The sequence below is a fragment of the Argonema antarcticum A004/B2 genome (genome assembly GCF_023333585.1).
Classification (GTDB): Bacteria; Cyanobacteriota; Cyanobacteriia; order Cyanobacteriales; family Aerosakkonemataceae; genus Argonema; species Argonema antarcticum.
In genome coordinates, this window is record NZ_JAIQZN010000027.1 from 1 (window position 1) to 57671 (window position 57671).

Below are 57671 nucleotides of genomic sequence, written 5' to 3' on the forward strand. Positions count from 1 at the left end.
TCCTCCTTGTCCTCCTTGTCCCCCTTGTCCCCCTTGTCCCCCTTGTCCCCCTTGTCCCCCTTGTCCCCCTTGTCCCCAACATCACCAACGGGTGAGAGACCACACCCCTACTGAGGGGCGCTTCCGTTTTTACTATGCTATTTGAGTATCGGAGCAGAAGAGCAAGGGAATAAAAATGTTATTTTTTTGAACAAAAGCATAACAAATCCTAAACAGACTGAAGATCTTCCTATTGATATCTAACCTTAAAAAAGTGAAAAACTTGTGAATATGTCAAAGGAATCAAGGGGGGAAGATAAGAAAAGAGAATATTTTTTCTGCACCCTCTTCCCCTAGTCCATAGCCTAAGAGTGCAGCGCGGCAGAAATAACCCACCAGGAAAGAAGTAGTTAAATGCCTAACACGCAAAGGATTTTTGACTTTTGACTTTTGACTTTTGACTTTTGACTTTTGACTTTTGACTTCCCTTAGCTATTCCCAGTCAATTTGGAGCATCCGTTGGAGGGTGCCTAAACCCAAATCTTGATGGGAGAGCGATCGGGCCTCAAACAAAGCCATCATATCTTGTAGCTGAGGATTTCCCCGCGAAGCTCCCATTAACCCCCTAGCAATCAGCACGCCACAGTAACCCTTAGTTTTCTTACACCTGCGATCCCACTTCTTACGAGCTTCTTGATGAACTGGATCGTCGTCCATAAATTCCCCGAACAGGTACATTTCCCCGTTGTTGGTCTGGATAATTCCCAAATCGTAGCTACTGTCATTAAACGGGTCTTCACCAGGATTAAAGAAAATCCCTTTCACACCTCCTCCCGCCTGGATTTTTTCAATCAGGGTCTTAGCCTTGGGACGTGAGGTTTGGATCAAAATAACTGGCAATCCATCTCCCGCTGTTTCTATTTTGTCGGCCAATAGATCGTCTCCCAACGTTGTTCGCAGATGCTCCACCGTCTCCCAGGACACCATACCAATGCTGAGGAAGGAATTTTCCGGCACCAAATCATCTCTGAGAGTCGGCATAGCTTTCCTAGAAAGCAACTGCTCATCTTCCTCATCTTCTAATTCAATCATCTCGAACAGTTCCTTTGACACTTCAGGCAGTGTTGTCACCTTGACAGATGCCATTTGGGTGGTGTCGGAATCTTCAGGTATGGGAATGCGATAGCGACTGTTGAGATTAGGGAACATCTCGCTGGCGAGTTGGCGGTGGGAAGCGCGAAGAAAGCGATTCAAAGCTTCCAGAGCGATTAAAACGACGAGTGCTTCTTCTTCAAATAAAGAAGAGCGCAAACCTTCTAGTGGGTGGATGTTGCCAAAATTAGGCTCGATTTCTGAGGCTGGCAGATCGGCTAAATTGATATCTTCATCTTCTTCTGCCTCACCAGGTAGATCGAAGGTGACAAACAGACAATCTTGGGCCAGGAAAGCGTCTTCGAGTTTATCTAAAGATTCTTCTTCTTGCAAAACAGAGGCGCGAAACCGCTTGAGGGAATCGAGAGAGCGATAGAACAGAATTCCGTACTCCATCCCTGACATCCCCATCACAGAGGCATAGAGGGTGCCGATGTCCCAACGATTCAGTTCGATTGCGACAATTTGATGCTCTTCGAGAAAGTCCCAAGCAGCCGTGTCCCAAAAGTTGTATGCTGCCTTCATCAATCGCTCTGCGTACTGGGGCGGTAATTGAGGCGGTTGGGTGCTGGCATTTTCTTGAAATTCCCGAAACAGTTCGTCAATCAGGGGCAGTGTTGGTACGTAGTCAATGGCAATACCCATGTCTTGGAGTACGCCGCGCAGAAAAAACTGGATCTCGCGATCGCACACTACTATTTTCTGGGGTCGAGCTGGTTTGACTGGCCCTTGAGGATATTCCATCGCTCGCAGTAAGGTACGTACAATCGCTTCGGGGCCAGATTCTGGTCTTACCATATCGATGCCGCGAACAACTCCTTGGGAACCATCTACCCATACGATACATTCGCCTTTTCCTTCACTATCCGATTCGTCACTTGATGATAGCGGACGGCGATCGCCTTCCCAAACGCTGGGAATTTGGTTTAATTGTTTTAAGCGGCGACGGGTAGAACGATTGAGAGTTGTCATAGACTAGGCCGATACAAATAAAATTTAGGAGCTTGCGGTTTCGGTATTTATACTGATGGTGATATCCCCCATCCCTATAAAGGCAGAGGCTTCCTTATCTCACGATAAGGCATTCCTGCTTCTTAGGGTGTCTACCTTGAAGTCAAGAATCCTCTTGAGGCGTATAAAATGGACTTAAAGGCAAAAACTCGTCGATGTTAATCGGCATAAGGAGTCGTGGAAACCTATGACATCAGCAACTCAGTCTCAGCAAAAGGGTATTCAGATCACGGAATCTGCCGTCCGACAAGTGGGATTTTTGCGGGAAAAACAAGGAAAAGACCTTTACTTAAGGGTAGGCGTGCGCCAAGGCGGCTGTTCTGGGATGTCATACATGATGGATTTTATAGACCCCAGTAGCATTAGACCCGATGATGATGTTTTTGACCATGATGGCTTCCAGTTGGTTTGCGATCGCAAAAGCCTTCTTTATCTATACGGTCTCGTGCTTGACTACAGCGATGCTATGATTGGCGGTGGCTTTCAATTCACCAACCCGAATGCCAGTCAAACCTGTGGCTGTGGCAAGTCTTTTGCTGTCTGAGTACCCAGGTTGAGAGCGGGTGGATTCCAATGCGGTCAAAAATACGCCGCGATTAGAAATCGCCCCTACACAAATTTATATATAGCCTGCTCTCGTCAGGCTTTGTTTGTGTAGCCCCAGCATCAAAGGCTCCGGGCGATCTGCTTTGATTAATTTTTTATTGGGAAATGATGACTCAAGAATCGATTGAAGATCTTTTTGAATCTAGTCTCGAACGCTACAAAGCAGGAGTTGGGCCGGAAACGCTCATTCCCGTTTTTAAAGATATTTGCGATCGCGCTCCGAAAAATAGTGCCGCTTGGACTTGTTTAGCTTGGTTGTACCTGTTACAAAACCAACCCAATCAGGCTTACAAAGCCGCTCAAAAGGCAGTTAAATTAAGTCCGCAAGACCCACAAGCACGGATCAATATGGCATCTGCCATGCTGGAAACCAATCAAACTGGTGTGCGCCAACAAATCGAACTTGTCAAGCAGGTGCTGGGCTTCGATGCTGAGTTGCGTCGCGAGATCCAGGAAAATGTTGAAGAAGGTTTAAGTAGAAAACCGGATTGGAACAGTCTCAAACGCATTCACAACTGGCTGTTTGGCTCTTAGGCCGCTCATTTTTACAGGGAGAACTTTTCAGTTCTTAATATTTATTGATATAACTTTATGTTATATCCGTAAATCTAATGATAAGATTTTCAGAACTCGATGATTAGTTATTTTGATAGCTAATCGTCAAATCACTTTTTTAAAGGAAAGGAGTTTGAAAATCATGAATAGCGATAAAGTGGTCGTCAAGCCGGAAACTCGGAATCACAAAGGTTTTTTTGTCCAGGAAACTGACTATAAGTTAATGGAAATCGATCGGTCTGGTTGGGCTTTGATCTGCATCGATGATGCTACTTGCCACTACGTAGACCCGGAAGATTTGCAAATTACCGACGAGTCTGGTGTCGCCCAGGATTGATCTGATGACATTGCCAGACTCTATCATATTTTATGCGGGCGGCTGTACTGATTTCAAGTGCAGCCACATTTTTATTAGGCCATTAGTGATTAGTGATTGGTCATTGGTCATTGGTCATTGGTCATTAGTCATTGGTCATTGGTCATTAGTCATTGTAAAACAGTCAACAACTGACGGAGGATGAATGATAATAGCAAATGAAAAATGACAAGAGACAACTGACAAAAAATGAAAGATAAATTGCTAAATTGGCTCAACGTGGCTTTAATGTGGGATTTTTTCCTGGTTTTGAGCGGTTTTTTGTGGTTTGCGATCGCACTTCTAGGTAAAGCTGCTGGTGTTCCCCTGGGTTTCGACCTTTGGCATAGACTTTGGGAACCCCTATTTACCCCAGCGATTGGTATTCTGATGGCAGGTGCCATTCTCAGTGGAGTTACCAGTTGGATTTCCAAACGCCTCAACTCAAAGAAGGGGCTAGAAAAGTCAAAAGTCAAAAGTCAAAAGTCAAAAGTCAATAGGGGCTAGGGACTAGGGGAAGAGGGGAAATAAGTCGGGATATCCTACGAGGTCAAAATGTTTTGCAAAGCTAGCTTCAACTTAGGATATTGATATTCAAAGCCAGACTGCAAAGTACGTTTAGGCAAAACCTGCTGACCTTCCAAAACCACGACAGCAGCATCTCCCAATAGAACTTCTAAAGCAAAACCAGGTACAGGTAGCCAAGAAGGACGCTTGAGAACTTGCCCTAAAGTGTGGGAGAACTCAGCCATACGCACAGGATTGGGGGCCGTAGCATTGAAGACGCCCTCAAGGTCGGGACGGCGCAGGGAGGACAAAATTAGGTTAACGAGGTCTTCGCGATCGATCCAAGAAAACCACTGACGACCGCTGCCAATCGGCCCACCAGCAAACAGTTTAAATGGAGGTAGCATTTTGGCGATCGCACCTCCCATCCCCAAAACAATCCCAACGCGCAGAATTACCAATCGAACACCCAACGCTTTTACTTTTTGAGCTTCAGTTTCCCAAGTTTTGCAAACAGAAGCCAGAAAACCATCACCAGCCGGACTGGTTTCATCAAAAGTAGCCGTTTCGCTAGTGCCATAGTAGCCGATCGCTGAAGGATTCACCAACACCGTCGGTTTCGGATTAGCCTGAGAAATTGCCTCCACAATTTTTTGGGTGCCAATCTTACGGCTATCCATAATCGCTTCCTTGCGTTCTGGCGTCCAGCGACCTTCCGCCAGGGATTCCCCAGCCAGATTTACCACCCCATCACAACCGGATATACTTTTTTGCCACTCACCCGATTCCCTTGGCGTATAAGCAACGATTTCCACATTCGGAAAGTTATTGCTAGGAAAAACTTTCCTAGCACGTTCTGGGTTGCGAGTCAAGACCAACACCCTATTTCCTTCAGCGTGCAGCCGCTCTACCAAGCGACTGCCGACAAATCCTGTTGCACCCGTAATCGCTACTTTCATCTGTCGCCGTAAGCCATACCATTAGATAAGAGCATAGCGGTTAATGAACCGCATGAATCGTTCTTAGTATATGCGATCGCTCTCTGGTTCCCGATCCGAAGTTACCTCAACAAAACTCGCATTTTCTTTAAAAGCAGGCATAAATTCGGCAGAACCTGCTTCAAAAAGCGGAACCGAGACACTATCATTCCCAATATCGCTGACAAACGTCCTGGGTACTTGTACCGCAAATATCAGCATTCTGAATGCTAGAAACACAGACAAAGACAACCACAAAATATGGTTGCTGTGATACTTCCAAGCAGCAATAGCAGCAGGCGTAAATGCCACAATAATAGAGATTAAACTAGCATTGCGGAGCGTATGCCCTTCTGCTAAACCCAAGAAGTACCCTTCCAGCATAAAACCAATTGAACTGAAGCCCAAGACCAGCAGTAACCAAGGAACGTAAACACTAATCTCGTTAGTGACTTCGGTATGGTTGGTCAACAGGCCAAAAATAGTCTTAGGAAATAGAGTAGGCACGCCAGAAAAGGTAAGTCCCACCACCAGGCTAGTTACTACAGAAATGGCAACAAGAGGAAATAACTTTTCGGTAGTTCCTTTCCCTTTAAAGTTTCCCGTCAGGGTTTCTGTGCCAAATCCCAATCCTTCAACAAAATAGTAACTCAAGCCGAATATCTGTAAAAGCAAAGCATTTTCAGCATAAACAATCGTGCCCATCCCTGCTGCCTGATAGTTAAACACGAGGAAAGCAAAGAGAGTAATGAAATTGCTCACCAAAATGTTTCCATTCAGGGTCAAAGTAGCTTTAAAAGCTGAGGTGTCCCAAATTTTTCCAGCTACGGCTCTTATCTCTTGCCACTTGATTTCTGTGCAGAAAAAAGTCAATCCTATTAACAAGGCCAGATACTGGCTGATAGCATAGGACGCTCCAGCTCCAGTACTTTCCCAGCCCAAACGGACAATAAAGAGGTAATCGAGTGCGATTTTGGCAGCATTACCAGCGACAGACAATACCACAACCAAGCCATTTTTTTCCCGTCCCAGAAACCAACCAATGACGACAAAGTTGAGTAAAATGGCAGGGGCTCCCCAAATCTGGGTGTGGAAATAGGCCATGCCTGCAGCTTTCACGTCTGGCTCGACATCTCTGAGCAGGGCAAACCCCAGATCTCCCAAAGGGTACTGCAATAGCACGATCGCAATTCCCAGTGCGATCGCAATTAAACCATTACGCAGTACCACCAATAGGACAGCCTCGCGGTCATCTCTTCCCACAGCTTGAGCTGTTACCCCAGTGGTGCCCATTCTTAAAAAGATTAGCACCATGTAGACGAGGTTAAGCAGATTGCCCGCTAGGGCGACTCCAGCTAAGTGGTGGATTGCTGGGAGATGTCCCAGGAAGATGACACTGCTTAAATTGGCCAGTGGCACCATAATATTCGACAGGACGTTTGCTAGAGCCAGTCGGAAGAAGCGCGGCACAAAGTCATACTGGTTTGACAGCGTAAGCTTCATAGATTCACTCAAATTTTTACTCTCCAAAATCTCGGCTCAAACAGCTTCTGCTTTTTACATTACTTTACATTATTTTTAGCATGAAGGCTTGCTTTTGGTCTGAACTATAACCAAAGGACTAAGTTTAGCCATAACTTTCTTATATCATGTCCGGTGGCATCGGTTGTCTAAAAAAAATAACTCTCTTATCTGTGTTCATCTGTGTTCATCTGTCTTCATCTGTGGTTAAAATTTAACCAACGATGACAACAGACAATTTCTCGCATCACGCTTACGCTACCGATGCAACCGGACATGATATTACTTACAGCGCCTTTCAGATGAGTAGGTACGCGAAACCGGGTTTCTTCAAGAAACCCGGTTTCTAACAGCGTACTTCATAAGGGCTGCAAGCCGCTGTAGTATCCTAAGAACACCAATTCAGTAATGTTTGGTAATGTGTTTTTACCCATATCATTACTGAACCAGTGTTCTAGAAATGAAAAGTTTAGTTATTTCACAGGTGCTAATTCCATCCCACTAACGGGAGTTCCAGCCGAGATAGTGCGTACCCATTCAAAGCCTGCTTTTTCAAAGATTTCCTTAAATTCTGCCTCAGTACGTGCCTTACCGTTGCCAATGGTCATCACCTCTAAATCTAACCATTTGACCCAGTGAAACTCATCTCCGGTCGGCACAATAGAATCAATTACCAGCAACTTAGCGTTGTCAGCCATCCCACGGCGAATGCTGCTGAGTAGTGCGATCGCACTCTCATCGCTGCAATCAATAATAGTGTATGAAATCGTGTAGAGATCCGCACCTGCCGGTATGGATTCAAACATATCTCCACCTACCCGTTCGCAGCGATCGGCTACGCCCTGTTGTGCGAGGAAATCGGCAGCTTGCTCAATCGCTTGTGGCAAATCGAACAGAACACCCTGTAAGTGAGGATTTGCTTTCAAAATTTCTGCAATCAGCCCGCCTTGACCGCCCGCCAAGTCTACTACTTTAGTAAAACCGGAAAAGTCATACTCTTTAATCAACGGGATGTGATAGTTCCTCGTCAGACCAACCATCCCCTTATTAAAGAGTTCTCCAGCTTCAGGATCTCGATCGAAATATTCATATAGCGCATCGATCTGATAAACCTTTTTAACAGCGGGTTCACCATTTTTAACCGAGTGCATCTGTTCCCCAGTGAATCGCAAGTGCCAAGGTTGACAGTGCATCATGACTAAATGGCGCAGAGATTGTGGATGATCGTTACGAAGGAAATCCGCCATCGGAGTTAGCGCAAAGCTATGAGACTCAACTTCAGTAAAAATACCAACACTGGCGAGGCAGCGAAGCAATCGGTACAGCGAGGGAGCATGAGTTTCAGTAGCTTGGGCGATTTCTTCCACACTCTTCGCTTCATAGCTCATTACATCAGCAATACCCAACTTGGCAGCGGCACTGATGGCATGGTTAATCCAGAGTTTACTTGCCAGTTCGACAATAGCAAGCATCGGCGATTGGGTTTTGGTACTTGGAAAGTTGCTCATTTCGATCACACTATAAGTTTCTGGAATTTACCCACTAAATAATAGTGGGTGCTAAAAATTGAACTTGTTTTATGATAGTTAAGCCGGAACTAATTCCATCAGGCTGGCAGCTGTTTCTCCTTTCTTCGCGATGACGCGCGTCAATTTAAAACCAGCTTTCTCGAAGAGTGCATTGAATTCATCTTGAGTGCGTACTTTCCAATTACCCATAGTCATTTCTTCCAGATCTAGCCATTTGTTCCAGTCATGTTCGTTGCCTGGAGCAATTACAGAATCCATGATCAGTAACTTGCCGTTTTCAGCTACCGCGCCACGAAGATTTTGCAGGATTTTTAAAGCTGCGTCATCGTCGGATTCAATCATCGTGTAGGACAAGGTATAAAGTCCGGCACCCGCAGGCACAGGTGTACCCCAATCTCCCTCCACTGTTTCGCATTGATTGCCTACTCCCTCACTATTCAGGTAGTCAGCTGCTTCAGCGATTACAGGCGGCGGGCCAAACAGAATTCCCTGCATTGTAGGGTTATTTTTCAGCATCCAACCGATCGCTACATTTTCTGGCCCAGCCGCACCGACAACTTTTGTGAAACCAGATAAATCGTATTCTTCCAACAATGGCAGACAAAAGTTTTTGAGGATGCCGCCTACCGCTCTAAAAAATAGCTCAGCCTCCTGGGGATGTCCATCCAGGTACTCCATGTAGTTTTCTACTTGATGAATATGTTGTATTGTGGGCTTACCATCTTTGATAGTTCGATACATTTCTCCTTTAAGAGGCCAATTGCACTCGCTACAGTGCATCATCACTTGATAGCGTAAAGAAAAAGGATTATCTTCGCGAAGATATTCACCTACAGGAGTGAGGGCAAATCGCCGTGGTTCTACTTCAGTAAAGACGCCCACACTAGCAAGGGCGCGAAGCAATCGATACAATGAAGGCGCGTAGGTTTCGGTAGCTTGTGCAAGTTCCTCAACACTTTTCGCTCCCTCTGTTAGGAAGTCCGCAACGCCCAACTTGGCAGCGACATTCAGGGCTTGGTTAATCCATAGTCCGCTGGAAAGTTCAACAAAAGCCTTCATTGGTGAGTTAGTTTGGAGGTTTTGGGGCTCAGTCATAGTCATCTGTAGTATTGAATATGTAAGGCAACATTGTATTTTACAAGCAGAATACCAAATTTTAGGTAAAAATCCAGGTAGGTATTGTAGGATTGTGAGGATTCTGGTAGATGTGCGATCGCTTACCAACAAAGCTTGCTAAATTTACGATCTAAACAGGCATAATATAAAAAAGAAAGCATTGGTTAGAGGCAGACATAAATCTCCTTCTGGCCTGTTATCTGGAAGCACAGATGTGCTGGATCGAAAAAGTGTAAAAATTTATAACGAATGAGTTGACATAAATGACAAATCAGATGATTCGCACCAGCCTGAATTTAGATGCAGAAGTCGCCGAATTGGCAGTGCCCGGTTACTGGTTCACCGACCCCAAGATTTTTGCCCAAGAACGCGAGAAGATTTGGTATAAAAATTGGCAATTTGTGGGTCGGGAAGAACAGTTGCCTAATCCCGGCGATTACCTTAGCTGCGCGATCGGAGATGAACCTATTTTACTTACTCGCACATCTTCTGGAAAACTGCGAGCCATGTACAACGTCTGCCCCCATCGAGGTATGCGTATAATTGAGGGGCAAGGCAACTGCAAACGTTTGCAATGTCCCTATCACGGCTGGATATATAATTTGGAAGGTCAACTTCAAGCCGTGACATACCCAGAATCTTTTCCGGATCTGGACAAATCGGCAATCGCCTTACCCAAGGTGCAGGTAGATAGTTGGTGTGGATTTATCTTTGTTAACCTTGACCCGGAAGCACAGCCATTAAGTGAGTTTTTAGCAGGTGTTCCCCAACATCTAGCGCAATATTCCCAGCCGTGGCAAGCTTTGCGGACAGCGCATAGACTTACATATCAAGTGCAGTACAACTGGAAGATTCTTCTGGAAAATTATATTGATGTTTACCACATCCCAATGGTGCATCCCCAGACTATCGCACCGGATGTTCAACTGCCAGGTTTTGTGAGCAGTTCCCTCAGCGGTATTCACTTGCTTCAGAAATATGACTACTCAGTGGGAAAAGAACCTACTTATATAGCTTGGCTTTTTCCGAACACGACCATCCTCACACTAGAAAACTTTGTCTTAGTTTGGCAAGTTAACCCGATTAATCCTGAATTTACGATTATTGAAAAGTACTTTTGTCAGAGTCCAGAACAGATGGAGAAGTTTCCTCTGAAAATTGATGACCAAAATCCCTTACAATTTGCCAAGGTTTTTGATGAAGACACCTATGTCAACACCATCATGCAGCAGCAAGTTAAATCGCGAGCCTACAAACCTATTCAGCCACTCGCGCAAGTAACTGAATACGGCATATTTTATTTTCGCAAAACTCTGATCGAAGCGATGAAATAAACCGGAGCTTCCGTACTTATTGAGCAGAGGAGCGGAGGAGAAAAGAAATACAGCGCGTTTCAGGTGCGTGAGGTATATAGAAACCCGGTTTCTTGAAGAAACCGGGTTTCTGGACTCTACTTCATTCTACTGCAAGCCGCTGTAATATCAAATCCGGTAGCATCGGGTGCCAAAAAAATTTGCCTTCTCATATCTGCGTTCATCTGCGTTCATCTGTCTACCCTACGGGAAGGCGAAGCGCCTACATCTGCGGTAAAAACTTAACCAACGATGACAACAGAAAATTTTTAGATTTCGCGACCATTAACTAGACATTACCGATCGAGATAAGCAAGTAATGGCTCCAAAAAGGGTTGCATACCGCGATATGTTTGTGTTTCAGGAGGCATTTGTCGAATTACCGTTGCCAAATTTTGGCGATTTGTGGGATAATCCTTAAGAGCAGAAATTGGATCTGCAAAAGACCGAATTGTAAATAAAATATCACCACTTTTTGGCAATCGTCGGAGAGTTTGATGCTCGGTTCTGAGCCACAGGTGTTCTCCCGCATTTTCAGCTGTAATAGCTTTCTCCCATCCTTCTGTTGGCTGATACCAAGCGATGACCAAAAGAGGGGTTGGCGCAATCCCCCAGGCAATTCTAGTTCCAGGACGATCGGGCCTTAAGCGTTCAAAATAGAGTTCCAGAGGATGCTTTAGTTTTTCGGCAAATTGCGGCACAGGGTTATGGATTCTATATAGAGGGAGTCCAATCTTGTCAGGTACTCGCCAGAACAGCGGAAAAGTGGAGGATATTGCCTTGAGAACATGACCTTCTGAAGTTGGCTGCATCAGACATAAATCTTCTTGCACCAATTGACCGGCTAGAGCAATGGGAACATCCTCGTAGTCCGAAATTTCCCAAACTTGACCTGTCTTGAGGTTTTCTATTTTTGTGCCTTCTAATCGATAGTATTCTGGGAAGTATTCTAGAAGATGAGCCAGCAGCATTTCTAATATTTCTTGCTGACCCGCGTGGCTTCCTGGAAGGGTAGCAACAACATCTGAGTAGCTTTCTTTGAGACGTTGAGCTTTTATGTTAAGTTCTGGAACAAAGTTTTCATCAATGTCAATCCAGTTTGACAATTGCAGAGCTTCTAGCCCAGACTTCATACTCCACGTTGCTCTAGCTATATGAAGAGGAAGGTATTTAGGTACGCTCACGTTAGGCTTGGTTTTGTTAGACATTTGATTGAGAGAAGATTTACAAGTCAACCGCCCCACCCACGAGGGGATGGGGCTTGTAACTAGGAAACAGAATTTCCTGAAACATACGGGGTATTGACTGACCCCTGCTCCTCCGTCCCTTGGGTAGAAGAGAGAATATAGTCATCGCGGACATTTCTAGAAGCATTAAGATCCGCGTGAGTCTGATGTCCACAATTTTTACATTGGAACTTCGACTTATGGCGATTTGTCCTTTTAATATGCTTACAAACATTACACTTCTGGGATGTGTATCTAGGATCTTGATGCACTACTCGTTTTCCCAAAGCTTCTGCCTTGTAAGCCAAGAACTGTTCTTGTTGGTAAAACGCCCAACTACCCAACCATTTATTCATTTTCTGGCCACGTCGCTGGGTGCGAATGCTGGACAAATCTTCAAGCACAAAAACCGCTACATCTGGTTGGTTAGCTAGCTTTTTACTGACGCAATGGTTCGTATCCTTCATGAACCGCTTCTCGCGTCCAGACATTGCTGATTGGCGACGTTTAGAGCTACGAGTGCCTTTTTGTTGGAGTTTACGACGATTGAATAAGTAACGTCTTTGAATGTTTCTAATTTGGTCACTGGAGAAAAATTGTCCATCAGAAGTTACTGCTTGATGGTAAAGTCCTCTGTCAATTCCTTGAATAGTCCCGCTAATTTCTTGAGGGTTGTCTGACTCAAAAACCAGTCGTACCCAAAACTGTTTTGAGTGTTTTGAATAAGTTAACGTTGCTCCACAAAACTCCCAAGTCTCAAAAACTTGCTTGAAGTAATTGGGAATTTCTAGAATTAATTTAACTCGTTTACCAATACAGGATAAGGTTAATTGATGTCCGCGCAGTGTCATGGTGCGTTTGTCGTATCTCAATCCTGATGTTGGTTTTTTTCTGGGAATCCGCTTGAATTTAGTGGCTTTGATTGCTTCTAAAGCGTTATCCCTGACTGTTTGCAACAAAGCAGAAGGCACACTTGGATACTTTCGCCGTAGCATGGCGTACAGATCCTTGTGTGCCTTGTTTTTGTTAAATGTTTTGTTCTCTATCGCCCAGTCAATATGTGCATTAAATATTGATGCACACTGATTCATCAGATTCAAAAATCTTTCATCTGGTAATTTGATTGGGATAGATACAGTACGTTTCATCAATTAACACCATTCTTTGTCTTGTTCATCCCACATTAATTTGTCGCCACAAATGAGAATTACAATTCCCGTATCTGCATCCCTCTGTAGCGTCTATATCAACTAAATCAGATTGATAGAAAACGTCTTGGTATACATTGTCACCTCTGTAGCAATTAGCTTGACGAATGAGATCGTTGATTTGATTACTTTGTTCAATAGTTAAAACAGCCATTTTAATTGCTTCTAAAATTTTTGATATACTTAAACTATATCAAACTTTATATGTTTTGTCAATACACGCCACTCAATGAAAATATTGTCTGACTCCCACGCTAAACATTGCCTTGGATACCACATCATTTTTTGCCCAAAGTACCGTAATCAGGTACTTGAGGGGGCGATAGAGGTAGAACTAAAACGAATCCTTGGTGAAACCTGTCAAACTTACGGATGGACACTTCATGCGATTGAGATTATGCCCGACCACGTTCATGTGTTTGTGCAAGCAGACCACACAACAGCACTCTTTTGAGATTGCTAAAACAATGAAATCAATCTCTGCTGTGCATATATTCAGTACGTTCAAGGATTTAAAAAAGCGTAGGTTCTGGGGATCTGGACTTTGGAGTGACGGAACGTTCTACTCGTCTGTGGGTGGTGCGTCGTCGTCGGCAGTTAAACAATATATTGCTACTCAGAAGCAACGCGGATAGTGTTAATTAATGGGGTATCGAACCCCATTAATTAACCGTGCTTGCATCCCCGCCGACAAGCGGACGGGGTTTTACGCACGATCAATAAAAGATGAAAAAAGTTAACGACATTAACGATAGCAAGAAGATTTAGGGATTCTGACGAGTAGCTTTACTAATAACATAATAGCAATTCCGCAGACATTTCATTAAACGTAAAGATTCAGGTTAGGTCTGCGATCGCTTAAAGAACATATCTGAGTCTGACGGGGTTGTCACCCCGTCAGGTCAATTTGCCTAGAAACTGAAGCTGGTTCTGACTACGCCAACAATCACATCTGGGTTGCGATCGTCGTGATTGGGGGCTGTCAGCCAGAAGACGCCGGGGGTAATCGTAATATTGTCGCTCACCTGATAGTTATAGAATGCTTCAACGTGAAAGCCGACATCGCGATCGCTCCGCTGTCCGGGTTCTAAACCGATCGCAGAAGCCAGCGCCCCGTTGCTAGTCCCAGTCAGCCTGGGCTGCATCCCAATGATTATGCCAGCTGTATTTCCTTTTTTACCCACATCGTAAAAAACAAAATCCGCATCAAATTGCCATACCTCAGCATCTCCCTTCGTACCTTGTCCCAAAGCTCGCGCCTTGGAATACGCGATCGCGCCACCAAACTCAAAACTTTGCGAAAATCGATAGAAAGCACCGGCAAACAAAGTGTTAGCAATCACAGGCCCTGCCCCAACCACTCTGGAAGCGTTACTACCGGAAAACGTATCAATCCCAAACGCAGGGGAGTAGCTGTTCATATAGGAACCAGAAAACCTAAACCGACCGAGATTAATCACCGGGCGGACAGAAGCAGAGTAGCCAGCATTGAACAGTCCCGTACCAGGGTCTTCTGTCTTAAAATCCCTTCCCAAAGAAAAGTCCATACTAAACCAGGGAGCAATCTGCCATTGCAAACCAATCCCTGTCTGCTGATTCACCGGGTAAAGCAACGGAGCCGTTTTACCGAAATACGATACTGGCCCGCTAGACAGACTGTTCAATCCCGTGATGGGTGCCGAGAGAATCCTGTTGCTGGCAAAGGCATCAAAAGAAATCGCCACTTTGTCGTTGATCGGTAAGCGGTATTGCAATTGGCTGAGGCCAATATCGCTATCCCCAAACCCATATACCTCCGCACCTGTGATTGCAAGACGGGCTTCATTTGTGGTGCCGATCGAATCCGTGGTCGGGAATTGGGTAGCGGTGTTAAATGTTTTGAGATTCGACGCTTCTAAGCCGACTATCAAGCTGTCTTTACCCGTGAAGCTGGTCAGCAAGGTGAGATAGGTGTGATGGGCATAAGTGGCGTTATTGGCAGGGCCAGCATTTTCGCCAAACACATCTCCAAAATAGGTCATTACCAGACCGCTAAGCTTAGTGGTAGTAGAAAACTGCTGGTTCTCTATTCTTGCTGTACGCGCTTCCAGGGAGTCTATGCGACCCCGCAGGGAAGCAAGTTCGGCGGCAAATTCTTCTTGCAGTTTTTGCAATGAAGCCAGATCTTCTTTACCAATACCTTGCGGTAGTGAGGCAATCAGTTCTTGAATTCGATTCAAGCAAGAATTTAACCCAGCCGCAAATTCGTAGCGAGTCATCGCTCGGTTACCGCGATAGGTGCCATCTGGATAACCTTCAATACATCCATATCGCTCAACCAGAGACTGTAATGCTCCAAACGCCCAATCTGTTGGCTGCACGTCTCTGAGGCTGGAAACTGAGGTCACCCTTGCCATTGGGTCGGTTTTTTCGGCAGAAGCGGGGGTATTGTTTAAGACTGGCTCGGTTCCAATATTCTGATAAGGGACTTCCACAGAAGCAGCTGGATCGGATAAAGGGGTTAGCCCTTCGATAATGGAAGGATCTTCAGCCATTGCAGCCTCAGACCCCAGCAGGCCACTCAAGACGGTGAGAATTACCAAAGTTTTGCCAAAGAGTTTAGCCATAGTTGCACTGATACTCACACCACAATAAATCTGTCTGTTCAAGAAAACTTTGCCAAAAATCAGCCCCTTGGTCAAGTAGGCCCAAGTTTGATTGCTGATGGAGTTACTTGAGAGGCTACAAACTTTACATTAGGACATTAAAAATGTAAATATAACAAAAAACTGCCGGACTCTAATTTTTGACTTGGTAGGAAAAGTAGGTTTTGTATTGGTTACGACCAATTTTCAAGTTCTTTGTCAGTTTTGGGTGCTTAACTTTCTATAGAAATCCTTCACAAGTTGTGAGAAAATATTCGGGTGTAGCGGTCAAGCTGAATCTCGCCTGATTAGGCTGGCTCTAGTTTAACCGCTGCGATCGGCTCAAGCGATCGATTTCCATCTACTTAAGAACTTGCCGAATTGTATTGCTTTATACATTCACTCCAGTTCTCTTGCAAAAATCCTCAGCCAGAACAATGAATATAGTAGAAGTAAAAAACAAGTATTGCGATTCGACTATTTGGAATAGTGTTTCCCCCCGGAAAACCGATGTAGTCATTGCTTCTTGCTACAAGTCAGGCACAACCTTGACTCAACAAATCGTTAATCTACTACTTAATGGCAACAGCGATCTGAGGGGATATAAATCTATACACGAATTGAGTCCGTGGGTAGAATACAATCCCGATCCAACTTTCGCCTCGTTAGAACTAAAACTGAACCATATAGAAAACTTACCAGAGTCTAGATTTCTCAAGACTCACCTACCTTTTGACGCTTTGCCATATAATCCAGAAACAAAGTACATTTATCTGGTAAGAGACGGAAGAGACGTTGCCCTGTCTCTATATAATGCTGGGGGAGGTTACGATACCAGCTTGTACGAAGAAGAGAAGGTCGAGGAAACTTTTCCAGAGTTTTGGGATAACTGGCTAGAAACCGGAAGACATTTATGGCCTCTTTGGGAAAATATACTTAGTTGGTGGCGGGTTAGACATCTTCCAAACGTGCTTTTGGTTCATTATGCTAATCTAATCGGCGATAAGCCAAAGGAAGTCGAGAGAATGGCTGAACTTCTAGGTGTGAAAATGGATGCAGCGAAAAAAGATCTTGTCTTGGAGGAATCTTCGCTAGAATACATGACAGAAAATTGGGAGAAATTCCAGTCGCCAGGATTTCTTCCGAAAAGATTCTTCGGCAAAGGGAAAAATGGACGTTGGAAAGATTTGTTACCTCAAGAAAAGATTGAAAAATATGAGGTTTTTATTGTGGATAAATTAGGGATTGAATGCGCCAATTGGGTGAAAAACGGAGGATATTTGCCGGGATTAATTCAAAAAGCATTAGATGATGCCATAGAAGAGGCAATGACTCCAGATTAAAGGGTATGTGTATCTGCCGATTATCAGTGAAACAATACTTTTGGTAGCAATGTTTCACTTCACGATCGATCACCTCGATCGCACTCTTGCGAGCCACAGCGTCAGCAGTTCCCTCGTTGAACTACTCAAATACCCTGTTAATTAGCAGTAAAAAGAGAGATTCCCAGATGAAGAACCCAGTTTCAAAATTTATCCTGCTTGTAGCTTTCTCCTCCTTTTCCTTAATAGCTTTTTCAGTTTTGAGAAAAAGCTCGCAAGCCCAAACCGAAACGGCCAAAAAGAAAGGGCCAAATATTGTGCTACTGATGGCCGATGATATGGGCTATTCCGATGTGGGTGCCTTTGGGAGTGAGATTCCTACTCCCAACATAGATTCCTTGGCAAAGGGCGGCATGAAGTTGACCAGATTCTACGGTGGGGCGGCTTGCTCCCCTAGCCGCTCGATGCTGCTGAGTGGAGTGGATAACCACCAAGCTGGCCTTGGTAGTATGGGTGAGGATTTAACCGATCGCCAGAAGGGTAAACCGGGGTATGAAGGCCGTCTTAACGATCGCGTTGTCAGTGTAGCCACAGTATTAAAAGATGCTGGCTATCACACCTATATGATCGGCAAGTGGCACCTGGGTCACGATGCAGCCCATGTCCCCGCAGGGAGAGGCTTCGAGGAATCATTTGCCTTAATCGACGGTGCCGCGAATCACATGAACCAAAGGGGATACAGCCCAGAAAAACCTGAAGCGACATACAACAACAACGGTAAAAATGTCAACCTCCCCCCAAACTTTTTCTCAGCCGATTTTTATACCAACAAGCTCATAGAGAATATCAATAAGAATCGTGGCGATGGCAAACCCTTCTTCATTTATGCTGCCTACACCTCTCCCCACGATCCCTTGCAGGCTCCACAGCAATACATTAAGAAGTACATGGGCAAGTACGATATTGGCTGGGATCGCATTCGCGAACAGCGTTTCCAACGCCAGAAGCAACTTGGCATCATTCCCAGTAATCTACAATTTCCCGCCAGAGCAGAAGGAGTTCCTGCCTGGAATAGCCTAACACCTGCACAGCGGCGGTACAATTCCAAGCTAATGGCTATATATGCAGGGATGGTTGACAACCTGGATGGCAATATTGGCCGACTAATTGCTCACTTGAAGAGTATCGGCGAGTACGAGAATACCATCTTCGTATTTATCTCCGATAATGGTGCGGCGGCTCACGATTTTTCCAAGGGACATAAGGCATTTGAGGACTGGTTTAAAAAGGAGAAAATCGACAACAGCTATGAAAATATAGGGAATACTAACTCCTTCGTCAGCTATGGCGGGGGTTGGGCCGACACAAGTGCAACTCCCTTCTTTGGCTTCAAGGGAAGAGTTTATGAAGGCGGTATTCGCATACCAGCTATTTTCTACTACCCAGGTGCTATCAAGGCAGGAGCCCAAAGTGCTGCGTTTGCTTCCGTGATGGACATGATGCCAACGTTTTTGGATTACGCTGGGGCTCAGCATCCAGGAACCAGTTATCAAGGTAATCCCATTATTCCTATGCAAGGGCGTTCTCTGCGTCCTTTGTTGGAAGGTACAGCTACTCGCATTTACGGTGAAAACGATCCGATCGGTTTCGAGCTGTTCGGCGACGGGAACAGGGCTTTGTTCCTGGGAGACTGGAAAGTTACCAAAATCAACAAACCCTATGGGGATAATAAGTGGAAGTTGTTTAACATTACACAAGACCCCAGGGAATTGGTTGACTTGTCTAAACAGTATCCAGACCAGTTAAACAAAATGATGGCTTTGTACAAGCAATACGAAAAGGATAAGGGTGTTGTCTATCGTTCCGATAACGAAGACGAAGTGTTTGACCTGGGACTCTAGCTGCCGCTAAGCGGAAGTCACTCATTCAAAAGTCAAAAATCCTTTGAGTGTCAGGCATTTAACTACTTCTGAACTGGTGAGTTATTTATGCCGCGCTGCACTAGCTGCCGATCGGGTCGAAGGGAGAAAAAGTCATTAGTCAAGAGTCCTTAATTTTAATCTTGACTAATGACTAATGACTTTAAAAAACGAAACATCTCATACCAACACAAGAAGTGACGATCGTGAGTAACCCCCAAACCAAATCACCAATGATGGCTTTTGTCGAACTGACAAGTAAGCTTTGGCTTACCCAAGCACTAAACATTGCGGCCAAACTGGGTATTGCCGATTTGTTGACGACAGAATCCAAGAGTGTTGATGAACTCGCACAAGCTACCAAAAGTCACGCTCCTTCACTATACCGAGTGCTTCGCTGCCTCGCTAGTGTTGGTGTGTTTACCGAAGTTGACCCATATCAATTCGCACTTAGTCCAATTGCTGAATATCTTCGCAGCGATAATCCTTACTCCTTCCGGGATCAAGTTTTGATGCACTGCGACGACTGGCATTGGCGTGCTACAGGGGAGATGTTTCGCGCTGTTAAAGATGGTAAATCTGCTATACATCACCTTTATCAAGTAAATAGCTATTGGGAATATTTAGTAAAAAATCCTGAGTCTCAGGCGTTGTTCGATCGGACCATGCTGGCTGCTGCTAGAAACTTTCACGCGCCGTTCATTAAATCTTATGACTTTTCCGATAGTAGCAAAGTTGTAGATGTGGCTGGTGGCAGAGGATCGCTAATATCGGCGATTCTCAAAGCAAACCCTCATCTGAAAGGCGTTCTCTTCGATATGCCACAAACTGTTGTTGAAGCAGCCGACTTTCTAGAAAAGCAAGGCGTGATCGATCGCTGTGAAAGAGTCGGAGGAGATATGTTTGCATCTGTACCGACTGGGGGCGATATTTATACTTTATCGTTCATTTTCATTGACTGGGATGATGATAGTCTGATTAAAATCCTCAACAATATCCGCAATGCCATGTCTAAAAATGGTAAGTTGCTGGTGATCGATTCTATTGTTCCTTCTGGTGATGAATATAGTTGGATAAAATGGGTAGACTTAGATGAACTGACCCTCAGCGATGGAGGCCCGCGCACTGAGATCGAATTTAGAGAATTGTTTGAGAAGGCAGGTTTTCAGTTACAACAGATTTTGACAATGGAAACTCCCTGTAGTGTGATGGAATTGGTTCCTATTTAACAGGAATTACGCAAAAACTTTCTCCCCCAATTCTGGGGGGGGATAGGGGGAGAAAACCTTAAGTCCTATTTATAGCAACCGCTCTCGTCGGTTAAGACAACTCCAACTCTTACCTCTGGTTCATAATCCCTTACGGAGTACCCTTTTCCCTCTTCCCTAGCCCCGTTCGGCTGAGCGCGACTCGACTGAGCGCGAGCCGAACGTCTCACGTCGAAGCCTAGCCCCTAGTCCCTAGTCCCTAGCTATAAGTGGATTCGTACACAAACCTTGGTTATAGGAAATCTTTGATTGGCATATACTAAACCAGTAACGGCAAACATTCCGTAGTAACGGCAAACATTCCGTAGCAAAGCTAAATGTTCGAGCAAACTTTTAAAAATATTGATGATGTTCTCTGGAAAGAGGCTGGTTGTACTACCGAGTTAGATTACACGGAGCAAACCTCTTGGCTGCTGTTTTTGAAGTATTTGGATGATTTAGAGCAGGAAAGGGCGCTAGAGGCGGAACTGGTGGGTAAACCTTATGAATTTATTATTGATGAGGCGCATCGCTGGTCAGTGTGGGCGGCTCCCAAAAAGGCTGATGGGACGGTAGATCATGATAATGCGCTGATTGGCGATGATCTGATTGATTATGTCAACCGCAAGCTATTTCCATATTTACAAGGATTTAAGCAACGGGCTACCAGTCCAGACACGATCGAATATAAGATAGGCGAAATTTTTAGCGAAATTAAGAATAGGTTTCAAAGCGGCTACAGTTTGCGGGATGCGCTGGAATATATTGATGAGCTACGGTTTAGATCGCAACAGGAAAAACACGAGCTATCCCATCTCTATGAAGCCAAAATCAAGAATATGGGGAATGCGGGACGCAATGGGGGTGAGTATTACACGCCACGTCCCTTGATTCCTGCAATGATTCAGGTAGTGAAACCGGAGATAGGCGATCGCATTTATGATGGTGCTTGCGGTTCGGCGGGGTTTTTGTGTGAGAGTTACGACTATTTGCGTCAGGGTAATCTCACCACAAAACAGCTAGAAATACTTCAGAATAATACATTTACGGGTAAAGAAAAGAAGAGTTTGGCGTATGTCATTGCGATCATGAACATGATTTTGCATGGCATTGATGCGCCGAATGTTATCCACACCAACACGCTGACGGAAAATCTCAGTGATATTCAGGACAAGAATCGTTTTGATGTCATCTTGGCTAATCCGCCATTCGGGGGGAAGGAACGCAAGGAAGTACAACAGAATTTCCCGATTAAGACTGGGGAAACGGCGTTTCTGTTTTTGCAGCATTTCATCAAAATCCTGAAGATGGGCGGTAGGGCTGCGGTTGTTATTAAAAATACATTTCTGTCAAATTCTGATAATGCTTCGCGGGCGTTGCGTCAAGAGCTTTTGAGTAGTTGCAATCTGCACACGATTTTGGATTGTCCGAGTGGGACTTTTATCGGGGCGGGGGTGAAAACTGTGGTGCTGTTTTTTGAGAAAGGAAAGCCCTTCGATGCGGTTCCCTTCGACTTCGCTCAGGGAACGGGAACGCCTTTATTTTCTCAGGGAAAACCTTTAAATGAGGGTATGGCGACTCAGAAAATTTGGTATTACCAACTCGATCCAGAGCGGAATATGGGTAAAACCAATTCGCTGAATGATGAGGATTTGCGCGAGTTTGTGGAGTTACAAGCTAGGTTTGCGGAAACAGAAAAGTCTTGGCTGGTGGATATTGCTGATATTGATCAGGTGACTTTTGATCTGTCGGTGAAGAATCCCAATAAAGCCGAGGAGTCGCTGTTACGAGAACCGCAGAAAATTTTAGATGAGATTGCTGCATTAGATGCGGAGAGTGCAGAGATTTTGGCTGGAATTGGGGGGATGGCTTCGACTTCGCTCAGCCAGCCATAGATGAGGGCTGAGCGAAGTCGAAGTCCGGTTTTTACAGGAGGTTATAACCATGCCCTATATGTATATTCTAGAATGTGCTGATGGTTCTTTCTACACGGGAAGTACAAATGATTTGCCTCGTCGTTTGTGGCAGCATCAAAATGGGCTGGGTGCAAACCATACCCAGAAGCGATTACCTGTAAAGTTAGTTTATGCAGAACATTATGATCATGTGGCAGATGCTTTTTATCGGGAAAAACAGGTTCAGGGTTGGAGTCGGGCTAAGAAGATTGCTTTAATGAATAGTGACTGGGATCGCCTTCATATTTTGGCAGAGTGTCAGAATTATTCACATTATAAAAATGCTAGTTTCGACTCCGCTCAACCAGCAAAAGATTAGAGGGATGTTATGAAGTTGACCGTTGATAGTGGACAGTTGCCAGTGGGTTGGGAGATTAAAATACTCGGTGAAATTTGTAATATTTCAACAGGAAAACTAAATGCAAATGCTGCTGTTGAGAATGGACAATATCCATTCTTTACTTGTTCTAGAGAAATATTCGCTATTGACCATTTTACCTTTGACTGTGAAGCAATATTGTTGGCAGGAAATAACGCTGTAGGTGATTTTAATGTAAAGCATTACAAAGGAAAATTTAACGCTTATCAAAGAACTTATGTAATAACGTTCAAAAAAGAAAATTCAATTTTATATAAATATCTTTATCTTCAACTAGAAAGTGCTTTAAAATATTTCAAATTAAAATCTGTTGGCGCAGGTACTAAATTTTTAAAGCTAGACATGATCAAAAATCTCAGACTTCATCTTCCTCCACTTCCTGAACAAAAGTGGATTGTGGCAATTTTGGATGAGGCGTTTGAGGGGATTGATAGAGCGATCGCAAACACCAAAAAGAACCTCGCCAACTCCCGCGAAATATTTGAAAGCTATCTAAACGCCCTATTTACCCAGAAAGGCGACGGGTGGGTAGAGAAGAAGTTAGGAGATATAGCAACCTTTAGGAATGGTCTTAATTTCACAAAAAGTAGTAAAGGTGAATCAATTAAGATTGTTGGCGTTAAAGATTTTCAAAACCATTTTTGGATTCAGGAAGATCAATTAGATTCCGTAACAATAGATGCAGAGTTAAAGGAAATAGATATACTCCGCAAAGGAGACATATTAACGGTTAGATCCAATGGGAATAAAGAATTAATTGGGCGTTGTGTACTAGCGGGTGAGCTTTCCGAAAAAACTTCACACTCTGGATTCACTATTAGAATTCGTATAGAAAGAGAGGACATTTATCCCCAGTTTATAGTCCACTATTTAAAATCGAGAGAGCTACGAAAACAGCTAACAGAAAGTGGAGGTGGAATTAGCATTAGCAGCTTTAATCAACAAGGGCTTTCACTGATTATATTGAGCTTTCCTAGCTTGGTAGAGCAAAAAGCTATTGTTGCAAATATTGATGAATTAGTGGCTGAAACCCAACGTCTCGAAACCATCTACCGCCAAAAAATCGCCGCACTCAACGAACTCAAACAATCCATCCTGCAAAAAGCATTCACAGGCGAACTCACCGCCGACACCCCGAAAACTGTTAAGGAGGAGATTGCCGCATGAACGAAGTTGAAACCTATACCAAACTCATTGATGATTAACCACCAACAAACCGAGGATTTGATTTATGCTGATTGATAAAATTATCCAAGAACTGCAAGATATTCCCGAAGACAAATTAGCAGAAATTTATGATATAATTCACTACTTTCGCTTAGGCTTAGAAAGAGAGTTATCTGCTGAGGAAACACCCACTGAAATTGTGATTGAAGGTATTCATCAAGGCATTAGAGAAGCATTAAGTGGGCAAACTATACCTCTTTCAGAAATGTGGGAGGGAATTGATGCAGAGTGAACCATCGCCCATCCAAATTGCTCTTACTCCTCGGTTTAAAAGGGATCTACGAGAACTTGCTAAACGCTATCGTTCAATTCGTAGCGATCTCCAGCCGTTAATTGAGCAACTTAATGCAGGTGAAATTCCTGGAGACAGAATTCCTGGAGTTAAATATCAAGTTTTCAAAGTTCGTCTCAAAAATAGCAACATTCAAAAGGGAAAAAGTGGAGGCTATCGAGTCATTTATTATGTGAAGACTGAGCAAGAAATTATCCTCGCTACCATTTATTCTAAATCCGACATTTCTGATGTTAGTTATGAAATCATTGAAGAAGCGATCGCACAATATGAAGAAGAAGTTCAAATAGAGAATAACCCAAACTAAGACTAGAAATAAGTTAAACTTCCTGACCCACCATCAACCATAAACCCTCAACTCTCCAATGAACGAAGCCGAAACCCGCGCCGAACTAATTGACCCCGCATTAAAAGCCGCAGGCTGGGGACTTATCGAAGGTAGTCGCATCCGCCGCGAAGTTATCGCCCCTGGCCGCTTAATTGGCAACAGTAAACGCGCTCGATCAGACATCGCCGATTATGTCCTGGTTTATCGTGGTGAAAAACTCGCTGTCATCGAAGCCAAAAAACGCGACTTACCAGATACCGAAGGTTTAGGACAAGCCAAAAAATACGCCGAAAAATTACAGACTCGATTCGCCTACTCTACAAACGGCATCGGCATCTACCAAGTAGATATGCACACAGGCGCAGAAGGCTACATCAACCAATATCCTACCCCGGAGCAACTTTGGGAAGCCACCTTTAGCGATTTCCCTGAGCGAAGTCGAAGGGAAGATAACCAATGGCGCGATCGCTTTGCTGCCATCCCCTTTGAAGACAAAAGCGGCACATGGGAAGCCCGCTACTATCAACACAATGCCATTAAGCACGTCCTAGAAGCGATCTGCCAAGGACAAGACCGGATTTTATTAACAATGGCAACAGGCACAGGTAAAACCTTCATTGCCTTCCAACTTGCCTGGAAACTCTTTCAAAGCCGTTGGAACCTCAGCCGAAAACCCACACTTCGACAAGGCTCAGTGACCGCCCGTCGCCCGCGAATTTTGTTTTTAAGCGATCGCAATATTCTAGCTAACCAAGCCTATAACTCTTTCTCTGCATTCCCCGACGATGCTCTAGTCCGCATCGACCCCGAAGCTATCAAAAAACGCGGACGAGTCCCCAAAAATGGCAGTATCTTTTTTACCATTTTCCAAACATTTATGACCGGACGGGATAACGCAGGCAATCCTACACCCAAATTCAGCGACTATCCCCCCGACTTCTTTGACTTCATCATCATTGATGAATGTCACCGAGGCGGAGCCAATAACGAAAGCACCTGGCGGGGAATTTTAGAATACTTCTCCCCAGCAGTACAACTAGGACTCACTGCTACTCCTAAACGAGAAAACAACGCAGACACCTACGCCTACTTCGGCGATCCAGTCTATAAGTATGCCCTCAAAGACGGCATCAACGACGGCTTTCTGACTCCCTTTAAAGTCAGGCAAATCGAAACTAACCTAGATGAATATATTTACAGCCCCGACGATGAACTAATCGAAGGTGCAGTAGACGAAGCTAGAACCTACAACGAAGCAGACTTCAACCGCATCATCGAAATTAGCGATCGCGAACGTTACCGCGTGCAACTGTTCATGGAAGAAATTGACCAGAATCAAAAAACTTTGGTGTTTTGCGCCAACCAACTCCACGCTCTAGCCGTGCGGGATTTAATCAACCAAATGAAGATTAGCAGTAACCGCTCGGCTGAGCGAAGCCGAAGCCCTAATTACTGTGTCCGCGTCACCGCCGATGATGGAAAACTGGGCGAACAGCACCTCAGCACCTTTCAAGACAACGAGAAAAATATTCCCACTATTCTTACCACCTCCCAAAAGCTCTCCACTGGAGTTGATGCCCGAAACGTTCGTAACATTGTGCTAATGCGCCCCATCAACTCAATGATTGAATTTAAGCAAATTATTGGTCGCGGTACTCGCCTATTTGAGGGCAAAGACTACTTCACTATTTATGATTTTGTCAAAGCTTACGAACACTTCAACGATCCTGAATGGGACGGCGAACCCCAAGAACCTGTAGTAGTCAAAAAGCCTGAAGGTGCAGATACAATTAAAGGTTTTACAAAAGATACTAATAAAGGTAGCGTGGAAACTCCAGAAGAACGCCGCCCTCAAAAAATCAAAATCAAACTCGCTGATGGTAAAGAACGTTTCTTCCAGCATCAGATGTCTACCACCTTCTGGAGTCCAGACGGCAAACCCATGAGCGCCGAAGCATTTGTAGAACGTCTCTTTGGTGAAATTCCTGAACTATTCACAGATGAAGACGAATTAAGAGCAATTTGGAGTCGCCCTGATACTCGTAAAGCACTATTAGAAGGACTGGCAGAGAAAGGCTACGGCGAGGAACAACTCACAGAAATTAGCCGCCTGATTGATGCCGAGAAAAGCGATTTATATGATGTCTTGGCTTATATCGCCTATGCCTCTCCACCCATTAGCCGCCGAGAGCGCGTTCTTGCTCACAAGTCCTTAATCTTCTCGCGCTATATCGGCAAACAGCAAGAATTTCTCGACTTTGTACTAGAGCAATACATCAAAGCAGGGGTGGGTGAACTAGATCGCACTAAATTACCTCAACTTTTAGAGTTGAAATATCATACAGTTCGTGATGCTGTGGAAGAACTAGGGAGCGTTGCGAATATCAGTCAAGTATTTATCGGGTTTCAGCAGTATTTATATTCCCAGGAAATAGCAGCTTGAGTAAGATGCAGAGGGGAAAAAGAATCATAGATAATCTTCTGGCGGGAAGAAAGTAAGAGAGAAATGAATAATAGGTGATATAGCAACCGCCAAGGCGGTTGCTATAATTTGAGATAATATTGAAATCGCTCTCGCAGTTGTGGAATCGTCAGATTCGCAGTCCAGTACTCGACTAAGGCGTGACCAAATGCCCAGGCGTTGCGATCGGGTAAACCGGCGTTTTCGAGCAGCAGGGGCCACAGAGATAGCAGATCGAAGTTAAGTTTGTTAGCATCGTCTGTATTCAAAAGTGAGAAGAGGTCATAAGCCATCTGGAGTTTGCCAATCACTACAGGCAATTGTTCTACGGGAATTTGTTCTGCTAGTAGATAAGCGAGGGTTGGCGATCCTGTGGATAGGGTGGAAATGAATCTGAGGACGGGACTTTTGATTAGTGTAGTTAATCCTTGGGTTGTTGCCATTTGGAATGTGTAGCGATCGATGATTTTAGCAGCTGCGATCGCACGGGCGTCTATGTTACGCAAAAATCGGGCTAGGCGAATTTGCTTGAGAGGAGAAATGGCTTCCACTAATGCTAAGGATAGCGCGTCCTCCCCCCATGCGGTTCGACCCGTTTTTAGATCGCCTGTGACGACTGGTAAAACAAAATCGCAAAACTCACCTAGTTGCTTTTGTCGATATTCTGTAGCTTCTCGAATGGCAATTTCTTTGGGCCTTTCGCCCCATTCCCAATCATAAGGTGGTTGCCACTCGCGGATCGGACGCAGACGATCGACTTGGGTGACAATTGCGATCGCAGGTAAATCTTCAACTGTGGCTTTGATATCTTGGAGAAAGTCTACATCCATTTGCAGGGCAGGATCGATCGCAGGCGTGACTAACAGCAGCAGATCGGCATTTATGGCATAATCTAGTACTAGCTCTCGTAAATCGGCACGGTTGGCTTGTTCGTAGCCGGGAGTATCCCAAAGGGTAAGAGTTTCTGTGCTTTCGGCTTGCCAGCGATAATTCTGAATGCTAGAGGTACTGGGTAAAATATCTACTGCTGCTAATTCTGCCTGAAAGAGGGTGTTAATCAAGCTGCTTTTTCCAGATCCCGTTCTTCCCGCCAGCAGAATATTGACGGGTTTCTCCTCAACTTCCGCCACTGGTTCTGTTTGTGATAGGATTTCTCGTAGGGTTTGAGTCTTCGCTTTCGGTAATGTGGGTGTGGAAACGGAAAATTCTGCAACTGGCAGCGTAGTGCCGCCATAGAGGGCTACAGCTTGCTGAAATAAGTTCCTCAAAGCTGCTTCCCGCATCATTTGGCTCAAATTCACCAGCAGTTCCTGAGTTGCGCGGTTACTGTAACCCTTACTGGCAACTTTTGCTACCGCTACTGCCGGGTTCAATAACCACTGGGCCCAGTTCCATACTTGCCAGAGTTTGCGAGCGGATGGTTCTAGTTTGCGATATACTTCGTATGCTTGGTATGCTTGCCCAACCGTGACTTGATTGAGGGCTGGAGATAGTTTTTGCATCCACCGATCTAAGTCATCCATTGTGCCCCGAATCAGTCCGTAAGCTTGCGGAACGTAGATGGAAAGCAGGGGATATTTTACTTCTGGATGATAGATATGTGCGATCGCAACCACAAGATCCTGACATCGCGTCCAAAAAGTTGGCCAGTCTTCCCAAATTGCGCGATCGTTCTGTGCAGTCTTCAGGATATCTTGTAGTGCGGTTTCTGCTCTAGTGGCGGCATCATTTCCTCCTGGTAGCGCGGCGGTATTGGCTGTGGTTGATTCCAGTTCTTTGCTGACTTCTGCCATTACAGCTTCCATCTGTTCTACCATCGGTTGAGTCCATCTGACTAGCAGCCAACGCCAGCCTACTAAGATAAGGGTGAATACTGCCCAGATCCAACTAATGCCCCACTCGTGAATCTGCAACCCTGCCGATATCATCAGGAAAGTGACGATCGTTGCGATCGGTGTTGCTAATACGATCCATTGCCACAGCTTTAAGCGCACCATAGTCCAATCCCTGCCTAGTGTCGATCGCCCACTGTCTTAAGCTACACCATACTCGGTGTACTGGCGCTTGTAGGGTGGCTGTAACCCTAAGATAATATCCTCTTTGGATACTCCCATTGCCACCAATTCCTGAGCTATCTGGATATCTGTTGCATTGCGCTGAATCCAAATTTTTTCGTTTTTAATATCTAAGTGCATTACACAGTTATAAATGCGATCGTATCCATCCCAGCCAATATCTAAAATCTGATAATGGTCGCGTTCTGTATCGAAAATAAGTTGAACTTCAACATTTGCTCCGCAATGTTGATAGTTGCCATATTCGCTCAGTAGCTTCTGAATGTACTGACGGTATTGCTCTAGTTTTGCCATTGTACAATTACCTCATTCATTGGATCGAAGACAATCACTTTAACTTGATACTGTTGGACTGAAACACGAGCCAGATCGCGATTAAAAAATGAACGATAGGTTTCCAAGGGAATTGCTAAATAAAGAGTTCGATCGGGTTCGCTGAATTGGAGTGCCAACCGATAATTGAGAAATTGCCCCAATGCAGTATGGTAATCATATAGTTCTGACTCATTCAAAAAGCTTTTGATTTCAACTGCAATCTTTTCTCCTGCTTTTTCGGCTGCTAGGACTCTTTCTGCACCTAAATCAATTGATACTTTGTCTTTACCAAACTTTACTATCAGCGGATCGTGTGTAACGATCCATCCTCCCTTCTCAAGTGCCTGTTTTACAGCTTCGTGGAAGATATCTCTAGCAGACACAAGCAGAATCCAAACTCTGTATATCCATAATAGCGATCGCTAGACTTATAATCGCACGACAGCCACTGGGCGATCGGCCCTCAGTCCCCTCACTGACATAGTGTATGTGAACTACCCACACTAAATCGAAGCGATTATAGTGTGGGCTTCTAACATCACAGAGGAATGCCTCAGAACAGACTTGCGTCCCATCTTTGGTCTTACTTCCCCTCCGTTAGCAGAAACGGCTGTTCCATCCGTCTGTAGTATTCTGATGCCCTCTGCTCTAATATTTGTTGCAATGTGGCATAATGACAGAAAGAAGAAGACTTGACTTTCAAAGCTTGTTAATCCCTTTCAGGGATTGAAATTTTACGGCATCAATACACGAACTACGAAAGTGTATCTTTCAAAGCTTGTTAATCCCTTTCAGGGATTGAAATTTGAATATCTTCGAGGCGCATTGCCTCGGTGTATTCTTTCAAAGCTTGTTAATCCCTTTCAGGGATTGAAATTCATCTGCGTAAGAGTCAGTGTTCCCGTACTGGGACTTTCAAAGCTTGTTAATCCCTTTCAGGGATTGAAATCGTAACCTCCCACACCCCATACTTCTCCGTACCATCCTTTCAAAGCTTGTTAATCCCTTTCAGGGATTGAAACCTTGGGCTTCGCTTGCTTTTGCCTTGGGTTTGGGTCTTTCAAAGCTTGTTAATCCCTTTCAGGGATTGAAACTTCTGGGGAGCCTTGATACCAAGTTGTCTAATAGCTTTCAAAGCTTGTTAATCCCTTTCAGGGATTGAAACCAGAATCAAAATAAGCTATACCCTGCAACCAATAGCCAAACCGTATTCGTGTTCGTCGTCTTCCGTTGCTGAGCTAGAATTTATAACGAAGCGCTGCATCAGCTAATCTATTTGTAGGTTGGGTTGAGCAAAGCGAAACCCAACCACTTAGAGGTTGAAGTTGGGTTTCGTTCCTCAACCCAACCTACATTGCCGTACACAATATCATTTAATCCCCTTAAATCGTTCTTGCGCTGACTTAAACGCTTCTTTCATCACAGATTGGATTTGCTTGGGATCGGGTTTTTTGCCTCCCATCAAATCACCGAAATAAACGCAAGCTCCTTCACCGAGTGCTAAAGTGTAGGCAGCAGCCCAGGAAGCTGCGATCGCACTCCCGAAAACAGGCACAAATTTGACTAACTCCCGTCCCACTGCTTGTGCTAAAAAGCCACCTGCGATCGCACTTACAACACCTCCAGCCTGAGATGGCGTCAGTATCTGCCCGTATAATTTACCTAACAGCCCCACCATCGATACTTGCAACGCAGTCAGCACAGGCATCGTAGCAAACGGCAAGGGTACAGCCGCCAACGCAGCTGCCATAATGGAAAATGCCAAAATGTAACGGCGTCCGACATCCCGGTAGAGATTGCCAATTTGGTTACCAGCTTCGTTATCCAATAACTGATAAATCGCACGCGCTTCAGCTTCTGGGAGTAAGTCAGCCAGAGAATCTCTCAGCGCCTCTAAGCCGTAAAATACTGGCGTGTAGCTATCCTCTTCCAGAGTAAAGTCGATCGGGACAGCGCGATCGCACAATCCCGCAAAAGCTTGCTGAATCGCCGCAAAAGCTCGATTGAGTTCCTGATAATCTGGTGGATAGACAGGATGATCCTCTGTACCGGGAGGATAAACCTCATGCAAACAGGTAACTACCAGCAGACAAGGAATATCTGGATACCGCTGACGCAGCTGCTGGGCAATTTGTCGCAAAGTGTCGATCGCAAAATCATTAATTTTGACAGTCAGAATCAGAACTCTAGCACCGCGACTTTCCTGTTGCAGATCTCCAATCAATTCCTGAATAATTGTTTCCGTGTCCTGTTTGACATCCCCCAGTCCCACCGTATCTGTAAAGATCAGCAACGGCAAATCGTTGGAAGGATAAGCATAACGTTCCGTGTGTTGCGTGTGGGGACGAAATCCCTGACCCACAATCTGGGCTGAAACTCCCGTCAGTCCTCGTACAATCGAACTTTTTCCAGCCTGTGGCTTACCAATTAGCAGCGCTTCCGTCGTTGGCAATTCGGCGCGAACAGTCTCCAAAATCTCCGCCACCCGATCGTCGCTGACACTAAACCAGCTTACAACCGTCTGCGCGATGCGATCGGCGGGTAACAGTCGCATCAAGTGCGTAGTTGCATTGTTCCAGACATCAGCAATGGGGTTTGTCCGGGAATTATCTAACGCCCCAGTCGTCACCCCATCAGTAGGTTCGCTCAATTGCGGAGAATTAGTTAACGGCTTCTCAGCATTATGTTGCTCAGTCATTCGCATCAAAACGGACGGCAGACCCCGTATGGGTGGATACTGTCTAATCTTATATTCTTTTATCTACAAAGCAGAAAAGCGGGGTTTTTACCCCGCTTTCCTTTTAATCCGATACTTATAAGTTGCCTGTTGTAGGTTCGGCAGTTTCCAATTAAAGTGGTCTAGTTATCCCCTTTAGGGTTTCTATTTCATAATAACGCAAGTAAAAGTGGTAATTGTAAAATTTTCATTAAATTATGTCAAGTTCCCGTAAAGATGTTGCCTGGTTGCGATCGTAAGTAGCTGGTTGAAAGGAAGTCTCCCCCTTGTCCCCCTTGTCCCCCTTGTCCCCCTTGTCCTCCTTGTCCTCCTTGTCCTCCTTGTCCCCCTTATCCCCCTTGTCCCCCTTTTGACTTTCTTATCCCCCAAACACAGAGGACTGTGGCGGTAACAGTACCAACCAGAATGCCATTTTCAATTCCCAGCCCCAGTACTGCGAAAAACGTCACCAACAGCGAAGCAGCATCGGCTTTGTTATAGTTCCAAATATCTTTGATTGCGGCAATATCAATCAACTTCAAAACTGCGACGATAATAATTGCTGCGAGAGAAGTTTGCGGCATAAAATAAAACAAAGGCGTGCAAAACAGAACTGTGAAAGCAACTAATAGGGCAGCAATAATAGAAGCAAGACCCGTATTAGCACCAGCAGCAAAATTCACCACCGAACGGCTTAAACCGCCAGTTACTGGATAACCGCCAGTTATTGCTGCACCCAAATTAGCTACTCCCAATGCTACCAATTCCTGATTAGCATCTACATTCTCGTTGCGGAAACTAGCTAAAGATTTGGCAATAGCAATACTCTCCATAAAGCCAACAAAGCTAATAGTAAGAGCAACAGGCAACAAAGCCTGCCAGAGGGTTGCATCGAAAGATGGCAAAGTTATCGGCGGTAAGCCAGGGGGAATTGTGCCGACAATTTTAACCGCAGCATTCTGATTTAATCTCATTCCGTAAACCAGTAGCGTTCCTAAAACTATTACCAGTAAAGGTGCTATCTTGGTCGTAACCATTGTCATCGCCTCAGATATTTCCCAGCGTTTAAGCTGCACTTCCAAAAAACTGTTGAAATAAATTAAAATTCCAATACTACCCAATCCAATACACAGAGTTACAAAATTTGTTGGCTCTTTCGGAGTTGCTATGCTTTTGTTCACCCAAGAACATTTTTATTTCTTTTCTCCTCTCCCACTCTCCCCCTCTCCCACTCCCCCACTCTCCCACTCTCCCACTCTCCCACTCTCCCCCTCTACTCAAATAGCATAGTAAGTACGGAAGAGCCAATATTCTGGAGTGCCTCTGTCTGCTAATTTTTCCATCCCGGTGGCAACCAGCAGAGACACCATTGCCACGGGGCCAACTGCCAAGGTGCGCGTCGAGCCGAGTAGCGGGTAGAGTATGAGGGGAAGAATGCTGGCGTACAGTCCTACCTGGGGCGGCAAACCAGCCAGCAGCGAGTAAGCCATACTCTGAGGCACAAGCATAATGGCGACAATAACTGCTGCCATGAGGTCGCCTGGTAAGTCTTGTGGGGAATAATTGAGAAGCCACTCTAGAGGAGGCAGATAACGGCTTAAGTCGTTCGGTTCAACTTGGTTGGGAACTTCAGCAGCTTGTGGGTTGTTCAATTTTCGTTAGCCATAGTATCTTAAGCATTATTACTCAGCGGTAAGAAAGAAAGATTAAATCCTATAAAGTGAAAAAGGTAAAAATAATTCAATAATCCTCAAGAGAGAACCCCAGTATGCACCTGAGTGAAGTCACCCATCCAAACCAGTTGCACGGTCTTTCGATTCATCAGCTCAAGCAAATTGCCCGTCAAATCCGGGAAAAGCATCTACAAACCGTGGCAACCAGCGGTGGACACCTTGGGCCTGGTTTGGGAGTGGTGGAACTGACTCTAGGGCTTTATCAAACCCTAGATCTCGATCGCGACAAAGTAATCTGGGATGTGGGTCACCAAGCCTACCCCCATAAGATCATCACAGGTCGCTACAGTCGCTTCCACACGCTACGCCAGAAAAACGGCATTGCCGGTTATCTAAAGCGTTGTGAGAGCAATTTTGACCATTTTGGAGCCGGACACGCCTCCACGAGTATCTCAGCAGCCTTGGGTATGGCTCTGGCGCGGGATATGAAAGGCGATAACTTTAAGGTGGTGGCGGTAATTGGCGATGGTGCGATGACGGGCGGGATGGCGCTAGAAGCGATCAACCACGCCGGTCATTTGCCCAAAACCAACCTGCTGGTAGTCCTCAACGACAACGAAATGTCGATTTCGCCCAATGTCGGTGCGATTCCCCGCTACCTGAACAAAATGCGCCTTTCTCCGCCAGTGCAATTTATCACTGATAACTTAGAGGAACAATTCAAGCATCTTCCTTTTGTCGGCGAATCTCTGTCTCCAGAATTGGCACGCATCAAAGAAGGGATGAAGCGTTTGGCAGTTCCCAAAGTTGGCGCGGTGTTTGAAGAATTGGGCTTTACCTACATGGGGCCGGTGGACGGTCACAATCTGGAAGAACTGATTGCTACCTTTAAGGAAGCGCATCAGCATTCTGGCCCAGTGCTGCTTCACGTGGCAACAATGAAAGGCAAGGGATATGAAATTGCCGAAAAAGATCAGGTTGGCTATCATGCTCAAAGCCCTTTCAACCTCGCTACTGGCAAACCAATTCCCGCTAGTTCGCCCAAACCGCCTGCTTACTCAAAAGTGTTTACCCACACTTTAGTTAAACTGGCAGAAAATAATCCCAAAATTGTCGGTATTACTGCGGCGATGGCAACGGGAACTGGTCTGGATAAATTGCAAGCTAAATTACCTAAGCAATACATTGATGTGGGGATTGCGGAACAGCACGCTGTTACTTTGGCTGCTGGTTTAGCTTGTGAGGGAATGCGTCCGTTAGTGGCGATTTATTCCACTTTTCTACAACGCGGCTATGACCAGATTATTCACGATGTTTGCATTCAAAATTTGCCTGTCTTTTTCTGTTTAGATCGGGCCGGTATTGTCGGTGCTGATGGCCCAACGCACCAAGGGATGTACGATATTTCTTATCTGCGCTGTATTCCGAATATGGTGCTGATGGCTCCGAAAGATGAGGCAGAATTACAGCAGATGGTAGTGACGGGGATTAATTACACCCAAGGGCCGATCGCAATGCGCTATCCTCGCGGCAACGGTTATGGTGTACCCTTGATGGAGGAAGGTTGGGAAGGTTTGCCGATCGGGAAAGCAGAAATTCTCCGTTCTGGCGATGATGTGCTGATCTTAGGTTATGGTTCGATGGTTTATCCCGCCATGCAAGCGGCAGAAATTCTCAGCGAACACGGTATTGAAGCAACTGTGATTAATGCACGGTTTGCCAAACCGATCGATACTGAGTTAATTGCACCTTTGGCGAAACAAATCGGTCGGGTTGTTACTTTGGAAGAAGGCTGCATTATGGGCGGCTTTGGTTCGGCGGTGATGGAAAGTTTGATGGAAAATGATGTGGTTGTGCCAGTCAAACGTATTGGTGTACCGGACATTTTAGTCGATCATGCTGAGCCAAAAGAGTCTTTTGCCGAGCTTGGTTTGACACCTGCTCAAATTGGCGATCGTATTCGCAGCGCTTTCTTTAGCAAGCAACCTTCTGTTGTTAGTTAATCATTCAGTTTTTAACCGCAGATGAATGTAGATGAACGCCGATAATTATGTGTGTTTATTTGTGTTTATCTGCGGTTATTTGTCGATTCCAAATCAAGGAAACACTTACGTTTATGAATCCAGGTTTAATAGCTGTATTACTTTTGCTATTCTTCGGCCCATTTTTATTGATTAGCTATCAGACATTCATCAAATTGGGCTTGATCTGGAAGTTACTTTTACTACCAATAGCTTGGTTGGGCTGTTAATTGGGGTGATATCTGGAATTTTTCTTACTAAACTACTTGAGTGGTCGAGTAATTACAATCAGCCACCTTCAGAACCAGGGTCAATGGGTGGAGTTGCATGGCTTGGTATATGGTTGATTTTAACATTAATCCTGAGTGTCTTTTCTACTGCTATCTCTACTTGTCTGACTGCAAAGTTCTTTTTAATAATTGGTTTTTGATGGTGTGCTATAATTAAAATATCAATAAGTTTGCTAAATGTCTATTCCGTCAGAAATCAGGAATATAATTGACCGAGTAAACCAAGACCTAAATGAAACCGAGCAAGAAGCGACGGAGGGAATAAGCCTAGTTAGACCCATTTTGTCACAGTTTCCAGAAAATGTCGCACTGACTCAGTTTTTTGCCTATTTCAGTAGTATTCTATTTTTCGTGGAGATGTGTAGAACAAGACGCTTGCCAACGATTGTTGAAAACATTTCAGATTCAGATGTAACTGATTTGCAAATAGAGCAAGCAGGCGAAGAGTTGGGAACACTACTGGGACAGGTAATAGAAGCTAAAATAGGTGTCAGAAGAATTGTGGAGCGTTTACAGAATTAGTTATGAAAGAATTACCCGACGATCGCAAAATGGATGAACTGCTTGAACTGGCTAAAGATGCTTACGAGAAAGCAAAAGTTATGTATGAAACAGCAACGGAAATAGCCGAAAAGTGGGAAAATCGGTATCAAGAGAAACAAGCAGCAAAACAGCAAACTGGGGTGAATACTGGAAATTAAAAGAGAGCCTATTTACCCAGTCCTCTGAAGAGGACTTTCGCTATTAGCCCGGAGGTTTGAACCTCCGGGCTGGCTTGTCTGCTAAATAGATAAAATTTTAACCACAGATAAAAGCAGATGAACACAGATGAACACAGATGTAAGCACAGTCTTAAGGTGGGGAATACAGATATTTTATCGAGATATTTTACATAAGGGATGCTACCAAACAAAAGATAAATCGAATTTTATTTATGTATCTGACAATAAATCTTAATCTACATCTGTGTTCATCTGTGTTTATCTGTCTTTCATCTGTGGTAAAAAAAGGTAAGTTGTTGCGCTTTAGCGCTAAAGCGCAACAACTTACCCATTACCTTTCAGATAGACTCCAAATGCGAGATAATAAACTAAGCGATTTAATTTAATCCATGACATCTACTACTTCCCAAGTTTATCCAGTTATTTGGCAAGATGACCGCGTTTTACTCATCGAGCAAAATCGCTTGCCGAACGAATATACAATGGTCGAAATTACCTGCTGCGATGATATGGCGCACGCGATTAAAACGATGATTGTACGCGGCGCACCAGCTATCGGCGTAGCAGCAGCTTACGGGATGTACTTGGGTGCAAGAGATATTCAAACCGAAAGCCGAGATGAGTTTTTGAATCAGTTGGAAAAAATTGGCGAAACTTTGGCGCAAACTCGTCCGACTGCTGTTAATTTGTTTTGGGCAATTCAGAGAATGCTGAATACTGCCCGTCAAACTTTGGGGCCGGTAGAATATCTGAAAAGCGTTTTATTAGACACGGCGAAAAATATCAACTCGGAAGATATCCAAACTTGTCAGGCAATTGGCGATAAAGGTTTGGAAGTTTTACCAGCTAATCCCGAAAAGCTGACTATTTTAACTCACTGCAATGCGGGTGCTTTGGCAACTGCTGGCTACGGTACGGCTTTGGGGGTGGTGCGTTCTGCCTGGAAATCTGGACGTTTGGAACGAGTATATGCTGATGAAACTCGTCCCCGTTTGCAAGGGGCAAAACTAACAGCTTGGGAATGCGTGCAAGAAGGTATTCCTGTTACTTTAATTACCGATAATATGGCGGCGCATTGCATGAAAAAAGGATTAATTCATGCTGTAGTTGTCGGTGCTGACAGAATTGCCGCTAATGGGGATACTGCTAATAAGATTGGTACTTACAGTTTAGCACTTGTGGCGAAAGCGCACAAGGTTCCTTTCTTTGTAGCGGCTCCTCTTTCTACAATCGATTTTTCCATATCTGACGGTAGTCAAATCCCGATCGAAGAACGCGATCCCGTTGAGATTTACAAGGTGGGAAACACAATGCTAACCGCAGAGGGAGTGGAGTTTTACAACCCCGCTTTTGATGTGACGCCTGCGGAGTTGATTGCCGCAATTATAACAGAATATGGCGCAGTCGCTCCCGCTGAGTTACAACAGTTTCAGGTGAAACAAGTAGTTTGATTAGCGATCGAAAAGAAACCGGGTTTTTTTGACTGGAAACAACAAAATTACGAATAAACCCGGTTTTTGGGATTACTTGTTAATTGCTGATTGGCGAATATGTTTTTTGGGCAGCAGGATACTTAAATTGTAGTGGCATTTCGCCATATTAGTAACCGCCAATAATTACCCATTAACCAAGTCTTCCAATTCTGAAACAACTCGCTCCAATTCGTCAATCAGAGGTGATGACCAAGCTTTGCGAAAAGCATTTACTAAGGCGCGATAATACCAAAGACTTCCTTCTCTACCTCCCTTAAATCTTTCCCAAACTGACTCTCCCAATATCCGATAATCTTTCAAGATCGATCGCGCATTATGCAGTTTATCCGATGCCGAGACTAATAGCACCGATGGGGAAGCCGTCGGGATGTGGGCAATATAAGCTTCTTTGCGCTGTCGCCAGGGGGGTTTGGGGGTGGTGTCAGAGTCTGTGCAACCATCCACAATTGCTGTGACGGTATCCCCGAAGCGGCGGCGAATTTCTGACCGTGTGGCGGCCCCGCCCTGGTCTTCTATGGCATCATGGAGTAAGGCTGCGATCGCTTCATCCTCATTAGCCCCATATTCCAAGGCTATACTGGCCACACCTAGCAAATGTGCAACGTAAGGAACTCCACTCCCCTTGCGGACTTGGTTGGCGTGCAATTGAGTGGCAAAAACGAGTGCTTCTGTAAAGCGTTCGGAAAGAATCATTGAAATTTATGTTTGGTTTTTGGTTGATATTAGCTTATTAATGAAAGAATCTTTCAACCCAACCTACTATGACTAAAAATTTTCTGGGAACTGTGCATAAAGTAGGATGTCGAAGTTTGTGTTCCAAGTGTAACATTTTCACGTGCGATCGCATAGAGGTAGAAAATCGCTATGTCAGGCCCAACTTTTGATGGCTTTTACGATTTAACTTCCAACTCTGACAATTTTCAACTAACTTCCGGATTACTAGCTGGGTTGCCAGGTGGACTGCGCGGACTTGATGGCAACGATCTTGTCAGCGGTTCATCTGCACCGGAAATGGTCAACGGCAATCAAGGAAACGATTCCTTATTTGGTGGCGAAGGAACAGATGCGCTGTTTGGAGGTAAAGGCGACGACTATCTCTACGGCAACCAAGGGAAAGATTACTTGTTTGGTGACGATGGTTCGGATATTCTTTTCGGTGGTAGCGATAGCGATTATCTGTTTGGCAACCAGGGTAACGACCAACTTTTTGGGGACAAAGGTAACGATGTTTTGCTTGGCGGGAAAGGAGAGGATCTGATCAGCGGTCTTGATGATAACGATATTCTGGTTGGCGACTTTGGCAAAGATACTTTAATTGGTGGTGGAGGCGAAGATATTTTTGTACTGCGAACCGATACTGCTGTAACTGATGCAGCTTTGGCAGATATTATTCGCGATTTTAATAAGGGTTTCGATCGCATTGGATTAACTGGCGGTTTAACTGCGGGTGACCTTTCTCTGGAACCAGGATCTCTCACTGTTGGTAGTTCGGATACGCTGATTAGAGTTAAATCTTCTGGGGCAATTTTGGGCTGGGTAGAGGGATTTTTACCGAATCAAATAGGAGGCGATCGCTTTGTGTCTGCCGATGCTTTATTAGTCGCCGAAAGCAACAATATTAACAACCTCTTGTCTGCTATTCCTTTTAACAGCAGCATTGTCAGAAACGAACCAATTTCATCCACGCCTATCAGTGTCAGCGTTAACGCATTACCAGCACCTTTCCAAACCCAAAGTGCTACAAAATTTCCTCAAGTTGTGCCTATCCCAGAAAATCCCGCGCTGCAAGTACCGCCAGGTTTTGAAGTGAATGTTTTTGCCGCCGGGTTGGAAAATCCGCGCTATTTAGCTGTCACTCCCACTGGCGATATATTGGTAGCTGAAACATCGCAAAATCGCATTCGCTTGCTGCGCGATACGAATGGCGATCGCGTCGCCGATGTTCGCACAACTTTTGCTAGTGCAGAAAATGGACTAAATCTGCCGTTTGGGATGGTTTTTGTCGGTAATTACTTATATGTTGGCAATACTAATGCCGTAGTCCGTTTTCCCTACTCTAACGGCCAATTGCAAATCGTAGGTACAGGCGAAAAAATCGCTGACTTACCCACTGGCGGACACTCAACCCGCAATCTCGCACTTTCGCCGGATGGACAGAAATTGTATGTTGCGATCGGATCTGCTTCTAACGTAAATGCAGACCCCTTACCACGCGCCTCGGTACAGGTGATGAATCTTGATGGTTCTAATCAACAAACTTTCGCTTTCGGTTTGCGAAACCCAGTTGGACTCGACTTTAATCCGACAACTGGAAAACTCTACACGGTGGTTAACGAACGCGATGGTTTAGGCGACGATTTAGTGCCAGATTATTTAACTGGTTTGAATGCTGGTGAATTCTACGGTTGGCCTTATACTTATTTAGCACCTAATTTACTCGATCCGCGCCGGACGGTTAACGGACAAAGTGAAAATCCCGATTTAGCAGTAAGTACCCGCACTCCCGACCTTTTGTTCCAGGCACATTCTGCACCTTTGGGATTGGAATTTTATAACGGTCAAACTTTCCCCCAAGAATATCGTAACGGTGCGTTTGTGGCGTTTCACGGTTCCTGGAATCGCGATCGCGGAACTGGTTACAAGGTTGTGTTTGCGCCTTTCGGTGCAGATGGTCGTCCTCTAGGTTACTATCAAGATTTCCTCAGTGGTTTTCTGAGTAACCCTTCTGTACCGACGAGTTGGGGACGACCTACGGGTTTACAAACTTTGCCGGATGGTAGTCTTCTGGTGACTGATGATGCCAATAACCGAATTTATCGAGTGCAATATGCCGCTTTAGGTTAAAGAAGCAGTTAAATATTGATTCGCATCTCTCAGAATTTGCTTGCTGGGGTCGAAGGTGATCAGTGCGATCGCAGTTTCGCGATCGGCCCAAGTATAGTTTTGAATCTCCTCTTCCTGGTAGGTAACTGTTGCTGATTGCACCAATGCTAGAAAGTAGATTACTGTTTTATCAAACGTTTGTCCATTTCGCGTAAAAGTGTAGTGTTCTGAAAACGAAACTCCCTCTACCAAAGTGTAATCAGAAATTCCCGTTTCCTCGACGAATTCGCGACAAGCAGCTTGCACAGGTGACTCACCTTCAACAGCGTGTCCCTTGGGAAATCCCCAGTGTCCCGCCTGGTGTTGAATCAGCAAAAACGAATAGGTATCGCCTTGGCGCAAAATCGGAATAATGCCAAAAGACTCATCTTTAGAAATGTTGGAATCAATCATTTGATTTAAGTAGTACTTTTCGGTAAAAATGCCTAAACGCGGTTTTGCAAGCTTTGCGGATCTCGTTTGGCGTGAAAGCAAGCTATTACAACGATAGTATCATCTTCAATTAAATAAAAAATTCCATATGGAAACTTACGAAGCAGCGCCCGGTGCGCTTGTTCGTAAACAACAGGATAAGCCAAAGGATTACTTTGAATTAAAAACAGGTAACTATCAACAGCAGTCAAAAATTCAGATCCTAATCCTTGGCTGCGTTCCTCATACCAACGATAAGCCTCTGTCAAATCAAGTTCGGCTTCAGGTTGAATTTGTAGTTTGTAGTTCATCAAAGGTTTTGAATTCTTTGCTTAACTTCATCCCAGGTTGAGCCGTTTACTGGATTCTGCCTGTAGGATCGCAAACGACTATCTAGTTCCTGTTTTTGTGCTTCTGTCAATCCTACAGCATCAGACTCAGGGGTAATAGTGTCCCATATTTCCCCGATCAGTATGAGCCTTTCTGAGATACTGAGTTGCAATATTTCGTTGAGTAATGCGGTTGTCATGGCATTTTACCCTCAAATTTGGCAAGCCTCGATGTAAGAGAAAAAATATCTATAGTTGGGGCTCCTAACACATACCCCTGTATCGTAAAAACATATAGTCGGGAGATGCCCGACGGGGCCATTAGTGGAGAAGTATAGCTCATTGTATCGTAGCTATTATACTTGACAGAAGCTGGAATTTCGACTACAAGCTCGTTATATTAAAATTACTGAGTATGGAAAAGCGATATCGCCAGGAATTATATGGCGATCGCCCTGTCATTGTTGATCGAAACAAGCTAAAATTGTAATAAATCTTCAAACAGATCCGATTTCCAACTCCCTGAGACTTCCATGACTCTTCCCATTCGCAACGTTGCCATCATTGCCCACGTAGATCACGGCAAAACCACTCTTGTTGACGCCCTGCTCAAACAATCCGGCATCTTCCGCGAAGGGGAAGAAGTTCCTGATTGTGTCATGGACTCCAACGCGATCGAGCGGGAGCGGGGCATTACCATTTTATCGAAAAACACAGCCGTTAAATACAAAGAGACGCTGATCAATATAGTTGATACCCCCGGTCACGCCGACTTTGGGGGCGAAGTCGAACGGGTATTGGGTATGGTGGATGGCTGTCTGCTAATTGTAGATGCCAACGAAGGCCCGATGCCCCAAACCCGGTTCGTGCTGAAAAAAGCCCTGGAAAAGGGATTGCGCCCCATCGTCGTAGTCAATAAAATCGATCGGCCCCAGGCAGAACCCTACAAAGCGATCGATAAAGTATTAGATCTCTTCATAGAATTGGGTGCAGATGATGCCCAGTGCGACTTTCCCCATCTATTTGCCTCCGGTTTGGCAGGCTACGCCAAAAATGAACTGGATGGCGAAAGCTCAGACATGAAGCCTCTGTTTGATGCTATTCTGCGTCACGTACCGCCACCAGTCGGCGACCCCAACAAACCATTGCAATTGCAAGTTACAACCCTAGATTATTCCGACTACTTGGGTCGGATTGTGATTGGTCGCATCCATAACGGTACGATCAGAGCAGGTCAACAAGCCGCTTTGGTAACGGAAACCGGCGCGATTGTGAAAGGCAAAATCACCAAATTGATGGGATTTGAAGGTTTGAAGCGGATTGAAATGGCAGAAGCGTCCGCTGGATACATCGTTGCAGTAGCAGGATTTGCCGATGCTAATATCGGGGAAACGATTACTTGCCCCGACGATCCGCAAGCGCTACCGCTGATTAAAGTGGATGAACCTACCTTGCAGATGACCTTCTCCGTGAACGATTCGCCGTTTGCGGGACAGGAAGGAACTTTGGTGACATCGCGGCAAGTGCGCGATCGTCTGATGCGAGAATTAGAAACCAACGTCGCCCTCCGCGTCGAAGAAACAGACTCCCCCGACAAATTCCTAGTTTCCGGTCGCGGTGAATTGCACCTGGGTATCCTGATTGAAAATATGCGCCGCGAAGGCTACGAATTCCAGGTTTCTCAACCGCAAGTTATCTACCGGGAAGTCAACGGTAAACCTTACGAACCTTTCGAGTACCTAGTGCTGGATGTTCCAGAAGATAGCGTTGGCAGCTGCATCGAACGCTTAGGACAGCGCAAAGGCGAAATGCAAGATATGCAGGTTGGTGGTAATAAGCGCACCCAACTAGACTTTGTGATTCCCGCCCGTGGTTTAATTGGTTTCCGAGGTGAAGTCATGCGGATGACTCGCGGCGAAGGGATTGTGAATCACAGTTTCCTCGAATACCGACCCCTCTGCGGAGATATTTCAGCCCGTCGCAACGGGGTGCTGATTTCCTTTGAAGAAGGAGTCTCTACCTACTACGCACTGCAAAATGCTGAAGACCGAGGCGTATTCTTTATTACCCCCGGCACGAAGGTCTACAGGGGGATGATTGTGGGAGAAAACACCCGCCCTCAAGACCTGGAACTCAACATCTGTAAGACGAAGCAGCTAACGAACCACCGCGCATCTGGCGGTGAGGAATTGGTGCAGCTGCAAGCGCCCGTGGATATGAGTTTGGAGCGTGCTTTGGAATACATCGGCCCCGATGAATTGGTGGAAGTGACGCCGAAATCAATTCGTCTGCGGAAGATGTCGAAGAAGTTGGTGAAACGCTAAAAAGCTAAAAAGTAGGGTGGGCAATGCCCACCTTATTTTTTGATAATAATGTTGATATAGCAATTGCTTTCGTCAGTTAGGACGTTCTTAATTCCTGAAACTCTTGATTCGATGCCCTTCTTTCCCTAGCCCCTAGCTATAATATCGATAACTGGGCAAAGGAGAAACCTGATGAGTTGGCAAGAGCGAATTGTTATCGACCCTGAAATTTTAGTAGGAAAACCAGTTATCAAAGGTACTCGCTTGGCGGTAGAGTTTATAATTGAGCTTCTGGCTCAGGGATGGTCGGAAGCGGATATTTTGCGGAATTATCCAGGTATGACGCAAGAAGATATTAAGGCGTGTTTGAGCTATGCCAGCAATGCTTTACAGGCTGAAAAAGTTTATCCGCTAAACGTTTAAGGTGTGAGAATTTTAGCCGATGAAAATTTTCCGACAGATGCGGTAGAAGCTCTACGGCATGAAGGCTATGATGTCCTTTGGATAAGGACGGATGCTCCTGGTAGTACCGATAGAATGATTTTGGCACGCGCCCAAGTAGAAAATCGTGTTGTTGTCACGTTTGATAAGGACTTTGGGGAACTGGCGTTTCGTTTTGGGTTACCTGCTTCTAGTGGTATTATCCTATTTCGCCTTCCACCATCTTCGTCACTGAAGATTGCTGAATTAGTAGTAGCGGTTTTAGCAAGCCGTACAGATTGGGCAGGCTACTTTACAGTGGTTGAGGCCGATCGAATACGGATGAAACCGTTACCCGATGTGTCATAAAAAACCTAAAAAATAGGGTGGGCAAATAGCTGCAATTAATAGAGAGTTTACTGTTGCTGAAATGAAGATTAAAATGGGAAGCTTGTTATGAATAAGTTCGAGGAATTGAAGAATAAGTTAACTCAGTTAGCAACAACCGATAAAAATTTTAAAAATTTTGGCTCCGAGACGCACAAATATCAACTCAATCCTTGCTTGACAGAAGCAGAAATTCAAGCTTTTGAGGTAAAAAACAAGATTGCACTTCCAGATGACTATCGAAATTTTCTATTAGAAGTTGGCAACGGTGGTGCTGGCCCTGGTTATGGTTTGCGGAAGTTAGAAGTAAAGAAGGAAATGTCAAGAGGAGAAAATGATAACTACTTCTCCCAACCATTTCTTCTCAAGAAGGCGTGGAATTACCCAGGTTTGCTCAACCCTGGTGAAGAGTTTGTCGATATCGATGAAGATAAGCTCACGCAGGGAACAATATCTGTAGCAAATTATGGTTGCGGGATATATGCCCGCTTGGTGATTACAGGAGACCAGCGAGGAACAATCTGGATAGACGATCGTGGTAATGATGGTGGTATTTATCCGTGTTCTTTGCAAATTGCGTCCTTTTATCATTCCGAAATGATTGAGGACGAAGATTTGGAGCCAGCTTTAAGAGAGCCACCTTTAAGTTTTTATGATTGGTACGATAACTGGTTGAATAGCAGTCAAATCCTTAGTTTACAGGGGCTTGCAGGCGAATGAGGTACTCCGGCGTTGCATAGCAGAATGTGGGTTAACTTAAGACCGAAACTTTTATTCCGCAATGCGTTCGCCCCTACAATCTGTACTTCACTCAGTTGCAAAGCGCTGTAAGCTGCAAAAATTAGCAGGAAAATTCAATTACTTTATTTTATCAATTTAAAAAGAAAGAATATTTGTTTTTATCGATTGAGATTTATTAAACTGAAGTCATCAGAATCTGCCTTCAAGGCGACTAACTTGGATGACATTACGATGAGGAGAAAGTTATGAAGTTTTTCAGGGTTGTGCTTGTCGCTTTAGTGCTTTTGTTGAATTTGGCCATTGCACAGCCATCTTGGGCGAGCAAAGATTTCACCAAGGGTGCTGACTATGCTGAAGTGACTCAGGCACTCAATCAACTCTTGCAGGCAAAGGATGCACCCGACCAAGCAGGTTATACCCCCGAACAATATCAGCAGCGACTGGCAGAATTACAGTCTCAAAAGTACATTATAGAGACTGCTTCCAAGCGGGCCCAGTGTCGCAATCAAACCGGACAAACGCTGGCAGTCTATGCCAACAAAGCTGGTAAATCTCCTACCCAACTCTATTTTCTCGGAGCCGGTAAGGTTACGGATGATGATTGGGACTGCGATGGAATTTTCTTGCCTGCGGGGACTCAAGCTACTTTAGGGCCGACTGCACAAGCTCAAGAATTAGCTGAACCGATCGCCATTAAAGTCGTAGACGGCACCCAGCTAATCGCCAAAACCAATGCCGCTACGGGTGGAATCGAGTTGAATGTTCCGCCTGCCAATGTGTTTAAAGCAGGTGAGACAATTTGGTCAATTCCCACTTTGTCCCAGGTAGACATCAACGCACAACCTCTCAGTAAACAAATCCTCGACTAATTTCGGCATCGGTAACAGGTTGTTGAGAATTTCAATAGCCTGTTATCGATTTCCCGAACAACTCATGCTCCTATAATAGAAAATACTTCTTGCACAAACTGGTTATATTGTATTGAGTTTTCACTCAGAATTTCTGTTAAGTTAAAGTAGCTAGAGATTGTTGAATCGTTCTGAATACGAGTATGTACCTGAGTAGTAAGACAACTTGCCACGAGGATGGTTTGGACTTCGGGGTTCCTGCGTAAAGCTTCCTCAAAAGATTTTTTTGCCGCACCATAACGTTCAAGTGCCCCAGCAGGATCTGCACCTCCTTTAACCTCAATTACACCTGCTGTTGTACCCTGATTACCAATCAGTGAAATATCTGGCTCGCTGGAAAAAAGTATTGAGGTGTAATTAACCAACATGATACCCCGATAACGCTCAATATTTCCTAGCTGTTCCTCAAGTTTCTCTGAGTTGTATAACTCAATCCCCGTACCTACACGCGGTATCAAAGCGGCAATAAGATTGCGTTCTTTAGCCTCTTTAACAACAAGACGCTGAACAACTTTTTCTGCTTCCTCCCCAATAGCATTACGCCATGAACCGTCAATCTGCGCCCCTGTTGATGCTAGTAATATCCCGTACAATTCGTCTTCTGTAATACTTTCTATAGAGCTATCAATGATGAGCGAGATGTGTTCGTTAAAAAGTCGGCTAAGTTTGAGGGCTTGGTCTTCCGTTAGAGAATAACGATTGTCTTCATCAATCTCAACTTTCTTGACATCTACACTTACTAAATACTTAACTGCTTTTTGAGAAAGCGCTGCAATATTTCGATAATAAGCGATTATTATAGGATGTTCTCGAATTAATCTAGGGTGACAAAACGCTTGAATAAGTTCCAAGTTGTCATGTTCGCGGATGTAGGTAAACGCATCCTCTCCAATGCCCCAGTTTGCCCAACCATCCCAACTGTATAGATGCTTGACGGGTAATAGTGCATCAATCTTACTACGGAAAGATAAAGTTTTGTATTCTTTGAGTTTGCGATAAAAGAAGGTTGAACGCAGCCGATAGTTTATCCGATTTGCCTCAGCCAAAAGCGCAGCTTCATCTAATGCCATAATACTTGCTTATTTTTCCCATACATATACACATTTACGAAGTTCCGATCGACCGTGATTTCCCATTTGCTGACTGCTATTACCCTTACCACGTCCCAATGTCCAAATGTATCGAGTTGTCAATCCAAAAGACTCGGCTATATCGGATAAAATCAGGTCTACAGGTATTTCTTCTCCAGCATAGCGAACATTGTCGTTGACCATTGCGACAATCCCGCCGGGTTTGAGTATTCTAGCTAATTCATAGGTGACAAAGCACATTTCATAAAAATAATTATGCACCATTCTTGCCACTTTTGCGTTATTTAATTTGCCTTGTTTTTTATATGTTTCAAGAATTGTTATTACTTCTTGTAATACCTCGTGTTGTTGGAAGATAGAATCCACTTTAAGAAACTCCGGTTGGCGTCCTAAACTTTTATAATACTGCTCTAACTGAGGGCGCTTATCTCGATTTTCTACAGTACATGATAGCATTGTTTGACGTAGATGCTTTATTTCTTCTTCACGGCAACCTAAAAATACTAGCTCAAGCGCATAGGTGCGAGTGTAGTCGTATCGGTTCGCATAAGGTGGGGATGTCAGGACAAAATCAATACTGTTTTCTTGTAAAGTAGGAAGAATTTCAAGACAAGAGCCTTGGTATAACTTGGGGTTTACTGTAAATTGGGATGGTAGACTATCGGCAAATAAATCCAGTTGTATTGAGCTAGCATCTAAATCGGATACTATCTGGTTTAGTTTTTGATGTATCGCATCAGAAAATGTTAAAATTTCTCTTTTTTCAAATGGAATTTTTCCCAGAGAACGACCCGATCGACTATCCCAACGCAAATACTGTCCGTCTTTTCTGGTATAGCTAATATCCTCAAGGATACAAAAAGCTGCATAGAGAAGTAGGTTACGAATATCGTCATTCATGACAAACTTATGGCAATAGGAAATATAACCAACCAGTAGTTCTTCTTCTACTACTGAGAAGGCTCCACGGGTAATGGGAATATGTTGGAGTGCATGAGATGGATGGTAGTATTCGGCAAAGTTTATTTGTTTAATTTCAGCAATTACTTTATTAAAGAGATTAATATCAATTTTTTGAGCTATAAGTCGAGCTTTTGTCGCAAATATTCCCACTTGCAAAAGTTCAATTCCTATTGTTTCCCAGCCTAACCCACTAGCAGCAAATAAAGACGCTCCAACTCCTGAAAACGGATCGAGCAAAATACCTGGCTGGGGTTTTAAGGTTTGCAGTAGATAGGTAACTAACCGTTCGGAAAAACCTTCTTTATACTTAAACCAGGCAGAAAAGGGAGCTTGTTTATTTGCCTGAAAACTAACTAGGGTTCTGCTCAATGAAGGATTATGAATAATTTTTGATTTAAACTTATCGTAAAGAGCCGTTCTGCTAAGCGAAGTAGGTATGATTTGCACAGAGTTGATATTTGTGCGATCGCTCTCATTTGTAAGCTCGATCGTTTGGGGCGTTTTTTTCATAAAGAATGGCATACTTGAAGGCTTAATAATTGTACTGCGATCGCGCACTTTATATACGTGCGGGAGGCAGAGCCTCCTAGACCTCGTTCAGAGGTTCAACCTGGGAACGAGAAGAAAGATGAGCTGTACAGCCCTTTTCAGGTGAGTGAGGTACAGAGAAACCCGGTGAGAGCAGAAGTTACCGAGTTTCTGAGGTGTACTTCATGCAACTGAATACCGCTATAAATTTGATAACATTAATTTATTAATATAACAAGAAAGAATATTTGCTTTTATCGATTGATATTTATTACAGTAAAGCTATAAGAATAAGCCTTCACGGCTACTAACTTGGATGACATTACGATGAGGAGAAAGTTATGAAGTTTTTCAGGGTTGTTCTTGTTGCTTTAGTGCTGCTGTTGAATTTGGTCGTTGCTCAGCCATCTTGGGCGGGCAAAAATTTGACTAAGGGTGCTGACTACGCGGAAGTGACTCAGGCACTCAATCAACTGTTGCAGGTAAAAGACGCACCCGACCAAGCAGGTTATACCCCCGAACAATATCAGCAGCGACTGGGAGAATTACAGTCTCAAAAGTACATTATAGAGACTGCTAATAAGCGGGCACAGTGTCGCAATCAAACCGGACAAACCCTGGCAGTCTATGCCAACAAAGCTGGTAAATCTCCTACCCAACTCTATTTTCTCGGAGCCGGTAAGGTTACGGATGATGATTGGGACTGCGATGGAATTTTCTTGCCTGCGGGGACTCAGGCTGTTTTAGGCCCGAATGGAGTAGCGCAAGAATTGGCTGAACCGATCGCGATTAAAGTCGTAGACGGCACCCAGCTCATCGCCAGAACCAATCCAGCGACGGGTGGAATCGAGTTGAATGTTGCGCCTGCCAAAGTGTTCAAAGCGGGTGAGACAAATTGGTCAATCCCCGCCTTCTCCCAGGCAGACATCAACGTCCAACCTCTGAGTAAACAAATCCTCGACTAATTTGGCATCGATAACAGGTTGTTGAGAGTCTCAATGACCTGTTACCGATTTCCCGAACAACGGGAGTTTAGATGGCAAGCGCATTCTTCAAGAGTTGTGCTAATTTAGTATCCCTAGACCAGACAACTAGCTTAAGACAGAATTTTACGGATATTTAATAGTTTTTATTTATGGAAAGAAGCGAAAAAAATATTTGCTAATATCTGCCAAAAGAAACTAGGTTGTAATCACAAGCTAAAAAATTGTGAGGGAATTATGAGTTCTAGTTTTATTGTCGGCGGGATTGACTGGAGTCCCATTGTCGATCGAATGCGGGTTAAGGAAGGAGAAAGGTTGCCTAGCTATCCGGGGGATCTGAAAACAGCTTTACTCGATCGCGCCGGACTGAGCGATCGGGCCAAGGGTGAGGAAGCTTACCAGCTTGCCAGGGAAATTGCCCGTCTGACAACCTGTTGCGATCCAGAAATTGCCTACTGGTTTTCTCGTCTTGTATCTCTGATCGATTCCCAGGTGCCAGACAAGGAGTGCCAAGGAGAAGAGTGCATTACTTTGAGCAAGTAGGTGAGTTATCGCTCGATTTAAGCGAGCAAATCGCCCCTCCCTACTGAATCAAAATGATCGCTTCTTCTGCTTTGGCATTCAAAGCATTTTGAAGACTTTGGCCAACTTTGGCGATCAGTTCGTCAAAAGCTTCTTGATTTGCTGTGAGTTGTTCTCGCAGAGCCTTATCCAAATCGGGATTGATTTGATTGCAGATATTCTCGATTTTGCTGTCACTCAAAAAACTAGAACGCAGCCAACTGGGGATATCCATATTTGTCTTGATGACATCTTTGACACCCTTCCTATTTAGCTCCATTCCTGCTGCAACCGCTGAGGCTCCATATACGAATGCGATCGGCCATGTCAAATGCCCCGTTAGGATGAGAAGGAGGATACTGGCGAGAGTGCCGCCACCAATCACTACGTTGACGATAAACGCCACTGTTTCGGCAAGGAGAGCATCTCCAATAGATATTTCCGGGTTTACCACACCGGGGTCGATTCCCTCTTCAAACCTTAAGCTGCTTCTGGGTATCTGGAACTGGCGACAAATGGGGTCGGTTTCGGAGGCTAAGTCGGGTTGGATTTTGCTGTTAAACCAACTCAGGCATTGATTGTTGATGAGAAGCTTGGCCCGATCGCTTTTCAGCCAATCCTCTGCCCGCTTCTTCATCGCAATTTCTAGGTCAGCCAAAGTCCGTACCTTGTTCTTTTGCCAATCTTTCAACCCAGGTTTAATTGCATTTTCAATTAAACCATCTGACAGCGGCTTTGTCAACAATTCGATTAACTCTGGGATATGTCTTTTGATGATATCTTTGAGCTTATCTGAATCAAATAGTTTGTTGACCTCTTTTTTGAATGCAGAAGCACGCAAATCCCAGCGTCCAACTCGCGCCAAACCCAGTGCAATGCAGCGTTCTGGTTCTGGATCTGGCCGGATTTGCGTGTCTGGTTCCGGGAAGATTTCTTCACAAATTTGACGAGTGAATTTCATGCGAGATGCACCGCCAGTCATCAAGACAATAGTTGGCACAATGCCTTGTTGTTCCAGCTTTTCCTTACCTTCAATTACGGCAGATCGAAAAGACTGAATCCAACTCTTACCTTCTAGTTCAGGCAAGGGTTGGTTCAAGATATCCTCCATAATTAATTTGTTAACTTGGGGGATAAAATAAATCTGTTCGTTGATAGATTCAAAGCCACGAGCAAATGATTGGGGATTGCTGAATAGCTGTTCGTTAGAAAAATAATCTTCCTTAGCTTTACGACAGGCAAGTTCGCAACGAGCTTGGTGATGGGGATATTCCACAAACACTTTTTCGAGTAATTCTTTCTGTTCGTGTTTGGCAAGAGTCCGGGCAAAAATAGCCTTGTCGATCAGCGATGCTCCGAGAGAATTACTGCCGAAATCGATCGGTATTTCGTGTAAGCTCTTGACGAGGGTAAAATCCGTAGTCGAAGAACCAATATCGACAATTAGCACGGAAGATTTGAGTTTGTCATATTCTAGCTTACCGGCTTCCTTAGCTTGCATAAAAGCAGCTCGCGATTCCGGGACAACGCTCAGTAAAGGAATGCCAGCTTCCTTGAGTAGCTTTTGGTATTCTTCGCGATCGCTCAACGACCATCCCGAAGGACAGCCAACATAAAAGTAGTCGCTTTCTCCACCTTTTATTTGTTTGTTTTCTTTCAAAAGGCGGTAGTAAGTTTCCAAAAAAGTGCGAATTGTTTCTCGATAAGTTGGATCGTTGTTTGGTTTTTGCTTGAAAGTGATTTTGAGTTGGGTAACGCCAGCTTGGATTAAGGCTTGGTCTCCGACAAGATAGCCTAACTCTGGATGCCAGCCAAGCGCCGTAACTTGGATCTTCTTGTTATTAACTTCCAGCATCTCTGGGGGTTCGATGCTCTCGACTATAGCTTTAGCTACGGCTGTTTCGCCGTGTCCTAAATCGAAACCAATTGTCTCTAAAATTTCCATACTCTTATTTAGGCGATTTTTTTAGACTGTATAGGAATGCTCGCTTCGTACAGGGATATTTTTTTACCACAGATGAAGAAAGATGAACACAGATGAACACAGATGTAAATGGAGTTTTTTTGTTGGGTAGAGAGAGTTTTGAAGAAGGATTCAGTATGCGATCGCGTTTGAAATGGTGTTAATCTTTAGCTTCGGAGAATGCTGGTTCAATTACTCTACCTCGTCTGAGTAAGCGATCGCCCTTAAACAAAGCGGGAGTTATGGTTACGTAGTCTTTCGTGGCCCGATCGATACTTGGCTCGAAGTCAAAATACTCGCGCCCGTTCTGTGCATCCTCCGATCGGTAGATTTGGACTCGAATTCCCTGGTCCATCAAACTTTGTGGCAGAAGTCTTGCCAATTCTAGCGCCATCTGCGGTCTTTCCAGATATGACGCGCCCATCAGTCTTTGAATCAGATTCAACAGTTCTGGCAGATCTTCTATACCCAGCTCGTCGAGGGGTTTTTTGCCTTCTTGAGGGCGACCTACTGCCAGGTCGATCGTATTTATAGCATCGGCGAGATTGTCTAGAAGTACTTGACTATCAACTCGCACGATCGGCCCAGGCGCTTCCGCAAGCTGAGGAAGTTCTGCACTATTTTCATTTTTGTTTTTATCGAGTTGCAGTACAACTTCCACCCCCACCAGCACAAACACCAGTAAAATAGCCATCCACGCGCCGGGGGAAGTTCTCGTCAGGGAAACCAGCGAACCCAAAATGGCGATGGAGATGAGTCCCTGTACCACTTTTAGGATTAACTTGTTGGTAGATAAACGTCCAGCTTGGATGGCAATTTGCTCAGGCTGTGGTAAAACAAGTTGAGTCTTGCTAGCGGCGGTGAGAGTTGCGATCGACTGTCGCAGCGTATCCAGGAAAAACGCCGCCTGACGTACCTGAGCCACATTTAGCTCGCCAGTGTAACTCTTTTGAAGACGATCGAGTCGGCTATGAACCAGCTTAACTACCTGCTCAACGCTGGTTGCTTTATCAATCTCTTTCTGTAGTTCGTTACGTTCTTTGCCAAAAAGTGTTAATAGTGTGTTCATCAGAGAAATGGGTTTGAAACCCCGTCATACCAGCGAAGCGGAGGACGGCTTTGCTGAAATCTAGCTAGCAACAATTAATCCAGTTGAACGCCGAATTAACGTCACCTTGCTAGATGCTATCTGCCCTAACCGTTTCCAGTTAGCATCGCTGACAGATATCTGTTTTTCGGTGTCGCCACTGACATAGCCAATCCATGAAGGAGAATTGACCAAATCACCTTTGCGAACACCATGACGAGTTATAGAACCGCCATATTTGCGCCTAATTCCACCTTTTGAAGGAACCATTAAATGAAGTTGCCGGCGGCTATAGGGAGGGCGACGAATCGCAAAGAATGGTGCAGGGGTAACAGCAACGAAACCAAACCAGTTCGCACCACTTTCGGTTATTTTGTGATAGCGTCTGTACTCAACAAAGGCGGATGCGGCAATTGCTACCCCATCTACAGCGTGAGTGTTAAACTCAGCCGAAGACTTTTGAGTTTTGTTTTTGAATAGCCCCAGATATTCACGGGTTAAAGCGGTTTGATAACCTTCAATTGCGGTAGCTGGTGCGAACTTTTCTAACTGACTCAGCATCCAGCGCTGGCCTACCATCACGGGGGAGAAACCTTTCCCCGATTTAGCTTTCCTGCGCCCTGATGTCAAATCCACATCAGCCCGAACATATTCGTACCTAATTTCTGTGACTGGGTAAATTTTGCTCAGTTCGGATACTATCCTGAGTTCGAGTTGACGGTTGGCGCGAATTGATGGAGGGAGTTTACTTTGACGGCGATTATCAAATCGTTTTTGACGATGAGCGCGTTTTGAGAATGCAACTTTTCGGTTAATTCTTCTCCCTCTACGTCCCCGCCGCATTAATCGTCGTGCGTCCATTCGTTGGCGCACGGTTTTAAATGGCAGAATCAAATGAGCCGCGTAGAGCGTAAATTTTGCTGACTGAACGCCAATACCTGAATAATGCTTGCCGGGGTCGATGCCAATAACAATGTCTTGCGTGGTATGGCCTGATGGCTCTACTGTCAGCCGCACGTAAAATTGACCGCAATCCGACCAGCATTTTACTGCTTTACCGGATTCAATCCACTTTCTTGCTCTTGAGGGAGTCGTGGGCATTAATGGTCGGTTGTCGCGTGAAATAACTGGAATTCGCATGATTTGGTATAACCCAAAAATGTTTGAGTCTCTTCGCCCAACTCAACTAGGATGTCTTGGCTTTCCCAACGCCTAAACCAATTAGGCTTACAGAGATCCGAACTAGAGAAGCATTCGGATGTATGTGCCCTCGTTGAGTCTCAACGGGCTATTCACCTCTTACGTTGTCCGAATTGGTTCGGACAATCCCCGTCCCTTTAGGGCGGGGTTGGTGAACTCTCGCACCAAGACTTCAGGTTTGCCCAAAAGCAGAACGATCGGGCGTCTTTTTCAAGTTTGACGCAAAGGGGATACGAGTTTCACCAATCCAGTCTCGATCCGGTAACAAAACTTAATGGTTCAACTACTATTCCTAGCATATTTGTGAGACCAGAAACCCGGTTTCTTTTCGGCGATCCGAACAATATTACTCCCCTCCCCGCAGACGGGGAGGGGTTGGGGGTGGGGTTTTCAGTGTCCTAGAAACCCGGTTTCTTCAAGAAACCGGGTTTCTTTTCGGCGCTGCACCTTAAACTCATAGTCCGTAAATTAATATTTAGACAGAGCAAACAGGAGCAAAAAAATGGCTGAAGAAAAAACCTATTTAGAATTATCAGAGTCAGATGGCGTTTCTCACAAATTCTATGAAGTAATTGTCAACAGCACAGAAGTTTCCATCCGCTACGGTCGGATTGGCGACCTTGGTCAGAGTCAAGTAAAATCCTACCCAACAGCCGAAAAAGCCAAAGCCGAAGCAACGAAAAAGATTAACGAAAAACTGAAGAAAGGTTACGAACAAGCAGTCATGGGAGTGCGCCAGAAACGCACTGTGACTCGTCGGGAGATAAAGAGCGATCGCTCCACCGCTTCCCCATCTCCAGTGCTGTGGAAATTCGCCTCCGGTTCTGCCGCTTTCGGTATCTTTATCGACAAAAAGCGCTGTTGGGTTGGCAATCAAGCCGGTCAAATATTTGCTCTCAACAATACAGGTCAAGTAATCAATCAATTGCGATTACCTGACGGCGTGAAATGTATCGTCGCCGATGATGGCTGGCTTTATGCGGGATGCGATGATGGCAAAGTCTACGATTTAACTGGAAAAATTCCCCGTGTCGCTTATGAAATTGCCGAAAATGTGAATATTTTGTGGCTCGATATTAAAGATGCAATTCTCGGAGTTTCCGATATCGAGGGTAACATCACAACCATCAATCACGAAGATGAATCCCAGTGGACTAAAAAAAGTAGCGGCGGCTACGGGTGGATGGTGCGTTGCGACGAAATTGGCGTTTATCACGGTCACAGCGACGGCGTAACAATGTATGATTGGGAAGATGGCAAGAAAATTTGGCATCAAAAAACTCGCGGCGATGTGCTATTTGGTTGGCAAGAAGAAGCAATAGTTTATGCCAGTACCAGCCATAATTTAGTTTATTCTTTCACCAAAAAAGGGGAAGCCAAAACAATTTACCAATGCGATGCGCCAGTGTATTCTTGCGCCACAGCAGAAGACGGCAAATATGTTTTCGCAGGCGACAATTGTTCGTCGATTTATTGTTTTAATGAAAAAGGCGATCGAATCTGGAAACTAGCCACAGGATGCGGTTCCGCCTTCTCAATGCAATTTTTAGATAATCGCCTTTACATCGTCACCACCGACGGTTCTCTTGCTTGCATCGACGCCAGCGAATCTGCAATTAACGCCGCCAAAGCAGGTACAGTTCCCCAAACAGTTAATATTAAAGCTCCAGCAGCAATTGCCGCCGCTGTTCCTTCCAACACTTTGGAAACTACCTCAAACACAACGCAAGGAGTAATTGTCGAGTGTTTCCAAGAAGGAAGTAACTTAAGAATTCGCGTTGTTTCTCCTGATTACAACTCCAACTGGAAAGTGCAATTTCCTAAAGAACTTCGCGAAGAAGGTGCGCGTTATCTGGTGGAAGAGGTACGGGAATCTTCTCGCGGTGGATTCTACCGCGCTTTTGGGGATATTAAGAAGTTAGTTACTCGTTGAGATTGAGGATTCTATTTTAAACGCAGAGGTACGCAGAGAAAGATAAAAACTTGGCGTTACTTTGCGTTGACCTTTGCGTCCTTTGCGTTTAAAATAGTACCAAGATGCAGTTTGGTGATGCGATATTAACTCAAGTTGCTAGTTACTTGCTTTCTGGGTATGTTGTTGCGCTTTAGCGCTCTAAGAGCGCTAAAGCGCAACAACTCGCATATTGGTCACATTCTGTGAATTCCCCTTGACTCAAGAATATCCCATCCCAAATAATACTCTCTACTAAAAGAGGTGAGTTATGAACAGTGTTAGCAATTTAAACAAACTCTATAATATTGATGATTCTCAGTGGCTAGAAGAAACAGTTAAATTAATTAAAAATCGCCAATTTAAAGACCTAGATTTAGATAATTTAATTGAGGAGTTAGAGGATTTGGGCAGGGAAAAGAAAAATGCTGTAGCCAGCCTTTTAGAACAGGTTATCCGCCATTTATTATTACTGCAATATTGGACAAGCGAATCCGACTATAATGCAGTTCACTGGCAAGAAGAAATCTATACTTTCAGAATTCAATTGAGACGAAGGATTACTACCAATCTCCGTAATTACTTAGATTCAGAATTAGATTCTATCTATAAAGATGCGTTAGGGTTTGTGAAAATTAAAACTCAAAATTCCGTCACTTTCCCCCTAGAGTGTCCTTACTCGCTTGACCAATTACTTGATATCGAGTGGTTGCCATCATTAAATTAAATCTTTACGCATCCATTGTGCTAAACGTTCTAGTTGATGTCTCAGAAAACTTTTGATGGCTGGCCGTTTTTCCACATATTTA

General features: G+C 44.6%; 56 protein-coding genes and 1 CRISPR repeat array (1 of these 57 running past the window's edge). Of the genes, 31 read left to right on the forward strand and 25 right to left on the reverse strand.

Features of this window, described 5'->3' with window-relative positions; genetic code table 11:
• Nucleotides 1-471 precede the first annotated feature (471 nt).
• Nucleotides 472-2103, reverse strand: coding sequence for a DUF6930 domain-containing protein (locus LAY57_RS13740; RefSeq protein ID WP_249067346.1), 1632 nt, complete (start codon nt 2101-2103; stop codon nt 472-474).
• 226 nt (nt 2104-2329) lie between these two features.
• Between LAY57_RS13740 and LAY57_RS13745 the strand changes: the two genes are divergently transcribed.
• The 4 genes from LAY57_RS13745 (at nt 2330) to LAY57_RS13760 (ending at nt 4165) form a co-directional block, all read left to right on the forward strand.
• A complete protein-coding gene (locus LAY57_RS13745; RefSeq protein WP_249067347.1) occupies nt 2330-2686 on the forward strand; it encodes a HesB/IscA family protein in 357 nt (118 codons plus the stop codon).
• Between the two features lie 167 nt (nt 2687-2853).
• Complete coding sequence (locus LAY57_RS13750) at nt 2854-3282, forward strand: tetratricopeptide repeat protein (RefSeq protein WP_420839083.1); 429 nt, start codon at nt 2854-2856, stop codon at nt 3280-3282.
• Nucleotides 3283-3445: 163 nt separating this feature from the next.
• Nucleotides 3446-3640: a hypothetical protein gene (locus LAY57_RS13755; RefSeq protein WP_249067348.1), complete on the forward strand. Its 195-nt coding sequence runs from the start codon at nt 3446-3448 to the stop codon at nt 3638-3640.
• Nucleotides 3641-3868: 228 nt separating this feature from the next.
• The gene (locus LAY57_RS13760; RefSeq protein WP_249067349.1) at nt 3869-4165 is read left to right on the forward strand and encodes a DUF8620 family protein; all 297 of its coding nucleotides are present in this window, start codon (nt 3869-3871) and stop codon (nt 4163-4165) included.
• A 35-nt stretch (nt 4166-4200) separates the two neighbouring features.
• Here the strand turns inward: LAY57_RS13760 and thyD are convergent, their stop codons facing one another.
• The 4 genes from thyD to LAY57_RS13780 all read right to left on the reverse strand — a co-directional run bounded on the left by thyD (nt 4201) and on the right by LAY57_RS13780 (nt 9287).
• Complete coding sequence (thyD, locus tag LAY57_RS13765) at nt 4201-5124, reverse strand: thylakoid membrane protein ThyD (RefSeq protein WP_249067350.1); 924 nt, start codon at nt 5122-5124, stop codon at nt 4201-4203.
• Nucleotides 5125-5187: 63 nt separating this feature from the next.
• A complete protein-coding gene (gene gntT / locus LAY57_RS13770) occupies nt 5188-6657 on the reverse strand; it encodes a guanitoxin biosynthesis MATE family efflux transporter GntT (protein WP_476727015.1) in 1470 nt (489 codons plus the stop codon).
• A 479-nt stretch (nt 6658-7136) separates the two neighbouring features.
• Complete coding sequence (locus LAY57_RS13775; RefSeq protein ID WP_249067351.1) at nt 7137-8171, reverse strand: methyltransferase; 1035 nt, start codon at nt 8169-8171, stop codon at nt 7137-7139.
• A gap of 78 nt (nt 8172-8249) precedes the next feature.
• Nucleotides 8250-9287 carry a methyltransferase gene (locus tag LAY57_RS13780; protein ID WP_249067352.1) on the reverse strand — a complete coding sequence of 346 codons (1038 nt, stop codon included), beginning with the start codon at nt 9285-9287 and terminating at the stop codon, nt 8250-8252.
• 284 nt (nt 9288-9571) lie between these two features.
• Between LAY57_RS13780 and LAY57_RS13785 the strand changes: the two genes are divergently transcribed.
• Nucleotides 9572-10642, forward strand: a complete 1071-nt coding sequence (locus LAY57_RS13785; protein WP_249067353.1) for an aromatic ring-hydroxylating oxygenase subunit alpha — start codon at nt 9572-9574, stop codon at nt 10640-10642.
• 314 nt (nt 10643-10956) lie between these two features.
• Here the strand turns inward: LAY57_RS13785 and LAY57_RS13790 are convergent, their stop codons facing one another.
• Genes LAY57_RS13790 through LAY57_RS13800 form a run of 3 tightly spaced genes read right to left on the reverse strand, consistent with a single transcriptional unit; the run spans nt 10957 to nt 13248 of the window.
• Nucleotides 10957-11868, reverse strand: coding sequence for a heme-dependent oxidative N-demethylase family protein (locus LAY57_RS13790; RefSeq protein WP_249067354.1), 912 nt, complete (start codon nt 11866-11868; stop codon nt 10957-10959).
• Nucleotides 11869-11927: 59 nt separating this feature from the next.
• A complete protein-coding gene (locus tag LAY57_RS13795; RefSeq protein ID WP_249067355.1) occupies nt 11928-13034 on the reverse strand; it encodes an RNA-guided endonuclease InsQ/TnpB family protein in 1107 nt (368 codons plus the stop codon).
• A 25-nt stretch (nt 13035-13059) separates the two neighbouring features.
• Nucleotides 13060-13248 carry a hypothetical protein gene (locus tag LAY57_RS13800; protein ID WP_249067356.1) on the reverse strand — a complete coding sequence of 63 codons (189 nt, stop codon included), beginning with the start codon at nt 13246-13248 and terminating at the stop codon, nt 13060-13062.
• Nucleotides 13249-13323: 75 nt separating this feature from the next.
• On the opposite strand from LAY57_RS13800, the gene tnpA reads away from it, so the two are divergent.
• Entirely contained in the window at nt 13324-13548 is a 225-nt protein-coding gene (gene tnpA / locus LAY57_RS36500) for an IS200/IS605 family transposase (RefSeq protein WP_420839084.1), read from the forward strand.
• Nucleotides 13508-13729 (forward strand): transposase, encoded by a 222-nt coding sequence (locus LAY57_RS36505; protein WP_420839085.1) that lies wholly within the window; start codon nt 13508-13510, stop codon nt 13727-13729. The genes tnpA and LAY57_RS36505 overlap by 41 nt, the downstream gene beginning before the upstream one ends.
• A gap of 276 nt (nt 13730-14005) precedes the next feature.
• On the opposite strand, the gene LAY57_RS13805 is transcribed toward LAY57_RS36505, so the two are convergent.
• The gene (locus LAY57_RS13805; protein ID WP_249067357.1) at nt 14006-15700 is read right to left on the reverse strand and encodes an iron uptake porin; all 1695 of its coding nucleotides are present in this window, start codon (nt 15698-15700) and stop codon (nt 14006-14008) included.
• 455 nt (nt 15701-16155) lie between these two features.
• On the opposite strand from LAY57_RS13805, the gene LAY57_RS13810 reads away from it, so the two are divergent.
• From LAY57_RS13810 to hsdR, 9 genes are all read left to right on the forward strand, one after another.
• Nucleotides 16156-17061 (forward strand): sulfotransferase domain-containing protein, encoded by a 906-nt coding sequence (locus LAY57_RS13810; protein WP_249067358.1) that lies wholly within the window; start codon nt 16156-16158, stop codon nt 17059-17061.
• Between the two features lie 167 nt (nt 17062-17228).
• Entirely contained in the window at nt 17229-18941 is a 1713-nt protein-coding gene (locus LAY57_RS13815; RefSeq protein ID WP_249067359.1) for an arylsulfatase, read from the forward strand.
• Nucleotides 18942-19165: 224 nt separating this feature from the next.
• Nucleotides 19166-20188 (forward strand): methyltransferase, encoded by a 1023-nt coding sequence (locus LAY57_RS13820; RefSeq protein WP_249067360.1) that lies wholly within the window; start codon nt 19166-19168, stop codon nt 20186-20188.
• Between the two features lie 356 nt (nt 20189-20544).
• A complete protein-coding gene (locus tag LAY57_RS13825) occupies nt 20545-22101 on the forward strand; it encodes a class I SAM-dependent DNA methyltransferase (RefSeq protein WP_249067361.1) in 1557 nt (518 codons plus the stop codon).
• Nucleotides 22102-22150: 49 nt separating this feature from the next.
• A complete protein-coding gene (locus LAY57_RS13830) occupies nt 22151-22480 on the forward strand; it encodes a GIY-YIG nuclease family protein (protein WP_249067362.1) in 330 nt (109 codons plus the stop codon).
• 9 nt (nt 22481-22489) lie between these two features.
• Nucleotides 22490-23707, forward strand: a complete 1218-nt coding sequence (locus LAY57_RS13835; protein WP_249067363.1) for a restriction endonuclease subunit S — start codon at nt 22490-22492, stop codon at nt 23705-23707.
• 64 nt (nt 23708-23771) lie between these two features.
• Nucleotides 23772-23999 carry a hypothetical protein gene (locus LAY57_RS13840; RefSeq protein ID WP_249067364.1) on the forward strand — a complete coding sequence of 76 codons (228 nt, stop codon included), beginning with the start codon at nt 23772-23774 and terminating at the stop codon, nt 23997-23999.
• Nucleotides 23989-24366, forward strand: coding sequence for a type II toxin-antitoxin system RelE/ParE family toxin (locus LAY57_RS13845; RefSeq protein ID WP_249067365.1), 378 nt, complete (start codon nt 23989-23991; stop codon nt 24364-24366). Before LAY57_RS13840 ends, LAY57_RS13845 begins: the two co-directional genes overlap by 11 nt.
• A gap of 58 nt (nt 24367-24424) precedes the next feature.
• Nucleotides 24425-26830 (forward strand): EcoAI/FtnUII family type I restriction enzme subunit R, encoded by a 2406-nt coding sequence (gene hsdR / locus LAY57_RS13850; protein WP_249067366.1) that lies wholly within the window; start codon nt 24425-24427, stop codon nt 26828-26830.
• Nucleotides 26831-26931: 101 nt separating this feature from the next.
• Here hsdR and LAY57_RS13855 read toward each other — a convergent pair whose 3' ends face one another.
• From LAY57_RS13855 to LAY57_RS13885, 6 genes are all read right to left on the reverse strand, one after another.
• On the reverse strand, nt 26932-28845 hold the full coding sequence (locus LAY57_RS13855; RefSeq protein WP_249067367.1) for a GTPase family protein: 1914 nt from the start codon (nt 28843-28845) through the stop codon (nt 26932-26934).
• A gap of 36 nt (nt 28846-28881) precedes the next feature.
• Nucleotides 28882-29217 (reverse strand): XisI protein, encoded by a 336-nt coding sequence (locus LAY57_RS13860; protein ID WP_249067368.1) that lies wholly within the window; start codon nt 29215-29217, stop codon nt 28882-28884.
• Entirely contained in the window at nt 29205-29621 is a 417-nt protein-coding gene (locus LAY57_RS13865; protein ID WP_249067369.1) for a XisH family protein, read from the reverse strand. Before LAY57_RS13865 ends, LAY57_RS13860 begins: the two co-directional genes overlap by 13 nt.
• A 313-nt stretch (nt 29622-29934) precedes the next feature.
• Nucleotides 29935-30403: a CRISPR direct-repeat array (repeat unit 37 nt; unit sequence CTTTCAAAGCTTGTTAATCCCTTTCAGGGATTGAAAC).
• A 204-nt stretch (nt 30404-30607) separates the two neighbouring features.
• Nucleotides 30608-31792, reverse strand: a complete 1185-nt coding sequence (locus tag LAY57_RS13875) for a GTPase family protein (protein ID WP_420839086.1) — start codon at nt 31790-31792, stop codon at nt 30608-30610.
• A gap of 512 nt (nt 31793-32304) precedes the next feature.
• The gene (locus LAY57_RS13880) at nt 32305-33135 is read right to left on the reverse strand and encodes a SulP family inorganic anion transporter (RefSeq protein WP_249067371.1); all 831 of its coding nucleotides are present in this window, start codon (nt 33133-33135) and stop codon (nt 32305-32307) included.
• Nucleotides 33136-33231: 96 nt separating this feature from the next.
• Nucleotides 33232-33606, reverse strand: coding sequence for a SulP family inorganic anion transporter (locus LAY57_RS13885; protein WP_249067372.1), 375 nt, complete (start codon nt 33604-33606; stop codon nt 33232-33234).
• A 116-nt stretch (nt 33607-33722) separates the two neighbouring features.
• Between LAY57_RS13885 and dxs the strand changes: the two genes are divergently transcribed.
• The 5 genes from dxs to mtnA all read left to right on the forward strand — a co-directional run bounded on the left by dxs (nt 33723) and on the right by mtnA (nt 38111).
• Entirely contained in the window at nt 33723-35630 is a 1908-nt protein-coding gene (gene dxs / locus LAY57_RS13890) for a 1-deoxy-D-xylulose-5-phosphate synthase (RefSeq protein WP_249067373.1), read from the forward strand.
• Between the two features lie 232 nt (nt 35631-35862).
• Nucleotides 35863-36078 carry a DUF8147 domain-containing protein gene (locus tag LAY57_RS36770; RefSeq protein WP_476727016.1) on the forward strand — a complete coding sequence of 72 codons (216 nt, stop codon included), beginning with the start codon at nt 35863-35865 and terminating at the stop codon, nt 36076-36078.
• Between the two features lie 37 nt (nt 36079-36115).
• Nucleotides 36116-36460 (forward strand): hypothetical protein, encoded by a 345-nt coding sequence (locus LAY57_RS13895; RefSeq protein ID WP_249067374.1) that lies wholly within the window; start codon nt 36116-36118, stop codon nt 36458-36460.
• Nucleotides 36461-36462: 2 nt separating this feature from the next.
• A complete protein-coding gene (locus tag LAY57_RS13900) occupies nt 36463-36639 on the forward strand; it encodes a hypothetical protein (protein WP_249067375.1) in 177 nt (58 codons plus the stop codon).
• A 410-nt stretch (nt 36640-37049) separates the two neighbouring features.
• On the forward strand, nt 37050-38111 hold the full coding sequence (mtnA, locus tag LAY57_RS13905; RefSeq protein ID WP_249067376.1) for an S-methyl-5-thioribose-1-phosphate isomerase: 1062 nt from the start codon (nt 37050-37052) through the stop codon (nt 38109-38111).
• 165 nt (nt 38112-38276) lie between these two features.
• Here mtnA and LAY57_RS13910 read toward each other — a convergent pair whose 3' ends face one another.
• Complete coding sequence (locus LAY57_RS13910) at nt 38277-38846, reverse strand: HD domain-containing protein (RefSeq protein WP_249067377.1); 570 nt, start codon at nt 38844-38846, stop codon at nt 38277-38279.
• A 171-nt stretch (nt 38847-39017) separates the two neighbouring features.
• Here LAY57_RS13910 and LAY57_RS36240 point away from each other — a divergent pair, with 171 nt between their 5' ends.
• Entirely contained in the window at nt 39018-40997 is a 1980-nt protein-coding gene (locus LAY57_RS36240) for a PQQ-dependent sugar dehydrogenase (protein ID WP_338022410.1), read from the forward strand.
• Here the strand turns inward: LAY57_RS36240 and LAY57_RS13925 are convergent.
• The 3 genes from LAY57_RS13925 to LAY57_RS13935 are packed head-to-tail and all read right to left on the reverse strand — an operon-like array spanning nt 40989 to nt 41976.
• On the reverse strand, nt 40989-41429 hold the full coding sequence (locus LAY57_RS13925; RefSeq protein WP_249067378.1) for a bis(5'-nucleosyl)-tetraphosphatase: 441 nt from the start codon (nt 41427-41429) through the stop codon (nt 40989-40991). The two genes, LAY57_RS36240 and LAY57_RS13925, sit on opposite strands and share 9 nt — an antisense overlap.
• Nucleotides 41430-41461: 32 nt before the next feature.
• Nucleotides 41462-41758 carry a type II toxin-antitoxin system RelE/ParE family toxin gene (locus LAY57_RS13930; protein ID WP_249067379.1) on the reverse strand — a complete coding sequence of 99 codons (297 nt, stop codon included), beginning with the start codon at nt 41756-41758 and terminating at the stop codon, nt 41462-41464.
• Nucleotides 41758-41976 (reverse strand): addiction module protein, encoded by a 219-nt coding sequence (locus LAY57_RS13935; protein WP_249067380.1) that lies wholly within the window; start codon nt 41974-41976, stop codon nt 41758-41760. Before LAY57_RS13935 ends, LAY57_RS13930 begins: the two co-directional genes overlap by 1 nt.
• A gap of 333 nt (nt 41977-42309) precedes the next feature.
• Here LAY57_RS13935 and typA point away from each other — a divergent pair, with 333 nt between their 5' ends.
• The 5 genes from typA (at nt 42310) to LAY57_RS13960 (ending at nt 46496) form a co-directional block, all read left to right on the forward strand.
• Nucleotides 42310-44100 (forward strand): translational GTPase TypA, encoded by a 1791-nt coding sequence (typA, locus tag LAY57_RS13940; protein ID WP_249067381.1) that lies wholly within the window; start codon nt 42310-42312, stop codon nt 44098-44100.
• Nucleotides 44101-44271: 171 nt separating this feature from the next.
• Nucleotides 44272-44502 carry a DUF433 domain-containing protein gene (locus tag LAY57_RS13945; RefSeq protein ID WP_249067382.1) on the forward strand — a complete coding sequence of 77 codons (231 nt, stop codon included), beginning with the start codon at nt 44272-44274 and terminating at the stop codon, nt 44500-44502.
• A 3-nt stretch (nt 44503-44505) separates the two neighbouring features.
• Nucleotides 44506-44868, forward strand: coding sequence for a DUF5615 family PIN-like protein (locus LAY57_RS13950; protein ID WP_249067383.1), 363 nt, complete (start codon nt 44506-44508; stop codon nt 44866-44868).
• An 87-nt stretch (nt 44869-44955) separates the two neighbouring features.
• Entirely contained in the window at nt 44956-45606 is a 651-nt protein-coding gene (locus tag LAY57_RS13955; RefSeq protein ID WP_249067384.1) for an SMI1/KNR4 family protein, read from the forward strand.
• Between the two features lie 266 nt (nt 45607-45872).
• Entirely contained in the window at nt 45873-46496 is a 624-nt protein-coding gene (locus LAY57_RS13960; RefSeq protein ID WP_249067385.1) for a hypothetical protein, read from the forward strand.
• A gap of 62 nt (nt 46497-46558) precedes the next feature.
• Here LAY57_RS13960 and LAY57_RS13965 read toward each other — a convergent pair whose 3' ends face one another.
• Together LAY57_RS13965 and LAY57_RS13970 are read right to left on the reverse strand one after the other, a co-directional pair.
• Nucleotides 46559-47605: an XcyI family restriction endonuclease gene (locus LAY57_RS13965; RefSeq protein ID WP_249067386.1), complete on the reverse strand. Its 1047-nt coding sequence runs from the start codon at nt 47603-47605 to the stop codon at nt 46559-46561.
• A gap of 9 nt (nt 47606-47614) precedes the next feature.
• Nucleotides 47615-49099 carry a site-specific DNA-methyltransferase gene (locus LAY57_RS13970; RefSeq protein WP_249067387.1) on the reverse strand — a complete coding sequence of 495 codons (1485 nt, stop codon included), beginning with the start codon at nt 49097-49099 and terminating at the stop codon, nt 47615-47617.
• A 359-nt stretch (nt 49100-49458) separates the two neighbouring features.
• Between LAY57_RS13970 and LAY57_RS13975 the strand changes: the two genes are divergently transcribed.
• Nucleotides 49459-50082 (forward strand): hypothetical protein, encoded by a 624-nt coding sequence (locus LAY57_RS13975; RefSeq protein ID WP_249067388.1) that lies wholly within the window; start codon nt 49459-49461, stop codon nt 50080-50082.
• A gap of 255 nt (nt 50083-50337) precedes the next feature.
• A complete protein-coding gene (locus LAY57_RS13980; protein ID WP_249067389.1) occupies nt 50338-50643 on the forward strand; it encodes a hypothetical protein in 306 nt (101 codons plus the stop codon).
• A gap of 40 nt (nt 50644-50683) precedes the next feature.
• Here LAY57_RS13980 and LAY57_RS13985 read toward each other — a convergent pair whose 3' ends face one another.
• The 3 genes from LAY57_RS13985 to LAY57_RS13995 form a co-directional block, all read right to left on the reverse strand.
• Nucleotides 50684-52606: an Hsp70 family protein gene (locus tag LAY57_RS13985; protein ID WP_249067390.1), complete on the reverse strand. Its 1923-nt coding sequence runs from the start codon at nt 52604-52606 to the stop codon at nt 50684-50686.
• Nucleotides 52607-52784: 178 nt separating this feature from the next.
• A complete protein-coding gene (locus LAY57_RS13990; RefSeq protein ID WP_249067391.1) occupies nt 52785-53693 on the reverse strand; it encodes a hypothetical protein in 909 nt (302 codons plus the stop codon).
• Nucleotides 53694-53753: 60 nt separating this feature from the next.
• Complete coding sequence (locus LAY57_RS13995) at nt 53754-54851, reverse strand: RRXRR domain-containing protein (protein WP_249067392.1); 1098 nt, start codon at nt 54849-54851, stop codon at nt 53754-53756.
• 562 nt (nt 54852-55413) lie between these two features.
• Here LAY57_RS13995 and LAY57_RS14000 point away from each other — a divergent pair.
• Nucleotides 55414-56844: a WGR domain-containing protein gene (locus LAY57_RS14000; protein WP_249067393.1), complete on the forward strand. Its 1431-nt coding sequence runs from the start codon at nt 55414-55416 to the stop codon at nt 56842-56844.
• A 289-nt stretch (nt 56845-57133) separates the two neighbouring features.
• Nucleotides 57134-57589 (forward strand): DUF29 domain-containing protein, encoded by a 456-nt coding sequence (locus LAY57_RS14005; protein ID WP_249067394.1) that lies wholly within the window; start codon nt 57134-57136, stop codon nt 57587-57589.
• Here the strand turns inward: LAY57_RS14005 and LAY57_RS14010 are convergent.
• A protein-coding gene (locus LAY57_RS14010) for a CFI-box extended C-terminal domain-containing protein (RefSeq protein ID WP_249067395.1) crosses the window boundary here: on the reverse strand, nt 57581-57671 show its end. Its footprint extends 719 nt past the window's final position; 91 of the gene's 810 nt are visible here — the last part of the coding sequence; its start codon lies beyond the right edge, outside the window; the stop codon is at nt 57581-57583. The two genes, LAY57_RS14005 and LAY57_RS14010, sit on opposite strands and share 9 nt — an antisense overlap.

Excerpts from the sequence above, each read along its gene's own strand:
- LAY57_RS13740 (WP_249067346.1), bottom strand. The coding sequence starts at position 2,103 with ATGACAACTCTCAATCGTTCTACCCGTCGCCGCTTAAAACAATTAAAC.
- LAY57_RS13745 (WP_249067347.1), top strand. The coding sequence starts at position 2,330 with ATGACATCAGCAACTCAGTCTCAGCAAAAGGGTATTCAGATCACGGAA.
- LAY57_RS13750 (WP_420839083.1), top strand. The coding sequence starts at position 2,854 with ATGATGACTCAAGAATCGATTGAAGATCTTTTTGAATCTAGTCTCGAA.
- LAY57_RS13755 (WP_249067348.1), top strand. The coding sequence starts at position 3,446 with ATGAATAGCGATAAAGTGGTCGTCAAGCCGGAAACTCGGAATCACAAA.
- LAY57_RS13760 (WP_249067349.1), top strand. The coding sequence starts at position 3,869 with ATGAAAGATAAATTGCTAAATTGGCTCAACGTGGCTTTAATGTGGGAT.
- thyD (WP_249067350.1), bottom strand. The coding sequence starts at position 5,124 with ATGAAAGTAGCGATTACGGGTGCAACAGGATTTGTCGGCAGTCGCTTG.
- LAY57_RS13775 (WP_249067351.1), bottom strand. The coding sequence starts at position 8,171 with ATGAGCAACTTTCCAAGTACCAAAACCCAATCGCCGATGCTTGCTATT.
- LAY57_RS13780 (WP_249067352.1), bottom strand. The coding sequence starts at position 9,287 with ATGACTGAGCCCCAAAACCTCCAAACTAACTCACCAATGAAGGCTTTT.
- LAY57_RS13785 (WP_249067353.1), top strand. The coding sequence starts at position 9,572 with ATGACAAATCAGATGATTCGCACCAGCCTGAATTTAGATGCAGAAGTC.
- LAY57_RS13790 (WP_249067354.1), bottom strand. The coding sequence starts at position 11,868 with ATGTCTAACAAAACCAAGCCTAACGTGAGCGTACCTAAATACCTTCCT.
- LAY57_RS13795 (WP_249067355.1), bottom strand. The coding sequence starts at position 13,034 with ATGAAACGTACTGTATCTATCCCAATCAAATTACCAGATGAAAGATTT.
- LAY57_RS13800 (WP_249067356.1), bottom strand. The coding sequence starts at position 13,248 with ATGGCTGTTTTAACTATTGAACAAAGTAATCAAATCAACGATCTCATT.
- tnpA (WP_420839084.1), top strand. The coding sequence starts at position 13,324 with ATGAAAATATTGTCTGACTCCCACGCTAAACATTGCCTTGGATACCAC.
- LAY57_RS36505 (WP_420839085.1), top strand. The coding sequence starts at position 13,508 with ATGTGTTTGTGCAAGCAGACCACACAACAGCACTCTTTTGAGATTGCT.
- LAY57_RS13805 (WP_249067357.1), bottom strand. The coding sequence starts at position 15,700 with ATGGCTAAACTCTTTGGCAAAACTTTGGTAATTCTCACCGTCTTGAGT.
- LAY57_RS13810 (WP_249067358.1), top strand. The coding sequence starts at position 16,156 with ATGAATATAGTAGAAGTAAAAAACAAGTATTGCGATTCGACTATTTGG.
- LAY57_RS13815 (WP_249067359.1), top strand. The coding sequence starts at position 17,229 with ATGAAGAACCCAGTTTCAAAATTTATCCTGCTTGTAGCTTTCTCCTCC.
- LAY57_RS13825 (WP_249067361.1), top strand. The coding sequence starts at position 20,545 with ATGTTCGAGCAAACTTTTAAAAATATTGATGATGTTCTCTGGAAAGAG.
- LAY57_RS13830 (WP_249067362.1), top strand. The coding sequence starts at position 22,151 with ATGCCCTATATGTATATTCTAGAATGTGCTGATGGTTCTTTCTACACG.
- LAY57_RS13835 (WP_249067363.1), top strand. The coding sequence starts at position 22,490 with ATGAAGTTGACCGTTGATAGTGGACAGTTGCCAGTGGGTTGGGAGATT.
- LAY57_RS13840 (WP_249067364.1), top strand. The coding sequence starts at position 23,772 with ATGCTGATTGATAAAATTATCCAAGAACTGCAAGATATTCCCGAAGAC.
- LAY57_RS13845 (WP_249067365.1), top strand. The coding sequence starts at position 23,989 with ATGCAGAGTGAACCATCGCCCATCCAAATTGCTCTTACTCCTCGGTTT.
- hsdR (WP_249067366.1), top strand. The coding sequence starts at position 24,425 with ATGAACGAAGCCGAAACCCGCGCCGAACTAATTGACCCCGCATTAAAA.
- LAY57_RS13855 (WP_249067367.1), bottom strand. The coding sequence starts at position 28,845 with ATGGTGCGCTTAAAGCTGTGGCAATGGATCGTATTAGCAACACCGATC.
- LAY57_RS13860 (WP_249067368.1), bottom strand. The coding sequence starts at position 29,217 with ATGGCAAAACTAGAGCAATACCGTCAGTACATTCAGAAGCTACTGAGC.
- LAY57_RS13875 (WP_420839086.1), bottom strand. The coding sequence starts at position 31,792 with ATGCGACTGTTACCCGCCGATCGCATCGCGCAGACGGTTGTAAGCTGG.
- dxs (WP_249067373.1), top strand. The coding sequence starts at position 33,723 with ATGCACCTGAGTGAAGTCACCCATCCAAACCAGTTGCACGGTCTTTCG.
- LAY57_RS13895 (WP_249067374.1), top strand. The coding sequence starts at position 36,116 with ATGTCTATTCCGTCAGAAATCAGGAATATAATTGACCGAGTAAACCAA.
- LAY57_RS13900 (WP_249067375.1), top strand. The coding sequence starts at position 36,463 with ATGAAAGAATTACCCGACGATCGCAAAATGGATGAACTGCTTGAACTG.
- mtnA (WP_249067376.1), top strand. The coding sequence starts at position 37,050 with ATGACATCTACTACTTCCCAAGTTTATCCAGTTATTTGGCAAGATGAC.
- LAY57_RS13910 (WP_249067377.1), bottom strand. The coding sequence starts at position 38,846 with ATGATTCTTTCCGAACGCTTTACAGAAGCACTCGTTTTTGCCACTCAA.
- LAY57_RS36240 (WP_338022410.1), top strand. The coding sequence starts at position 39,018 with ATGTCAGGCCCAACTTTTGATGGCTTTTACGATTTAACTTCCAACTCT.
- LAY57_RS13925 (WP_249067378.1), bottom strand. The coding sequence starts at position 41,429 with ATGATTGATTCCAACATTTCTAAAGATGAGTCTTTTGGCATTATTCCG.
- LAY57_RS13930 (WP_249067379.1), bottom strand. The coding sequence starts at position 41,758 with ATGAACTACAAACTACAAATTCAACCTGAAGCCGAACTTGATTTGACA.
- LAY57_RS13935 (WP_249067380.1), bottom strand. The coding sequence starts at position 41,976 with ATGACAACCGCATTACTCAACGAAATATTGCAACTCAGTATCTCAGAA.
- typA (WP_249067381.1), top strand. The coding sequence starts at position 42,310 with ATGACTCTTCCCATTCGCAACGTTGCCATCATTGCCCACGTAGATCAC.
- LAY57_RS13945 (WP_249067382.1), top strand. The coding sequence starts at position 44,272 with ATGAGTTGGCAAGAGCGAATTGTTATCGACCCTGAAATTTTAGTAGGA.
- LAY57_RS13955 (WP_249067384.1), top strand. The coding sequence starts at position 44,956 with ATGAATAAGTTCGAGGAATTGAAGAATAAGTTAACTCAGTTAGCAACA.
- LAY57_RS13960 (WP_249067385.1), top strand. The coding sequence starts at position 45,873 with ATGAAGTTTTTCAGGGTTGTGCTTGTCGCTTTAGTGCTTTTGTTGAAT.
- LAY57_RS13965 (WP_249067386.1), bottom strand. The coding sequence starts at position 47,605 with ATGGCATTAGATGAAGCTGCGCTTTTGGCTGAGGCAAATCGGATAAAC.
- LAY57_RS13970 (WP_249067387.1), bottom strand. The coding sequence starts at position 49,099 with ATGAAAAAAACGCCCCAAACGATCGAGCTTACAAATGAGAGCGATCGC.
- LAY57_RS13975 (WP_249067388.1), top strand. The coding sequence starts at position 49,459 with ATGAAGTTTTTCAGGGTTGTTCTTGTTGCTTTAGTGCTGCTGTTGAAT.
- LAY57_RS13980 (WP_249067389.1), top strand. The coding sequence starts at position 50,338 with ATGAGTTCTAGTTTTATTGTCGGCGGGATTGACTGGAGTCCCATTGTC.
- LAY57_RS13985 (WP_249067390.1), bottom strand. The coding sequence starts at position 52,606 with ATGGAAATTTTAGAGACAATTGGTTTCGATTTAGGACACGGCGAAACA.
- LAY57_RS13990 (WP_249067391.1), bottom strand. The coding sequence starts at position 53,693 with ATGAACACACTATTAACACTTTTTGGCAAAGAACGTAACGAACTACAG.
- LAY57_RS13995 (WP_249067392.1), bottom strand. The coding sequence starts at position 54,851 with ATGCGAATTCCAGTTATTTCACGCGACAACCGACCATTAATGCCCACG.
- LAY57_RS14000 (WP_249067393.1), top strand. The coding sequence starts at position 55,414 with ATGGCTGAAGAAAAAACCTATTTAGAATTATCAGAGTCAGATGGCGTT.
- LAY57_RS14005 (WP_249067394.1), top strand. The coding sequence starts at position 57,134 with ATGAACAGTGTTAGCAATTTAAACAAACTCTATAATATTGATGATTCT.